This is a genomic window from Bradyrhizobium canariense (genome assembly GCF_900105125.1).
GTDB classification, from domain to species: Bacteria; Pseudomonadota; Alphaproteobacteria; order Rhizobiales; family Xanthobacteraceae; genus Bradyrhizobium; species Bradyrhizobium canariense_A.
The window spans coordinates 2,663,626-2,721,296 of sequence record NZ_LT629750.1 but is presented as its reverse complement, the minus strand read 5'-3'; the positions used below and the strand labels follow the sequence as shown (position 1 = coordinate 2,721,296).

The window sequence follows — 57,671 nt, the reverse complement described above, 5'->3', positions numbered from 1 at the left end:
GCCATCCGTCCGCTGGAAGAAGCCAAGGCTGCGTTTCTCGCGGTCGCGGGTTCGTCACGGGATCGCGTCATCCTGCGGCCGTCGTGATAGAGTTGTTTCAAAAGCCCAGGGACGAACCATGCCATCCGCTGCCAACGTCGTTATCCTAGCCGGTCTGGTGATCGGCCTTATTTATGGCGCGGTCGGCTTGCTCAGCGGGTTCTGCATGATGAGCGGCCTGCGCGGCTGGTGGGCGCAAGGGGATAGCCGGCTGGTGCGAACCTATGCCTTGGCAATGGGTATTGCGATCGCCGCGACCCAGCTTCTTGCTGTCCGCCAGGTCGTCGATCTCGGCAAATCGATCTATCTGCAACCGACATTTTCAGCGCCGCTGATGTTTTTCGGTGGGTTGCTGTTCGGCTACGGCATGGTGCTGTCGAACGGCTGCGGCTCGCGCGCGCTGGTGCTGCTCGGGCGCGGCAATTTGCGTTCGCTTGTGGTGGTGATCGTGCTCGGTGTCGCCGCGCAGATGACGCTGAAAGGCCTGATCGCGCCCGGGCGTATCGCGATATTGCAGTGGACACAGATGACGGCGACGGTGACATCGCTGCCGGCGCTCATTTCCAAGCTGGGTGTGAGCGAGACTTTTGCACGAACGCTTGTGGCCCCGGTCGTGAGCGCCGGCTTGATCATTTTCGCCTTTGCACATGCGCCGTTCCAGCGCGCCTGGGGTCAGATCGCGGCGGGCGTCATTATCGGCCTGCTGATTGCCGCGGGATGGTTCGCCACCGGCTATCTCGGCGCCGACGACTTCAACCCGGCGCCGGTGACCTCGCTCACCTTTGTCGCGCCGATCGCCGATACGCTGCAATACATGATGCTGTCGACGGGGCTGACGCTGAACTTCGCCATCGTGACGGTCATCGGCGTATTTACTGGAAGCCTGGTGACGGCGCTGGCAACGCAGCGCTTCCATTGGGAGGGCTATACCTCGCCGAGCCACATGCTGCGCTCGATCAGCGGCGCGGTGCTGATGGGAGCGGGTGGCGCGATGGCGTTGGGTTGCTCGGTCGGGCAGGGCCTGACCGGCCTCTCGACCTTGGCGCTGGCGTCATTCGTTGCAGTGGCCGGAATTATGCTGGGTACGGCCGCTGGCCTGCGCGGCGCACTTCGTATCAGGCCGTTGGCGTCGGCCTGAAATTGCGCGATCAGGTTTGCTGGCTCGACGTCGCCAGCCGCATCACGTCGAGATATCCGGGGCGCACTTCCATCCGCTGGATCAAGCCTTTCTCGACCAGCAGCCGATGCGCTTCGGGAAGCCGGTAGCATGGCAGATACATGAAAAGATGATGCTCGGCGTGATAGTTCACCCAATAGGGCGCGATCAACAGCCGCTCGATCGGGTTGGCGAGCGTCGTGCGGGCGTGACTGAACGGGTCTTCGCCGGTGGAGGTGCAGGCGTGTTCGGCGATGTTTCTGATACGCGTGACCAGCGATAGCCACGTCGCCATCGCAACAAGCCACACCGCCCAATACCAGATACCCGTGCCCGCCAGCCAGAACAGCGCGAACAGCAGGGCGTTGAGCCCGAGAAAACGAACCATCTTGTCGCGGCCGGTTGACACGAAGCTCTCATGGGAGACCGGCGCATCCCTGTCGTCGCGCCTGAACAGCGAGAGGAACAATGGCAGCCGCTGTTTCACGAATGTCTGCCCGGTCAGATCGCGGATCGCCTTGCGCGTGTAGCTGTCTTTGGTGATCGGGAACGGCGCCGACAATGACAGATCGGGATCCTCCGGCTGCTGCGTAAATTTGTGGTGCTGCAGATGATAGGAGCGATAGCTGCCGAGATCGGCGCCCACGGGCACCGCGCACAGCCATTGGCCAACCCATTCGTTGATGGCCTTGTTGCTGTGAAGCCCGCCATGGGCTGCTTCATGCATCAGGATCGCGAGCCCGAGCTGCCGCGTGCCGACAATCATCACGGCGATCAGCCATGTCAGCGGATTCGGCCACAGCGCGACGAGCGCGATGGCCGCGGCAATGGTGCCCCAGGCATGCGCCACGAGCCACATGCCCCGCAGCGAGCTGCGGGACGTCAACCGGCTCCATTCCTGCGCTGAAAAAACGGTTTTCGGATCGACGCGCGCCACTGCAGGCATGGGCATCTCCTCACAAAACCGATGATACGCCGGCTCGACTGTTCGTCAATCCGCCGCTTTGGTCACGATATGAATCTCCGATGTCAGGGTGCGGTGCACCGGACATTTGTCGGCGATTTCCATCAGTTTCTTTCGCTGTTCGGCGTCGAGCGGACCTTCCATGGTGATGACCCGCTCGATCTGGTCGAGCATGCCGGCCTTGGTTTCGCACTCTGCGCAATCTTCTGCATAAATCTTGCTGTGCATCAGCGTCACTGTTGTGCGCTCGAGCGGCAGCGACTTGCGGTCGGCATACAGGCGCATGGTCATCGATGTGCAGGCACCGAGGCCGGCCAGCACGAAGTCATAAGGCCCGGCGCCGCTGTCCTCGCCGCCGGCCGCAACGGGCTCGTCGGCCAGCATCTGATGCGGTCCCACGGTGACCGTCTGCTGGAACTTGCCGTTGCGGGTCTCGCGTACGACGACATTGCGCGGCGCTTCGCCGAGGTCGGCTGCCGCTTCCGTCGTAACGGGATCGATATAACGCTCCGCCCAGGCGGCAATGACATCGGCGACATAGGCCGCGTCTCGTTTGCCGGTCAGCAAATGATCGGAGTCGGCCAGCGAGACAAAGCTCTTGGGATGTTTGGCCGTGACGAAAATTTTGGTCGCGTTGTCGATACTGACGGTGTCGTCGGCTGGCGCATGCATGATCAGCAGCGCCTTGTGCAGCTTTGCGACATGCGCCATCAGGCCATGCTCGGCGATGTCGTCAAGAAATTCGCGCTTGATCCTGAACGGCCGCCCGGCGAGTGAGACTTCCACCGTTCCAAGCTTGCGGATGTCCTCGACGCTATCCTTGAACAAGCTGGTGACGTGCGCGGGATCGGAAGGAGCGGCGATGGTGACGACCGCCTTGGCATCTGGAATGTGCTCTGCGGCTGCCAGGATCGCGGCGCCGCCAAGGCTGTGACCGATCAGGATCGCCGGCGCCTTGCGGGTCTGCCGCAGATGATCGGCCGCGCGGACGAGATCGGCGACGTTCGATGAAAATGTCGAATTGGCGAAATCGCCCTCGCTGGAACCAAGGCCGGTGAAGTCGAACCGCAGCACCGCGATGCCTTTTGCAGCCAGGGCGACGGCGATGCGCTTGGCAGCGAGCACGTCCTTGCCACAGGTGAAGCAGTGGGCGAACAGCGCGTAAGCATGAATGGCGCCGTCCGGCGTATCCAGAGCCGCGGCCAGTTGCTGGCCTTCCGAGCCCGTGAATTGAAAGCGTTCATGCGGCACGGCTGTTCTCCATTAGGGTCCCGTTTTCGAGCGAAGTGGATACCAGTTCGCGTGAAGAAAACGTGTCAAACCAAAGATCTAGCGCGGCACTTTCAGTCGCCGGAATAACGTTGTTCCTGCCACGGATCGCCGCGGTGATGATAGCCGCGAACTTCCCAATAGCCTGGCGCATCTTCACCGAGGAATTCGATGCTCTGCAGCCATTTGGCGCTTTTCCAGAAATAAAGATGCGGCACTACCAGCCGCACCGGGCCGCCGTGCTCTTCTTCGAGCGGTTGGCCGGACCAGCTATGGGCGAGCAGGGCGTCTTCGGCGGCAAAATCTTCCAGGGCAAGATTGGTGGTATAGCCGTCATGAGAGTGCAGCACGACGAACCGTGCTTCGTCGCGCGGCTGGCAGGCCATCAGCAGATCGCGGGTTGCCAATCCTTCCCATCGATTATCGTAGCGCGACCATGTGGTGACGCAATGAATGTCGGACAGGAATTGCGCCTGCGGCTGCGCGGTGAACTCAGCCCAATTCCAGAAGATGGAATTGGCAACCGCGCCATACACGTCGAGGCGCCAGCGCTCGCGCGAAATGCGCGGCATCAGGCCGAGGTCAAGGACGGGCCAGTCCCGGGTCAGATGCTGTCCCGGCGGCAAGCGTTGCTCTTCCGGCCGGGCGGTCTTGCCGGTGAGGAAGCGGCCCTCGCGCGCCCAGCGTTCCTTGCTGCGCGTGAGCTTGCTGGTCGGAGGCTGGTCGTTGTCGTCGGTCATATCTCGCTCAGATCGTGAACCCGGCTAGCTAGATATAACCCTCCTTCGCCGGTGCCGCATCAGGGGAGTTCAGCCGGCGTTTCCAAACAAGATCGGCAGTCGCCGCGGTCCGCGCACGGTGCCTTCCGACCAGGCAACCTGACCGGCCGGATCCAGCCGGAAATCCGGAATGCGCTTCAGCCATTCCTCGATCGCAACCGTCATTTCCATGCGGGCGAGGTTGGAGCCGACGCAGCGGTGAATCCCCAGGCCGAACGCGGCATGGCGGTTTTCCTTACGATCGATCACGACCTTGTCAGCATCCTGAAACATCGCGGGATCGCGATTGGCGGCCGGAAACGACAGCAGCACCATGTTGCCCGGCTTGACCGGGCAGCCGCTGATGACCGTTTCCTTCATCACCTCGCGGGCCATCGTCACCGGCGCGTAAGCGCGCAGCAATTCCTCGATGGCGGTCGGCATCAATGCCGGCTCCGCGATCAGGCGTGCGCGATCCGCCGGCGTCTTTGCCAGATGCCACAGCGAGGAGCCGATGGCGCTCCAGGTGGTGTCGATGCCGGCGATCAAAAGCAGCCGCAGCGAACCCAGCACGTGCATGTCGGATAGCGGCTGGCCATCCTTGTCCCGGGCATTCATCAGCGTCGAGATCAGGTCGTCGGTCGGGTTTTGCTTGCGATGTTCGATATGACCGGCGAAGTAGGCGGTCATCTCGTGGACCGCCCGCATCAAGACATCGTCGTCCTTGATGCCAAGCTCCAGGATCTCGTGAATCCATTTGATGAAGAGGTCGCCGTCCTGCTCTGGAATCCCGAGCATATGGGCGATCGCGCGAACCGGAATGTGCCGGGTATAGCGCGCCGCGGCGTCGCATTTCCCGTCCGCGATAAATTCGTCGATCAACTCGTTGCAGATGGCACGTACCCGCGGCTCCAGCTTTTTCATGGCGTCGGGCGTGAACGGCGGCAGCAGCAATTGCTTGGCGGGCTTGTGCTCGGGCGGGTCGGAAGTGATCGGCGGCGCCGTATTGGTGATTTTGGGCCGGATGTCGCGCACGATCACGCGGCGCGAGGAGAAATGCTCGGTGTCGTAGGCGATCTCCTTGACCGCCTCATAGGTGGTCGGCAGGTAGCAGCCCAGGAAACGGTTGGTGTGGACGACAGGCGATTCTGACCGCAGTTGCTCCCAGATCGGAAACGGATTCTCGGTCCAGCGTGGATCGGTGTGATCGAAATCGTGAACCCAATCGCTGACCGGGGGATGTTCGGGCGTTGCGCTCGTGGAATCGGACATCAGGGCAAATTCCTCTGGTTTCATTCGCTCAACTGAAACGCGGCCTGATCTTTCAGGCGCGGTCTATTCCTCAGTCACTTCGATCGCGATCTCCGGACAATTGGTCTGGGCGAGCCACGCCTTGTCTTCCAGTCCTGCTGGCACCGTGCCATCGCCCACTTCGTGCGCGTTGCCGAATTCATCGAGTTCGAACAGCTCGGGCGCCAGCGACTTGCAACGCGCATGTCCCTGACACTTGTCCTGGTCGACGTGTATTTTGAGCTTTCCTGGCATCACAAGCATTCCCTTGGTTCCGCGCGCTTTAGCCCGCGGGTATGGCGTCCCTCATTTTTACCTTGATGGCACGGGGCTATTGGCTGCGCCCCTAAGTTATAGCATATTACATTCGTGCCGAGCTTGTGCGTCAAGTGAAAAATAATGGATTTACCGCATTAGATGTCGCCTCAACCCGCCCGCAAATCGCTCAATGCCTACCACCACGGAGATCTCCGGGATGCTCTGGTTCGGGCCGCGCTCCAGGAAGCGGAGCGAGGGGGACCGGAAGCCATCAGCATCAAGGCCTTAGCGAAGAATCTTGGTGTTTCACAACCGGCACCGTACCGGCATTTCGCCGACCGCGAGGCCTTGCTTGCGGCGGTTACTGCTGAGGCGTTCCGCCAGTTCAACGCAGTCCTTCGCGAGTCCGTCAGCAGGCCATCGAAGCGCTCAAAGTTGTCACGTATCGCGCGCGCCACCTTGGAGTTCGGTCTTCGCCGCAACGGAATCTACCGCTTGATGTTTGCTTCCCGAACCATGGCCTGTGCGTCAAAAGACAGCGAACTTCATACTGCGGCATCGGAAACTTTCGAGCTCCTCCTCGAGGCTATGGAAGCTCCGGCGGTCGGGTTGTTACGCGAACGGCACGCCCTGATCATCTGGGCCGCGTTACACGGGGTAGTGATGTTGGCGGAGCAGGGGCTGCTCACCGGACAGGCTGCCAACGTCAGCCGAGAGGAACTGGTCGAGGATATCGTAGAACAGACCAAATTGGCGCTGTCGGCTGCAATCAAAGCGGCCGGGGCCGCGCGTCCATGACAGTCTAGCGTTCAGATCGCGGCCAGTCGGGCGTTACTTTGGCGCCCTCGGATCAATCGGCGTCGTGCCACGCACGCCCAGAATGTCTTCCAGCACCTTTGCGCCGGCGAGAAGCTGTGCGTCGCCACGCGGCGGCGCCACCACCTGGAGTCCGACCGGCAGGCCTGAAGCGGTGAAGCCGCACGGCAATGACAATGCCGGGCAGCACACCAGCGTGATCGCGTAGACGATGCCGAGCCATTCGACATAATTGTCGAACTTCTTGCCGGCGCATTCGGCGACGTAGCGGTTTTCGACGGGGAATGGAGGGACGATGGTCGCGGGTGCGAGCAAGAGATCATAGGTGTTGAAGAATTCGAGCGTGCGTGCGCTCATCGCGACCCGCTGCGCTTCCGCGCGCTCGATCTGCTCGACCGTCAGCTTGAGGCCTTCCTCGATATTCCAGATCACCTCGGGCTTGAGCTGGTCACGTTTGCTGCGCAGCAGGGCCGCCTTGCTGATCGCGAAATCAAAGGCGCGCAGCACATGGAAACATTCGTGGGCCTCGCGCAGGTCGGGATGCGCTTCTTCCACGATCGCGCCGGCCTCGGCGAAACGCTCCGCGGCCTTGCGGGTGATGGCGGCGACTTCAGGGTCAACCGGCGTGATGCCGAGATCGGGCGAATAGGCGATGCGTTTTGGCTTCTTTCCGGATCGCGCGGCCGACAGGAAGGACGTCGGCAACAATGGCAGCGACAACGGGTCGGCCGGATGTTCGCCGCTCATCGCATCGAGCAATAGCGCAAGATCCTCGACATTGCGGGCCATTGGGCCGTGCACCGTCAGATTGCGATCGATCTTGAAGGCGGGGCTATGCGCGACCCGGCCGATGCTCGGCCGCATGCCGACGACGCCGCAGAAACTCGCGGGGTTGCGCAGCGAACCGCCCATGTCGGAGCCGTGGGCGAGCCACGCCGTGCCGGTTGCGAGCGCCACGGCTGCGCCGCCCGAAGAGCCGGCCGCGGATCGTGACGTGTCCCAGGGGTTGCGCGTTGCGCCAAAGACTTCGTTGAAGGTGTTGGCGCCGGCGCCGAACTCCGGCGTATTCGATTTGGCGTAAATAATGCCGCCATTGTTTTCGAGATGTTCGACCAGAATGTCCGAGCGTGCCGGAACGTTATTCCGGTAGATCGGAGAACCCTGTGTTGTCAGCACGCCCTCGACATTGGTCAGATCCTTGATCGGGATCGGCAGGCCCGCGAGCAGGCCGCGATCGCCGGCAGGTTTTTTCATCAAGGTTTTGGCGTGCGCACGGGCGCGGTCGAAGCACAATGTCGGCAGCGCGTTGACCCTGTCGTCGACTTCCGCGATCCGCTTTTCCAGCACGTCGAGCAGATCGAGCGGCGTGACTTCGCCCGAATTCAGTTTGTCGACGACGGCACACGCCGTTTCCCGAACCAATCCCTGATCTGCCACGTAGCTCTCCCGTTCGTGCAGCCTATTGGGTGGTGCTGTAGAACATTTTCCGGCAGGGTGGCAACGTTGGTCACTATCGGAGCTTTTGCATATGACGACGCCGTTCGACGCGCCCGACTGGCGCAAAATGAGCCAGGAAGATCGCGACCTTGGCCTCAACAACAGCATGGCGGTGGCCGGAAGCACCGAACTGGTCACCGGCTGGGAGCAGCGTTCTGGCGATGTGCGCAAGCGGCACGCTGGCCATCTCGACCTCAGATATGGCCCGCGCGAGCGTAACCGGATTGATTTCCTGAAAGCCGCGGAGAACGCGCCGACGCTGTTGTTCATCCATGGCGGTTATTGGCAGCACCGATCGAAGGAGGTCTTCACGATCTTCGCCGAAGGTTCGATGGCGCATGGCATCAATGTCGCGCTGATCGGCTATACGTTGGCGCCGGACGCAACGCTCGACCAGATCGTTGCCGAGATCCACGCGGGCATCGATTATCTCACCGGACAATTGCCCGCGCTCGGCGCTGCGGCGAGCGGGATCGTGGTGTCCGGATGGTCGGCTGGCGGACATCTGACATCGATGGCGCTGTCGCATCCGAAGGTGAGGGCGGGAATGGCGATATCAGGCATCTACGATCTCGAGCCGATCCGCCACAGCTATCTCAACGTCAAGCTCGGGCTGGATGAGGCGATGTCGTGCCGCAATTCGCCGATCATGCAAGCCGATGGTCCAATGAAACCGCTGTCACTGGTCGTCGGCAGCGCGGAGTTGCCACTGTTGCGCAAACAGACCGCCGATTTCGCCGGTCATCGCGCCAGATACGGTTTGCCCGTGACCTATGAGGAGATCCCCGGTGCCGATCATTTCACCATCATGCATGAAATGATGGCGGCGAAGGGGAGGATTACGACGCTGATCCGGCAGTTGGTGGAGCGGATTTAAAGTTTCACCGTCATTCCGGGGCGATGCGTAGCATCGAACTACGATGTGCAATTGCACATCGGAGAATCTCGAGATTCCGGGTCTGGTGCTACGCACCATCCCGGAATGACGGGGCCTTGGCCGCGTTGAGTTTGCGCTCGTAATGACGGCGGTCAGATGAGCTAACCCCAGCCTGCGCTGATGCCACCATCGACGGTGTAGATCACGCCCGAGGTATAGCCGGAGCGGTCGGAGGCAAGGAATGCCATGAGGTCGCCGATCTCACGCGCATGGGCGGGGCGGCCGAGCGGCAGACCTTTTTGAAACTCCTTGTAGCGGTTTTCGTCGCCGAACTGGTTTTTCGCCCGGGTCTTCAGCAGCGTGACATGGCGGTCGGTACCGACCGGGCCGGGATTGATGCCGACGACCCGGATATTGTCGGCGAGGCTCTTGCCGCCGAGCGCGCGGGTGAACGCCATCAGCGCAGCATTGCCGGCGCTGCCGCAGATATAATTGGCATCGAATTTTTCGCCGGCGGCGCCGATATCATTGACGATGACGCCATGTCCGCGCGCCTTCATCTGCGCGTAGATGGCGCGCGTGAGATTGATGTAGCCGAACACCTTCAGCTCCCAGGCGTGACGCCAGGTCGCTTCATCGATCTTGTCGATCGAACCGCCGGGAATGTCGCCGGCATTGTTGACGAGGATATCGATCTCGGAGGCGGCTTGCGCGAGCCGGGCGATGTCTTCGGGTTTGCGCAGGTCGACGACATGCGCTGACGCGTCGATCTGGTGCGCCGACCGCAGCCGTTCGGTAAGCGCTTTCAGTTGATCGCCGCTGCGCGCAGCCAGCAGGAGATCGCAGCCTTCCTCGGCAAAGGCCTCGGCCGCGGCCGCGCCAATGCCCTTCGACGCGCCGGTGATCAGGACGCGCTTGCCGCGCAAATGAAGATCCATGGAATTGCTCTCTTGGTTTGGGGGCCTGATGGGTGTCGTCGGTGGATTTTGAACTGTTAGGCTGTCGCCATTAAACAGGTCAACATTGCACTGCAGCGTTGCACCGCGGCGGACTTTGGTCCATTGCAATCCCGTCAAAAAAGCGATGTCGCCGGCGCGGCAATACGGAAGGGATCTGTCGATGAGCAATGCAAAAAAGCAATACCGGATTGCGGTCATTCCCGGCGATGGCATCGGCAAGGAAGTGGTCCCGGAAGGGCTGCGGGTGCTGGAAGCGGCCGCAAAAAAGCATGGTGTTGCCGTGCATTTCGACCATTTCGACTTCGCCTCATACGACTACTACGAAAAGCACGGCGAGATGATGCCGGAGGACTGGAAGGAAAAAATCGGCAAGCACGATGCGATCTATTTCGGCGCGGTCGGCTGGCCCGCCAAAATTCCCGATCACATTTCCTTGTGGGGATCGCTGATCAAGTTCCGCCGGGAATTCGATCAGTACGTCAATCTTCGGCCGGTGCGGCTGATGCCGGGCGTGCCATCGCCGCTCGCCAATCGCAAACCCGGCGATATCGATTTTTGGGTGGTGCGCGAAAACACCGAGGGCGAGTATTCGTCGGTCGGAGGCCGGATGTTCCCGGATACCGACCGTGAATTCGTCACCCAGCAGACCGTGATGACGCGCATCGGCGTCGATCGCATCCTGAAGTTCGCGTTCGAACTGGCGCAGTCGCGGCCGAAGAAGCATCTGACCTCGGCGACGAAGTCCAACGGCATTTCCATCACCATGCCTTATTGGGACGAGCGCGTGGAGGCGATGGCGAAGAGCTATCCCAAGGTGAAGTGGGACAAATATCACATCGATATTCTGACCGCGAATTTCGTGCTGCACCCGGATTGGTTCGACGTCGTCGTCGGCTCGAACCTGTTCGGTGACATTCTCTCGGATCTCGGTCCCGCCTGCACCGGCACCATCGGCATCGCGCCGTCAGGCAATATCAATCCCGAAGGCAACTTCCCGTCGGTGTTCGAACCGGTGCACGGCTCGGCGCCCGATATCGCGGGGCAGGGCATCGCCAACCCGATCGGCATGATCTGGTCTGGCGCGATGATGCTGGAGCATCTCGGCGAGAAGACTGCCGCGGCCTCGATCGTGGCCGCGATCGAGCGCACGCTCGGCGAGCGCACGCTGCGCACGCGCGATCTCGGCGGCAACGCCGACACCACGGCCTGCGGCAAGGCGGTCGCCGAGATGGTGGAGTGATTTCTTATCCTCTCCCCTTGTGGGAGAGGGTGGCGAAATCGAGCGGAGCGAGATTGAGCCGGGTGAGGGGTCTCTATCCGCGGACGCAGTCGTAGGGTGGGCAAAGCGAAGCGTGCCCACCGTTCGTGACAACGAGCGAATGATAGATGGTGGGCACGGCGCGAAGGGCGTCTTTGCCCACCCTACGCTATCCCGGCCATTTTCAGCCCCTCGCAATCCTTCGGCAATGCGCCCATGCCGCGCTGATCAGATTTTCGTTCGCTTCGGGCGTGCGGAACGCTGAACGCCCGCTGTGTGTCGGCGGCGCAACAGTCGCGAGGATTCGGACGAAGAGAACCGGCGATTTGATCGAGCGCAATTTCTCCGATCGGCAGGTCAGCCTTTGTGAAAGTCAGCCGGTGCGAAATCGTTCGTACTGGCAGCTGTTGGGGACTTTCATGAAGATAAAAACAAGAACTGCGGTCTCGTCGCTCGCTTTGGCTGCCGGCCTGTTGGGATTTGCGGCAGCCGGCTCAGCGGCCGACCTGCCCGCTGCGGCACCCTACGTCAAGGCGCCGGCGGTCGAAGCCTGGAATCCCTGGATGATTCGTCTGCGCGCGCTTGGCGTCATCACGCGGGATTCGGGCTCGGTGGACCAGGTACCGGGATCGGGCGTGAAGACATCGGATGCGGTCATTCCGGAATTGGATATTTCCTACTTTTTCACGCGCAATATCGCAGCCGAACTTATTCTCGGTGCCACCCGTCATGACGTGACAGGTACCGGCGTTCCGGCAACGGCTGGCCTTGATGTCGGCAAAGCCTGGCTGCTTCCGCCGACGCTGACGCTGCAATATCACTTTACCGAGTTCGGCGCGTTCAAGCCCTATATCGGCGCGGGCGTGAACTATACGGTTTTCTTTAGCCAGTCGGCCGGCAACGCTTTCAATAATGCCGGCACGATCGTCACCTCCAGCGACCTGCACAATACGGCTGCTCCAGTTGCGCAGATCGGTTTCGACTACATGATCGACCAGCATGTCGGTCTGAACGTCGACATCAAAAAGATCTGGTTGCGCCCGGACTGGAGCGGCACGCTCGCAGGAACCTTGCCGGTCACCGGCAAGGTCAATCTCGACCCGTGGCTGATCGGAACCGGCATCACCTACAAGTTCTGATATTCGGGAGTTCCGCTTTTCCCGTCATTGCGAGGAACGAAGCAATCCATAAGGCCGCAAAGGAAGAATGGATTGCTTCGCGGAGCCTGTCATCGGGCGGCGCTTCGCGGCGATCCGTTGGCTCGGTAAGGCGGTCGCGGAGATGGTCGAGTAATTTCTTACCCTCTCCCCTTGTGGGAGAGGGTGGCGAAATCGAGCGGAGCGAGATTGAGCCGGGTGAGGGGTCTCTATCCGCGGACGCAGACCCCTTATCCGGCGCGGATGGTATCCGCGCCACCTTCTCCCACAAGGGGAGAAGGTATTGGAGCGTGCGGCGCTAGCCCTTCGCGATCCGCCGGCAATGCGCCCATGCCGCGCTGATCAGATTTTCATTTGCCTCGGGCGTGCGGAAGGCCGAATGCGCCGACAGTGTCACGTTCGGTAGTTTCGTCAGCGGATGGTCCGACGGCAGCGGCTCGATATTGAAAACGTCGAGCCCGGCGTGTCGGATGTGGCCTGATTTCAGCGCGTCGATCATGGCGGCCTCGTCGACCAGCGCACCGCGCGCGGTGTTGACGAACAACACACCCGGCTTCATCCGCGCGATCCGTTCGCGGGTGAGAAAACCGCGCGTCTCGTCGTTCAACAAAAGATGCAGCGAGACGACGTGGCTCTGCGCCAGAAGCGTATCGAGATCGGTGAACTCGGCGCCGGGATGATTTTTGGGCGTCCTGTTCCACGCGATCACGCGCATGCCGCTGCCGATCGCGATGCGCGCGACCTCGGCCGCAATGCCGCCAAACCCGATCAGGCCCAGCGTCTTGCCGGTGAGCTGCATGCCGTCCTCGCGTAGCCAATTGCCGGCGCGCATCTCGCGGTCCATCTTGGCAATGCCGCGGGAGGCTTCCCACATCAGCGCGATGGCGCATTCGGCAACCGCGGTGTCGCCATAACCCTTGATCAAGTGAACGGTGATGCCGAGCTCGGCGAGCTCTTCGGGATTCATGTAACTCCGCGCGCCGGTGCCGAGAAAGACCACATGCTTCAGGCCAGCGCAGCGCCGTGCAACGTCGGTCGGAAACGGGGTGTGATCGATGATGACGATCTCCGGGCCATCGAGCAGGGCAGGCATCTGCTCGGATGTGATGTCGGCGTTGCGGTTGACCGCGACCTCCGGATCGCCTTCTGCGTTCTGCCGCTCGAAAATATCCGCCAGCGATCCGTTGGCATCGACAAAAACTCCGCGCACCGAAATCTCCGTTTGCTTTTTGAAAGGGACCGCCCGGCTACGACGCAACGCCTGCAAGCGCCAGCACGGTATGCATCAGGACGTTGGCGCCCGCGGTGCAATCCGCTTGCGTTGCGTCCTCAAGCTCATTGTGGCTGATGCCGTCCTTGCAGGGCACGAACACCATCGCGGCAGGCATCACCGTATTGAGGTTGCAGGCGTCATGGCCGGCGCCTGACGTGATGCGCCGGTGCGAATAGCCGAGCGCCTGAGCCGCATTCTCCACCGCGTCGACCAGTCTGGGATCGAAATGGGTCGGCGGCTTGCGCCAGACCAGATTGAGCTTGACCTCGACCTTGCGCTGGGCCGCGATTTCGGCAACCGCAGCGCGCAGGTCCTTGTCGAGCGCGTCCATGATCGCGGCATCGGCGCTGCGGCAATCGATGGTGAAGGCGATCTCGCCGGGAATGACATTGCGCGAGGGATTGGCGATGACGGCCTCGCCGATGGTCCCGACCGCCTTTGGACCGTGCTTTTTCGCGATGCTCTCCATCGCCAGCACGATCTCCGACAAGGTTGCCAGCGCATCGCGGCGCAGCGGCATCGGCGTCGAGCCGGCATGGCTTTCAAAGCCGATGATCTGGCCATCGTACCACAATACGCCCTGGCCGGAATCGACCACGCCGATGGTCTTGTTCTCCGCTTCGAGGATTGGACCTTGCTCGATATGCAGTTCGACGAAGCTGGTAAATTTTTGCGTACCGACCGGGCTGTCGCCGCGATAGCCGATGCTGTCGAGCGCCTCCGCCACGGTGACGCCTTCGGCATCCCTGCGCGACAGAATATCGTCTGTCGTAAAATCACCGACATAGGCGGCCGACGCCATCATCGCCGGCGCAAAGCGCGAACCTTCCTCGTTGGTCCAGTTGACGATGCAGATCGGGGCTTCGGTCTCGATCCCGGCATCGTTGAGGGTGCGAACGACTTCGAGCGCCGCCAGCGTGCCGAGCACGCCGTCGAACTTGCCGCCGGTCGGTTGGGTATCGAGATGCGAGCCCAGGCCGACCGGTGGCTTCGACATGTCGCGGCCCTTGCGCAGGCCAAACATCGAACCGAGCCCATCGACATGCACTTCGAGGCCGGCGGCCTCGCAGGCTTTGCGGAACCAGTCGCGCACCTGCTTGTCTTCCGGCCCGAGCGTCAGCCGCCGAACCCCGCCCTTGGGCGTCGCGCCGAATTTCGCCGTTTCATGAATCGTATCCCAAAGCCGGGCGGAATCGATCTGCAGATTGGATGCGACTGGGGTCATGGAGCCATTCCGGAAATCAGGCGACAGGCAGGTTCATTTCAATGACGCGCCGGCTGCGGCGCGTCAACAATGACGCTGCCTTGCGCAAGCTTCGCGGCAAGTTCAGCCACGCGCTCGATGGCGACCGTATCGGGGGAGGCGAGCCAGCTCGCCGAGAATGTCAGCGATGGTATTTGCAGGTTGGTCGACAGCAATTGCAGCCGCTCGTCGGCCAACTCATTCTCGACGATCGCGGTCGGGATCACGGCGATGCCAAGGCCCTCGATCGCCATGTGAATGACGGTCGCCAGTGACGCGCTGGCGTGCAGGCGCATCGGCGGCAAGTCGGGGCGATTGAACAGCGAGCTCACGATTTCGTAGGGTTGGGTCTTGCGTGGAAACGTGATGATGGGAAACTTCGCGAGATCGTGCACCGTCAGTCTTCGCTTGCCCAGGCCCAGCGAAGGACTGGCAAGGAAGTCCACGGGATAGTCGCACAGCACCCGGTTGCTGATGGTCGGCGCCGTCAGCGGTCCGAGCAGGAATGCCAGCTCGATTTCCTGCGCCAGCAGCCGGCTTTGCAGGTTCGAGGTAATGTCGACCTCGATTTCGAGTGAAAGGTTGGGATAGACGTGATTGACGCGCTTGATCAGTTGCGAAAGCCAGGTGTGCACGATGGTCTCGGCGACGCCGAGCCGCAGCACGCCGCGCATCGCCGAGCGATCGCCGATCACCTCCAGCATTTCCGAGCGCAGCCCGATCAGCTTCTCGGCATACACCATCATCTGCCGCCCGCTCGGCGTCGGAAGCACCATGCGGCGGTCGCGCTGCAAAAGCCGGACACCTACCTCGCGTTCGAGCTGCGCGATCCGCTGCGAGATCGCGGGCTGGGTGGTGTTGAGCTTTTGGGCCGCCCCGCGGAAGCTGCCGAGCGTGACCACCCACATGAAGGTCTCTATTGCCTTGAAATCAGCCATGCTTCCGATACCTGCAGATCGATAAATTAGATTTATCGATCTTGATTAAAAACGACGATTAGACATTATAGTACCCGTATGCGTCACTTGCTGTCGAGTGAAATGGAGCGGCATTCATGACCAGCCTGGCGAGAACGGAGCGGCCTTCCGACCGCGCGACGTCTGATTTATCCGCTGATGCAAACCTGTTGCCGAGCGTGGCGGCCCGGCACGCCTGCCGCGCCGGGATGGCCACGACCACCGCCGGCGTCGCCAACGGCTTCGTCCAGGGTAACCTTGCGATCCTGCCGGAGAAGCTCGCGGCTTCGTTCCACCGGTTTTGCCAGCTCAATCCAAAGCCGTGCCCCATCATCGGCATGTCCGATGTCGGCGATCCCCGCATTCCCTCGCTCGGGATCGACCTCGATATTCGTACCGACGTGCCGCGTTACCGCGTCTGGCGCGACGGCGAGATGGTGGAGGAGCCGACCGATATCATGGCGCATTGGCGCGACGATCTGGTTGCGTTCGTGCTGGGCTGCTCTTTCTCATTTGAGGAAGCGCTGATGGCGGATGATCTGCCGCTCCGTCATATCGAGCACAATGTACGCGTGCCGATGTACCGCACCAACATCGCATGCAGCCCGTCGGGACCGTTCGCGGGTCCCATGGTGGTCTCGATGCGCCCGTTCAAACCTGCGGATGCGATCCGCGCGGTGCAGATCACCTCGCGATTTCCCGCCGTGCATGGCGCGCCGGTTCATCTCGGACATCCGCATTCGATCGGAATCGCGGATATCGCAAAACCCGACTATGGCGACCCGGTGCCGGTGGCATCAGATGAGATCCCCGTGTTCTGGGCGTGCGGCGTGACGCCGCAAGCCGTCATCGCGGCGGCGAAGCTGCCGTTTGCCATTACCCACGCGCCCGGACTAATGCTGGTGACAGACCTGAAGAACAAACAGTTGGCTGTGCTTTAATGGGCAGCCCTTGCTGTTCTTTGAGGCTTTACCATCGAGTTCAATCGCTTCATCGATAGCGGCAGATAACAGGGGATCTCTCGTATGACTATCACGCGTCGGAATGTATTGCTTGGAGCCACTGCTACTGCTGCGCTGATGCCGGTCGTGGCCCGCGCGCAAACCACCGACGTGCCGATCGGCATCATCTATCCGTTCTCCGGCGCCAGCGCGCAGATCGGCGTCGATGCGAAGAGCGCGTTCGAGACCGCTGCCGAGATCATCAACAACAAATACGATTTCGACCTGCCGCTGGCGCGCGACACTGGGCTGCCGGGGTTGGGCGGAGCCAAGATCCGCCTCGTCTACGCCGATCACCAGGCCGATCCGCAGAAGGGCCGCGCCGAAGCCGAGCGCCTCATCACGCAGGAAAAGGTCTGCGCTATCATCGGCACCTATCAGAGCGCGGTCGCCGTCACGGCCAGCCAGATCTGCGAGCGCTACCAGATCCCGTTCCTCTCGGCGGACAATTCCTCGCCGAGCCTGCATCGCCGCGGTCTCAAATTTTATTTCCGCGCCGCCCCCCATGACGAGATGTTTTCGGCCGCGATGTTCGACTTCTTCGATGCCATGAAGAAGAAAGGTACCAAGATCGACACGCTGTCGCTGTTCCACGAAGATACCATCTTCGGTACCGATTCCGGCAACGCACAGCTCAAGCTCGCCGGCGAACGCGGCTACAAGGTGCTGGCGGATATCAAATACCGCGCCAATTCGCCGTCGCTGTCGGCGGAAGTGCAGCAGCTCAAGGCCGCCAATGCCGACGTGCTGATGCCGTCGAGCTACACCACGGATGGCATCCTGCTGGTGAAGACCATGGCCGAACTCGGCTACAAGCCCAACGCCATCGTCGCGCAGGACGCCGGCTTCTCCGAAAAGGCATTATATGATGCGGTCGGCGACAAGCTCGAAGGCGTGATCTCGCGCGGCAGTTTCTCGCTCGATCTGGCCGCCAAGCGGCCGATGGTCGGCACGGTCAATGACATGTTCAAAGCGAAATCGGGCAAGGACCTCAACGACTTTTCCTCGCGCCAGTTCATGGGCCTGATCGTGATGGCGGATGCGATCAACCGCGCCAAATCCACCGACGGCGAAAAGATTCGCGAAGCGCTGGTCGCCACCGACATGCCGGGCGAACAGACCATCATGCCGTGGAAGCGCGTCAAGTTCGACGAGATGGGCCAGAACAACGATGCCGATCCGGTATTGCTGCAATATGTCGGCGGCAAGTTCGTCACGATCTTTCCGCCGCAAGCCGCGGTAGCCGAAGCCATCTGGCCGATGAAATAAACGGTTGGCACGAGGACCAAGGCCGTGACGGCTGAGACCATCATCCAAAGTCTTGCCAGCGGCCTTTTGATGGGGCTGCTGTACGGCTTGATCGCCGCGGGGCTGGCGCTGATTTTCGGCCTCATGGACGTGGTGAACTTCGCCCACGGCGAGTTCCTCATGATCGCCATGTACATCACGTTCTTTCTGTTCGCGTTTTTTGCCGTCGATCCCCTGCTGGCGGCGCCGCTGGTCGCGGCGGCGCTGTTCGTGTTCGGGGCGCTGGTCTATCTGTTGATCGTGCGCTTCGCCGTGCGGGCAAAAGCCAATGCCGGCATGGTGCAGATCTTTTCGACCTTCGGTCTCGCCATCACGATGCGTGGTCTGGCGCAGTTCTTCTTCACGCCGGACTATCGCAGCGTCACGCATTCCTGGCTGGGCGGAAAAACCTTCTCGATTGCCGGCATCTTCCTGCCGGTGCCGCAACTGGCCGGCGCGCTGGTGACGATCGCGGCGTTCAGCGCCCTCTATTTCTTCATCAACCGTACCGATTTCGGCCGGGCGCTTGAAGCAACGCGCGAGGACGCCGGTGCGGTGGCGCTGGTCGGTATCGACAAGAACAGGGTATTCGCACTGGGCTGGGGTCTTGGCGCGGCGCTGGTAGGGCTCGCCGGCGCGATCATGGCGATGTTCTTTTACGTCTATCCCGATGTCGGCGCGTCGTTCGCGCTGATCGCCTATGTCACGGTGGCCCTCGGCGGCTTCGGCAGCGTGTTCGGCGCCTTTGCCGGCGGCATCATCGTCGGTCTTGTCGAAGCCACCACGGCGTTGATCCTGCCGCCGTCGCTGAAGTCGGTCGGCATCTACGCGGTCTATCTGCTGGTGGTCTTCATCCGGCCGCGCGGCCTGTTCGGATCGCTGTGATGGATACCGCCTTCGCCCAGCGCCGCCGCCGCGATTTGATCATCGCGGGCTGTTTTGCGGTCCTGGCTGCGCTGGTGCCGATGTTCGTCAAGGACGTCTACGTCCAGAACATCATGGTGCTGACGCTGATGTATGCGGCGTTATCGCAGAGCTGGAATATTCTCTCCGGCTATTGCGGGCAGATCTCGCTCGGCCATGCCCTGTATTTTGGGCTCGGCGCCTACACGACCGCGCTGCTGTTCACCAAGTTCGGCGTGTTGCCGTGGTTCGGCATGGTCGGCGGCGGCCTGATATCCGCTGTCATCGCGATGGCGCTGGGTTATCCCTGTTTCCGCCTGCGCGGGCATTATTTCGTCATCGCCACCATCGTCATCGCCGAGATCGCGCTGTTGTTGTTCCAGAACTGGGATTGGGCCGGCGCCGCGCTCGGCATCGATATTCCGGTGCGTCACGACAGTTGGCTGACGTTCCAGTTCACCCGCAGCAAGCTGCCCTATTTTTATTTCGCGCTCGCGCTCACCTGCATCGCCTGGCTCGTGACCTGGTGGCTCGAGGATTCCAAATGGGGTTTTTGGTGGCGCGCCGTGAAAGACAATCCGGACGCCGCCGAGAGCCTCGGCGTGGTCGTGTTCGATTCCAAGATGGGCGCCGCTGCGGTCTCGGCGTTCCTCACCGCGGTTGGCGGCGGCTTCTATGCGCAGTTCGTGTCGTATATCGATCCCGAAAGCGTCATGGGGTTTCAATTCTCGCTGTTGATGGCATTGCCCGCCGTGCTCGGCGGCATCGGCACGTTGTGGGGGCCGGTGCTCGGCGCGGTCATCCTGATCCCGCTTACCGAACTGACACGCTCTTATATCGGCGGCTCCGGCCGTGGCGTCGACCTGATCGTCTATGGCACTTTAATCGTGCTGATCTCGCTGGCGCGGCCGGAGGGTCTGATCGGATTGTTCTCGCGTGGGCATAAGGAGCCGGCCCGATGACGGCGCTGCTCGAAACCCGCGGCGTCTGGCAACGGTTCGGTGGTCTGGTCGCCAACAGCGATGTTTCGATTTCGGTCGGACGCGGCGAGATCGTCGGACTGATCGGTCCGAATGGCGCCGGCAAGTCGACGCTGTTCAACCTGATCGCCGGCGTGCTGCCGCCGACCCAGGGTTCGATATTTTTCGATGGTGAAGACGTCACCACGCTGCCGGCGGCGGAGCGCTGCCAGCGCGGCATCGGGCGCACTTTCCAGGTCGTGAAAAGCTTCGAGACCATGACCGTGATCGACAACGTCATCGTCGGCGCGCTGATCCGCACCACCGTGATGCGCGAGGCGCGCCGCAAGGCCCATGAGGTGCTGGAATTTGCCGGCCTTGCCGCCCGTGCCAATGTGCTCGCCAGCGATCTGGTCCCGTCTGAAAAGCGGCGGCTCGAAGTCGCCCGCGCGCTTGCGACCGAGCCCAAACTGCTGCTGCTGGATGAAGTCCTCACCGGCCTGACCCCGACCGAGGCGCAAACCGGCGTCGAACTGGTGCGTCGGGTTCGCGCGACCGGCGTTACCGTGCTCATGGTCGAGCATGTCATGGAGATCGTGATGCCGCTGGTCGACCGCGCCATCGTGCTCGATCTCGGCAAGGTGCTGGTCGAGGGCAAGCCGGCCGACATCGTCCGCGATCCGAAAGTCATCAGCGCCTACCTTGGGGATCGTCATGCTGTCGGTGCATGAAATCACCACGGCCTATCAGGGCTTGGTAGCGATCTCGGCCGTCAGCATCGAGGTCGAGAAGGGCGAGATCGTCTGCGTTGCCGGGGCCAATGGCGCCGGCAAATCGACGCTTTTGAAATCCATCGCCGGCGCCGAGCGTCCGCGCTCCGGCACGATTACCTTTGATGGCGCGCGTCTCGACGGCCTGGCACAACATGTCATCACCGCGCGCGGCATTGCCTATGTGCCGGAAAATCGCAGGCTGTTTCCGCGGCTGTCGGTGCACGACAATCTGCGTCTCGGCAGTTACATGTATCGCAGCCAGGCCGATCGCGACGCGCCGCTGGAACTGGTGTTCCAACTGTTTCCGCGGTTGTCCGAACGCCTCGAGCAGCGCGCCGAAACGCTGAGCGGCGGCGAGCAGCAGATGCTGGCGATTGGGCGGGCGTTGATGACGCGCCCGCGGCTGTTGATGCTGGACGAGCCGTCGCAGGGTATCATGCCGAAGCTGGTTGATGAAATCTTCGCTGCGGTAAAGCGCATCCGCGACGCCGGCATGACCGTGCTGATCGTCGAGCAGCGAATGGCGGAGTGCCTCGACATCGCCGACCGCGCCTATATTTTACAGACCGGCCGCGTGCTGATGCAGGGCGCCGCGGCTGAGATCAAAGGCAATCCCGATGTGCGCAAGGCGTATCTGGGGCTGTGACTTCCATCGCAGTCATTGCGGGGAGCCAACGGGACCCGCCTCCGGCGGGCCGACGACAGGCTCCGCGACGAAGCAATCCATCTCGCAACTCGTCATTCCGGGGCGATGCGAAGCATCGAACCCGGAATCTCGAGATTCCGGGTCTGGTGCTGACGCACCATCCCGGAATGACGGAGGTTGGATTGCTTTGCGGAGCCTGTCATCGGGCGGCGCTTTGCACCGACCCGTTGGCTCGCGATGACGTGGAGGGGGCATTCGCGACGCGCACAAGGCGTATTTGGGGCAGGTCCGTAGGATGGGTGGAGCGAAGCGATACCCATCAGTTTCGGTTTGCGTGGTTGATGGGTTTTGCTAAGGGCTCAACCCATCCTACAGACTATGCATGATCGTGCCCATGCGCCGGCAACGCCAGCCCAAAGGTCCTGGACAAATCCGCGACCTGTGCCGGCGTCAGGTAGCGCGGGTTGAGCCCGCGCAGCAGCAAATAGAGCTTTGCGGTTTCTTCCAGCTCTTCCATCGCAAACACCGCCGCTTCCAGCGTATCGCCCGACACCACCGGGCCGTGATTGGCGAGCAGCACGGATGTGTATTTTCCGGCAAGCCCCTTGATCGCATCGGCGACCGCGGGATCGCCGGGACGATAATACGGGACCAGTGCGGTCAGCCCGCATTTCATCAGATAATACGGCGTCATGGGCGGCAGCGCGGCGCGCGGATCGATCTCCGGCAGCATCGAAAGCGCCACCGAATGGGTCGAATGCAGGTGAACAACCGCGCGCGCAGCGCCGCGCGTCTGGTAGAGCGCGGTATGCAGCGGCACTTCCTTGGTCGGTGCATCGCCGGAGATGAGCCGTCCGTCGGCGCCGAGCCGCGACAGCCGCGCCGGGTCCAGCCAACCGAGCGAGGCATTGGTCGGCGTCACCAGCCAGCCGCCATCATCGAGCTTCACACTGATGTTGCCCGACGAGCCCGGCGTCAGTCCGCGCTCGAACAGCGAGCGGCCGAGGCGGCAGATTTCCTCGCGGACCATCGTTTCGGTCATGGCAGCATCCCTGTTTCCCGCGTTGTCTCATGCTTTGGCAGCGCGGCCAAGCCGTGATACCCAGAGGCAAAGCCGCGCTTAAGTGCTGGCCAGAGGAAACCTGCCGGGGAATTGCCGCATGCCTGAATCCGTAAAACCACGCGTCGCCGTCATCGGGCTGGGCTCGATGGGTTTTGGCATGGCGACCTCGTTGCGGCGTGCGGGTTTTGACGTTGCCGGCTGCGACGTTTCGGCAGACGCCGTGGCGCGATTCGTGGCCGACGGCGGGCGGGGCGGAAAGACCCCGGCGGACGCCGCCAAACAGGCTGACATTGTGGTCAGCGTGGTCGTCAACGCCGCGCAGACCGAAACCATCCTGTTCGGCAAAGATGGCGTGGCCGAAACGCTGGCCAAGGATGCGGTTTTTATCTCCTCTGCCACCATGGATCCCGATGTGGCGCGGCGGCTCGCGAAACAACTGGAGGCGACCGGCCGGCACTATCTCGACGCACCGATCAGCGGCGGAGCGCAGCGCGCGGCGCAGGGTGAACTCACCATCCTGGCGTCGGGCAGTCCCACGGCTTTCGCCAAGGCGCGGCCCGCGCTCGATGCGATGGCGGCGAAGCTTTACGAACTCGGTGATGCCGCTGGCCAAGGCGCCGCGTTCAAGATGATCAACCAGTTGCTCGCCGGCGTGCATATCGCGGCCGCCTCCGAAGCGATCACGTTCGCCGCCAAGCAGGGGCTCGATATCCGGAAAGTCTATGAGGTGATCACGGCGTCTGCCGGCAATTCCTGGATGTTCGAGAACCGCATGCCGCACGTGCTCGACGGCGATTATACCCCGCGCAGCGCGGTGGAGATTTTCGTCAAGGACCTCGGCATCATCCAGGACATGGCGCGCACGGCAAAATTTCCGGTACCGGTGGCGGCTGCGGCGCTACAGATGTTCTTGATGACGGCGGCTTCCGGCATGGGCCGCGATGACGATGCTTCGGTCGCGCGGATGTATGCGCGCGTCACCGGCACGGCTTTGCCGGGCGAACCGAAATAAAACTGACACACAAGAGGACCGTCGATGCCCCGTTTCGCCGCCAATCTTTCCATGATGTTCAACGAAGTCCCGTTCCTCGACCGGTTCGATGCGGCGGCGAAAGCGGGTTTCACCGCCGTTGAATTCCTGTTTCCCTATGAACATCCGGCCGAACAGGTCGGCGAGCGGCTGCATCGCAACGGCCTGACGCAGGCGCTGTTCAATCTGCCGCCGGGCAATTGGGCAGCCGGCGAAAAAGGCTTTGCGGCGCTGCCGGACCGTTTTGCCGACCTGCAGCAAAGCCTGCACACCGCGTTGCCCTATGCCAAGGCGACCGGCGTCAAGCGCCTGCATCTGATGGCGGGGATTGCCAGCCGCGACGATCGAAAGGCGGTAGAGGCGTTCTACAAATCCGTGGCTTGGGCCGCCGAGTTCTTTGGCCCCCATGGCATCGACGTGGTGCTCGAGCCGATCAACCCGCGTAACGTGCCCGGCTACTTCCTCAACGATTTTGCGTTTGCACGCGACCTGATCGACGAGCTGAAGATCCCCAATCTGAAGCTGCAGTTCGACATCTATCATTGCCAGATCATCCATGGCGACGTGACCATGCGGCTGCGTGAGATGATGCCGATAACGGGCCATATCCAGATTGCGAGCATTCCCTCGCGCAACGAGCCCGATGGGGAGGAATTGAATTATCCGTTCCTGTTCGGCGAACTCGATCGGCTCGGCTACAAGGGTTTTGTCGGCTGCGAATATAACCCGCGCGGCAAGACGTCAGACGGTCTCGGCTGGTTCAAACCCTACGCCGGAGTGAAGCCGTGACCTCTGCGTTGTCCCTGGGCTGCATCGCCGACGATTACACCGGTGCCTCCGACCTCGCCAACACGCTGACCCGTGCCGGATTGCGCACGGTGCAGACCATCGGGGTGCCCCCGGACGATCTGGCGCTGCCCGAAGTCGATGCCGTGGTGGTCTCGCTCAAGAGCCGCTCGATCGAGGCCGGCCTTGCGGTGGAGCGCTCGCGCGCCTCGGAAAAATGGCTGCGCGGGCGAGGCGCTCGTCATGTGCTGTTCAAGATCTGTTCGACCTTCGATTCCACCGATGCCGGCAATATCGGCCCGGTCATGGATGCGTTGCGCCGCGACTCCGGCGATACGATCGTGCTGGTGACGCCGGCCTTTCCGGAAACCGGCCGCACGGTCTATCAGGGTAACCTGTTCGTGGGCGCGGTGCCGCTGAACGAAAGTCCGCTCAAGGACCATCCGCTCAATCCGATGCACGATTCCAACCTGGCGCGGGTGCTGGCGCGCCAGAGCAAAACCAAAATCGGTCTCGTCAATCTCGCGGCAGTGTCGCGCGGACCGGATGCCGTCCGAGCACGGCTTGCCGATCTCGCCGGACAAGGTTTCGGCGCCGCGATTGTCGATGCGGTGTTCGATCGCGATCTGGAGACCATCGGCGCGGTGGCGCTGGATCATCGCCTGTCCGTTGGGGCGTCCGGCATCGGGCTTGGGCTTGCCCATGCGCTGGTGACGTCGCGAAAGACCAAGCAAAACGCGTCGAACACGCTGTCCGATACGCCGGTCGGCGGCCCTGCGGTATGTCTTGCCGGCAGTTGCTCACAGGCGACGCTGCAGCAGGTTGCCAACGCCGAGCAGGCCATGCCGGTGCTTCATCTCGATCCCGAGCAGATCATCTCGGGCAAGGACGAATCGCGTCGCGCGCTCGCCTGGGCCAAGGATCGAATCAAAGATGGTCCGATCCTGATCGCCAGCAGCTCGACGCCGGAGGAGGTCGCAGCCCTGCAGTCACGACATGGCCGCAATGCAACAGGGCATGCGATCGAACAGGCAATGGCCGATATCGCAGACGGGTTGGTGCTGGCGGGCGTGCGGCGGCTGGTTGTCGCCGGCGGCGAAACCTCCGGCGCGGTGGTGGATCGTCTGGGAATTCCGGCTTTTCTGGTCGGAGCGGAAATCGCCGCCGGTGTACCGGTGCTGCGCGCGGTCGGCGCGAAGGCAGGCGAGATGTTGCTTGCACTGAAATCAGGCAATTTCGGCGGACCGGAGTTTTTCTCCGACGCCCTCAAGCTGATGCGCTGATCGCTACATCTGCGTCGGTCTTTTGCGCGGCCCGTAGTCCTACGGGGACGTCAAGTTAACGTGACCTCAAGACGTCTAGGTTTTGATGCCGGAAGGGATTCGTCCACCCCGCCGCGTCTTGCTCCGTCACGTCAGGCGCTCTCCAGCGTTCAAAACCAAGAGATTGCAAATCATGTTCGCCAAGTTCTCGATCCGCGCCAAGATCACGGCCGTCGTAGCCTTCCTGCTCCTCGCGCTGGCCGGTATGGGCCTGCTCGCCGTCAGGAATATGCGGGCGATAAACGCCAATACCGTCGATATCACGACGAACTGGCTGCCGAGCGTCCGTGTGCTGGGCGATCTGCGTGCAGGTGTCATCACCTATCGCAACGTGATCCGGGAGCACCTGCTCGCAGAGACGTTGGAGGAAAAGGAAGCAGCCGAAAAGACTCTGGCTGGTGTTGTCGAGGGTAACAACAAGATTCGCCAGACCTATGAGCCAATGATTACGACTCCGGAGGAACGCGCGCTCTACAACCAATGGTCGCAAACCTGGGACGACTACAAGAAGGGCACCGAGGAAGTCATGGCGCTTTCCCGCAAAGAGGCCGGGAAGGTCCCCCATGAATCTCACGAGTTGAATTCGAAAACCGTGAACAAGCTTTCGCTCGCGGCCGACGAAATCCTGAAGAAGGATATCGATCTCAATAATTCGGGCGCCGACAAGGTAGCCAACGACGCGGCCGACACCTATGCCTCGGCCTTTGCAATGCTGGCGGTCATACTCGGCTTCGCGGTCATCGTCGGTGGCGCCGTCGGCGTTTATCTGATCCGCGACGTCTCCAGCGGTATCGCCTCCATCGTGAAGCCGATGCAGGCGCTGGGTAAAGGCGATTTGACCGCGCAAGTGCCGCATCAGGGCGAGAAAACCGAAATCGGCGCCATGGCGGATACCCTGCAGGTGTTCAAGGAAGCGTTGGTCGCGAAGAAAGCCGCCGATGAAGCGGCCGCGCAAGACGCGGAAGCCAAGATCGAGCGTGGCCGTCGGGTCGACAACATCACCCGCGAGTTCGAATCGATGATTGGCGAGATCGTCAATACCGTATCCTCGGCCTCCTCCCAGCTTGAGTCCTCGGCCGGCACCCTGTCATCGACCGCGGAGCGTTCGCAGCGGTTGGCGACGACGGTCGCGGCAGCCTCCGAAGAAGCGTCCACCAATGTTCAGTCGGTGGCGTCAGCCACGGAAGAATTGTCGTCCTCCGTCAACGAGATCAGCCGTCAGGTCCAGGAATCGGCGCGGATGGCCACCGAGGCCGTTGGACAGGCACGCAGGACCAACGACCGCGTCAGTGAATTGTCGAAGGCCGCAGCTCGCATCGGCGATGTGGTCGAACTGATCAACACCATCGCGGGACAGACCAATCTGCTAGCGCTGAACGCCACCATCGAGGCGGCACGCGCCGGCGAGGCCGGTCGCGGCTTCGCCGTCGTGGCGTCCGAGGTGAAGGCACTGGCGGAACAGACCGCGAAAGCCACCGGCGAGATCGGCCAGCAGATTACCGGCATCCAGGCCGCGACCCAGGAATCGGTCGGCGCGATCAAGGAAATCAGCGGCACCATCGAAAAACTGTCAGAAATATCCTCGACCATTGCCGCGGCGGTGGAAGAGCAGGGCGCAGCGACCCAGGAAATCTCCCGCAACGTGCAGCAGGCGGCGCAGGGCACGCAGCAGGTGTCATCCAACATCACCGACGTGGAGCGTGGCGCCAGCGAGACCGGTTCAGCCTCCTCGCAGGTCCTGTCGGCGGCAAAAATGCTCTCCGGCGACAGCAGCCGCCTCAAGACCGAGGTCAGCAAGTTCCTCACCTCGGTCCGGGCGGCCTGAGAAAGTTATTGCGGCCCCTTCGGCGGCGCTCGTCCAAAGACGGGTGCCGCGGAAGTGAAGGTCAGTTATGCCCCCACGCGTTGGCTTTTTGGCTCCGGTTCGGGTAAATCGGCGCAAACGAATTGGCCCGTTGGAACGCCAGTCCCCCGCGGCTTCGCGGGGTCGGGGAATACTTAACTTATGATTGCACTGGTCCGCATCGCGCTGAGCCGGCCGTATACCTTTGTCGTGCTCGCGCTGCTTCTTTTGATCATCGGACCGCTGGCGGCGCTGCGCACGCCGACCGACATCTTTCCGGACATCCGCATCCCCGTCATCGGAGTGGTCTGGCAGTATACCGGCCTGCCGCCGGATCAGATGTCTGGCCGTATCACTTCGCCGTTCGAGCGGGCGCTGACGACGACGGTCAACGATATCGAGCACATCGTTGCCAATTCCTACAATGGCGTCGGCATCATCAAGATCTTCTTCCAGCCGAACGTGGATATCCGGACCGCCAATGCCCAGGTCACCGCGATTTCACAAACGCTGCTCAAGCAGATGCCGCCGGGCGCGACGCCGCCGCTGATCCTCAACTACAGTGCGTCGACGGTTCCGATCATCCAGGTCGCGCTGTCGGGTGAGGGCCTGACCGAACAGAACCTCGCCGATATCGGCATCAACCAGCTGCGGACGCCGCTGGTCACCGTGCCCGGAGCCGCGATTCCTTACCCATTCGGCGGCAAGCAGCGCCAGGTGCAGATCGACCTCAATCTGCCGGCGCTGCAGTCCCTTGGATTGTCCGGGCAGGACGTATCCAACGCCCTCGCAGCGCAGAACCTGATCACGCCGGTCGGTACGCAGAAGATCGGCGGATTTGAATACAACGTCCTGCTCAACAACTCGCCGCTCAAGATGGAAGACCTCGGCAATTTGCCGATCAAGGCCGTGAACGGTGCGATGGTTTACGTTCATGACGTCGCGACCGTGCGCGACGGCAACCCGCCGCAGACCAACATCGTTCACGTCGACGGTAACCGCTCGGTTCTGATGATGGTGCTGAAGGCCGGTTCGACCTCGACCCTGGACATCATCGCCGGCATCAAACGGAAGGTCATCGAGGTCAAGGATTCGCTTCCCGACGCGCTCAAGATCGGGTTCATCGGCGACCAGTCGCTGTTTGTGCGTGGCGCGATCACCGGCGTTGCCTATGAAGGCATCATCGCCGCCTTGCTGACCAGCGTCATGATCCTGCTGTTTCTCGGCAGCTGGCGCTCGACGATTATTATCGCCACCTCGATACCGCTGGCGGTGCTCGGCGCGATCGTAATGCTGTCGGCGATCGGTGAAACCCTCAACATCATGACACTGGGCGGGCTGGCGCTCGCGGTCGGCATCCTTGTCGACGACGCGACGGTGACGATCGAAAACATCAATTACCATCTGGAGCAGGGCAAGCCGGTCGAGCGCTCGATCATGGACGGCGCCAATCAGATCGTGACGCCGGCCTTTGTTTCGCTGCTCTGCATCTGCATCGTGTTCGTGCCGATGTTCTTCCTGCAGGGGGTTGCGCGCTTCCTGTTTGTGCCGATGGCCGAAGCCGTGATGTTCGCGATGATCTGGTCGTTCATCCTGTCGCGGACGCTGGTGCCGACCATGGCGAAATATCTGTTGCAACCGCACACGCATCTCGGCGAAGGCGAGGAGCGGCCACGGTCACGCAACCCGCTGGTCCGGTTTCAGCGCGCTTTCGAAACGCACTTCGAGCGCGTGCGCGGCGGCTATCGCGATTTGCTGTCGATGGCGATGCAACGGCGGCCGATTTTCGTGATCGGATTTCTCGGCTTCGTCGCCGTTTCATTCCTGCTGGTGCCGTTTCTCGGCAGGAATTTCTTTCCGTCGGTTGATGCAGGCTCGATCCTGATGCACGCGCGCGCCCAGATCGGCACCCGGGTCGAGGAAACCGCCAATCAATTTGCCGATGTTCAGAAGGCGATCCGCAAGATCATTCCGCCAGGGGAAATCGAAACGCTGGCCGACAACATCGGCATGCCGATCAGCGGCATCAACATGACCTATAACAATACCGGCGTGATCGGTCCGCAGGACGGCGATATCCAGATCAAGTTGAAAGAGGGCCACCGGCCGACCGAAGAATACGTTCAGGCCCTGCGCGAGCAGCTGCCGAACGCCTTTCCAGGCATGACGTTCGCGTTTCTGCCGGCCGACATCGTCAGCCAGATTCTCAATTTCGGCGCGCCGGCGCCGATCGACCTTCAGGTCCGTGGCGCCGATGTCAACGCGAGTTTCGCCTACGCCAACAAACTGCTCAGCCGGATTCGCCGGATACCTGGCGTTGCCGATGCGCGCATCCAGCAATCGCCCAACAATCCGACCCTCAACATCGATGTCGATCGGACTCGTGCGCAATATGTCGGCCTGACCGAGCGCGACGTCACCAACAGCCTGGTGGTCAACCTGGCGGGAAGCGCGCAGATCGCGCCGACCTACTACCTCAATCCGGACAACGGCGTGTCATATTCGATCGTCATGCAGACCCCGCAATACCAGATCGATTCATTGGGGGCGCTTCAGACATTGCCGATTACCGCTGGCAGCACGAACGCGCCGATCCTTGGCGGCATCGCCAACATCACGCGATCGACATCGAGCGCGGTTGTCTCTCAATACGACATCCAGCCGATGGTGCAGATCTACGCGACGCCGCAAGGGCGCGATCTCGGCGCGGTAGCCGCGGACATCAAGACCGCGATCGCCGATACCGCGCAGGACGTGCCCAAAGGCAGTTCGGTGGTTCTGCTCGGCCAGGTTCAGACCATGAACAGCGCGTTTTCCGGGCTGTTGTTCGGTCTATTGGCGGCCATCGTTCTGATCTATTTCCTGATCGTCGTGAACTTCCAGTCGTGGTCCGACCCGTTCGTGATCATCACGGCGCTGCCGGCGGCGCTGGCCGGCATTGTCTGGATGCTGTTCTCGACCCGGACCACGCTGTCGGTTCCGGCGCTGACTGGCGCGATTATGTGCATGGGCGTCGCGACCGCGAACAGCGTGCTGGTGATCAGCTTTGCCCGTGAACGCTACGAAGAAATCGGCGATCCCATTGCCGCGGCGATCGAGGCCGGGTTCGTGCGCTTTCGCCCGGTGCTGATGACGGCGCTCGCCATGATCATCGGTATGACGCCGATGGCGCTTGGCCTCGGCGAGGGCGGCGAACAGAACGCGCCGCTCGGGCGTGCGGTGATCGGGGGGCTGATCTTCGCCACCATCGCCACGCTGATGTTTGTTCCCGTGGTGTTTAGTATGGTACACAAAATGCAAGGCGCCAAAGCCGCCGCCTCACCGGAGAAACCACATGCCCACTGAACAACGCTCGCCGGTCTCCCGCCGGAAATTGGGCATTTTTGGGCTTTTGGCGGGCGTCGTGCTCGTCCTGGTCGTGGTGACCGGCATCCGGGCGCGCGAGGATTCGGATACGAAACTGCGCGAATGGACTGACACCCAGGCCGTTCCTTCGGTCGCAGTGGTGGTGCCGGACGCCAAGGTCCTCAACGCCACGCTCGATCTGCCCGGCAGGTTGGAGGCCTATTATCGCGCGCCGATCTTTGCCCGCGTCAGCGGCTACCTCAAGAGCTGGACCGCCGATATCGGGGCGAAGGTCAAGGCCGGGCAGGTGATTGCCGAAATCGAGGCACCGGACCTCGACCAGCAATTGCTGCAGGCACGCGCGGATCTGGCCAGCCAGCAGGCTAGCGCAAAACTGTCCGAAGCCACGTTGAACCGCCGGAAAACGCTGATCGCGTCGAATTTCGTGTCGATGCAGGAAATCGACGAGCGCACCGCCGACCTGTCCAACAAGAATGCTTCGGTCAATTCCAGCCAGGCCAATGTCGAGCGGCTCGAGGCGTTGGCTGGTTACAAGAAAATCACCGTACCGTTCGATGGCGTGGTGACCTCCCGCGACACCGACGTCGGCGCTCTGATCAATGCCGGCGGCGGCAGCGGCCCGGCGATGTTCGTGATTTCCGACATCAAGAAGCTGCGTGTCTACGTCAACGTGCCCCAGACTTACGTGCCGGCCATCAAGATTGGCGCCAAGGCCGTCATCTCAATGCCGGAGTACCCCAACCGCACATTCGCAGCGACCGTTGAAGCGTCCTCGCAATCCGTCGATGTCGGCTCCGGCACGACGCGGATGCAGCTTGGGCTGGACAATTCCGCTGGCGAGTTGATGCCCGGCGGCTATGCCAATGTGCGCTTAACCCTGGCGGGCGACACAGTGCCGCTGCACATTCCGGCAAGCGCGCTGATCTTCAACCAGAATGGCTTGCGGGTCGCGACGGTCGGATCGGACGACAAGGTACTGTTCAAGACCGTCACCATCGCCCGCGATCTCGGCCGCGATATCGAACTGGCATCGGGCATCTCTCCGGACGACCGCGTCATTGTCGCGCCGCCCGACGGCATCGCCGATGGAGATCAGGTCCGTGTTGTCGGCGTCGGCACCAAGGGCAAGCCCGAGAAGGTTTCGGAAAGGCCGGACGTGAAGGGGTAGAGAAACCCTCTCTCCCCATGTGCCCGGGCTGGTCCCGGGCGTTTACGTCTTCTCCCGGCCTTTAAGCCGTGGCTGGCCGGGACAAGCCCGGGATTAGGCTACCCGCCACTCCAGAACGCCATCGTCGGCGGTGACGATCATGCCGGTTGATCCCACCGGCGTTCGCTCCATGTTCAGAAGATGCGTCAGTGTCTGGTGATCCTTGGCGGGAACGCGGGCGAGTGCCCGGGCATTGTCCGACGTCCGCAACATCACGACGCCGCGCTCGACATCGCCGCTACGGCCGTAGATCACCGTGAAACTCTCGATCGAGCCCTGGCCTTTAGCTTCCGTCACGAATTCGGGCACCGCGCCGCGATTGCGGTCGGCCTCCGCCTGCACGCTGGTGTCCTGCGCCAGCGCGTCCTCGGGTGGCTGACGCGACAGCACCAGCGCGTGATGCTTGGTGACGAACCCGCCCTGGCCGTACAGCAGGCCAAGCTTCGCGCCGCCGCGCAATTTCCGCACCATCGCGCAGGCGGCGTGGGTCATGTAGGTGTTGAGCGGCGCGCCGAAAAACGTCAGCCCGCCGTTTACCGTCGGCTGCACATCGGCGCCGAGCCCCAGCGTTCGCCGCGCCATTTTCGGCACGCAGGGAAAGCAGCTATAGAGCTCGATCGCGTCGAACGCCTTGCCGCTGCCGCCGGCAAGATCCATCACCGCCTTGAGCACGGCATTCTGGGCGTGGCTCTCGAAGAACTGGTCGCGGATGAGATAGTCGCGCGGCTCTTCCGCCGATGCACCACCCCAGATGTGAATGAGGCGATCCTCGGCAATGCCGGCAGCCCGCGCTTTGGCGAGGCTGGTGATCAGGATCGCTGCGCCCATATTGACCATGGGATTGGCCACCATCAGTTTGGTATAGGGCCATGCGATCAGCCGGTTGTCAGGCGTCGGCGTCGTGATCTCCTCCGGCGTGAAGCGCCGCTTCAGCCACGAGTTCGGATTCTGCGACGCGACGTCTGAATAGGTCGACCATAAATTGCCGGATTCGGCCATCGCCTCGCGCGGGGTTTGTCCCCAATGCGCTGCCGACGCCGCTTCATAGAATGGATAGACCGTGATCGGCATGAACACGCCGAGCTTCACCGCCATTGGCTTCTGGAACGCGGCGCCGCGCTTTGGCTCCTCTGCGTCTTTGGCAAACGGTGTCCATGGCAGCGTGACACCGGCACGCTCGGCCTTGGTCGCCGTCGACTGCGCCTCGGCGCCGCACACCGCCGCGACACTGCATTCGCCGCGTGCGATGCGCTGCGCAGCCTCATGCAAATAGCGGATCGGACTTTCACCGCCGACCGGACCGTAATAGGCGTGCTTCGGCTTGATGCCGAGACGGTCGGAAAGCTGCTTTGCGGGATCGCGATAACGCCAGCTCAGGAAATTGACGATGTCGAGCGAGCCGATGTCGCCAAGCAATTTGCCGCCGCTGTCCTGTTCAGCGCGTCTGACCGCCTCTTCAAGTAGTGTGAGGGGTTCGAGGCCCGCGGCAATTTCCTTCGGACGATCGACGATTTCGCCGATACCGACGATGACGGGGATGCGGTCTTCTGATTGCGGGGCACTTGTCATTGCTTGCTTTCGTTCATTCCTCTTGGCCGTCATTCCGGGGCGATGCAGAGCATCGAACCCGGAATCTCGAGATTCCGGGTCTGGTGCTAACGCACCATCCCGGAATGACGGCGAATCATTCGCTTACAAGATTTTCGAGATGCTCGACCGCCTCGACAAAATCTTCCTTGAATTCCTGTACCACGGCGCTTGCGGATTTGACGCTGTCGATCAGGCCGACGCCCTGTCCGACGAAATAGCTGACGAGGTCGCGCGCCATGGCATTGCCTGATGCCACGGAGCGGTCGATGGAATTGAACGCGTCGCGGCTGATGATCGACTGCAATGGCATCGGCAGCGCGCCGGGGCTGTCAGGCCCACGGTCCCATGCGTCGGTCCAGACCGAGCGCAATTGCCGCGCCGGCTTGCCGGTGCGGCCCTTGGAGCGAATGGCGTCGCGCGACGAGGCGGCGATCATTTTCTCGCGAAAGGTTTCGGTGGTCTCGGATTCGACCGTGGCGAGCCAGACCGACCCGGTCCAGGCGCCGGCAGCGCCCATCGCCATGCACGCCGCCATCTGGCGTCCGGTCATGATGCCGCCTGCGGCCAGCACCGGCACGTCGCGGATCGGCTTGATCGCCTTGATCACTTCCGGCACCAGCACCATGGTCGAGACCTCGCCGCAATGGCCACCGGCTTCGGTGCCCTGCACCACGAGGATATCGACGCCGGCGGCGACCTGGCGCAGCGCATGCTCCTTGGCGCCGACCAGAGCTGCGACGGGCACGCCGTGTTTTTTGCCCATCTCGATCATCGCCTTCGGCGGCACGCCAAGCGCATTGGCAATCAGGCGGATCGGATGTCGGAACGATACGTCGAGAACTTCCAGTGCGCGCTGCGCGTCGAACGGCTGCGGCTGATTGTCAGCGACATTGGTCGTCGTCAGTTCGACGCCGTATTTTTTCAGCAGGTTGCGGGTGAAGTCGCGATGCTCCGTTGAGATGCGCGCTTCCAGGCTTTTCCAGGTGACGTCCTTTTCGCCTGCGGTCGAAATGTTCTCGGGGATCAGCACGTCGAGCCCATAGGGCTTGCCGTCGACATGATCGTCGATCCATTTCAGTTCCTGTTCGATGGTTTCAGGGGAGTGCGTGGTCGCGCCCAACACGCCGAAACCTCCGGCACGGCTGACGGCCGCAACCACGTCGCGGCAATGGCTAAAGGCCAGCAGCGGGAATTCAATTCCCAGCATTTCGCAGATCGGCGATTTCATGGTGGTGTCCACTCCCTGCGGCAGCTTTTGGTGCTGCTCGTTTTGGTTTTGGTAAGCCGCGTTTTTCCGACGCTAGCGCATGATGGGCGCTCGTGCCAAGCGGGCCGTTCCCTAGCGCGTTCCACGCCGCAGAATATGCGGCTCTCGAAGGGCACGTTTTGTCTCTTGCGCTTTCGCATCCACCGGAGAATGCTGTTCGTAACAAATACAGAATCTTAAGGGGAGTGCGATCGGATGTCCGCCTTGCAATCTGTTTCCGGCAAAAACCAGGACGCGGGCCTCAAGACCTACGATGTCGTTGTGGTCGGTGCGGGTTTTGGCGGAATGTATATGCTGCACAAGCTCCGCGGGCTCGGATTGTCGGTCCGGGTCTACGAGCAGGGCGATGGCGTCGGCGGCACCTGGTACTGGAATCGTTATCCGGGCGCCCGCTGCGATGTCGAGAGCATGCAATATTCCTATTCGTTCTCGGACGAGTTGCAGCAGGAATGGGACTGGAGCGAGCGCTACGCGCCGCAGCCGGAGATTTTGAAATACGCCAACCACGTTGCCGACCGCTTCAACCTGCGGCCGGATATCCAGTTCAATACCCGGGTCGATCAGGCCGTGTTCGACGAGGATGCCAACACGTGGTCGGTGGTCACATCCGATGGCAAGACCATGGCCGCGACCCATGTCGTGCTCGCCACCGGCTGCCTGTCGAACGCGCGGATGCCGGATATCAAGGGGCTTTCGAGCTTCAAGGGCCAAGTCTATCACACCGGTCATTGGCCGCATGAGCCGGTGGATTTTACCGGCCAGCGCGTCGGCGTGATCGGTACGGGATCCTCGGCGATCCAGTCGGTGCCGGTCATCGCCGCGCAGGCGAGCCATCTGACCGTGTTCCAGCGCACCGCTAATTTCAGCATCCCCGCACGCAATGCGCCGTTGACGCCGGAAGAGCGCAACGCGTTCCGCTCCAACTATCCGGAAATCCGGCGCAAGGCCCGCGAAGAGATGCGAAATGGTATCTTTCAGGAACTGCCCGACCGCGGTGCGCTCGACGACGGCGAGAACGAGCGCCGCGCCAGATATGAAACGCGCTGGGAGCGCGGCGGGCTCACCTTCACGGCAACCTACAACAACATCGCGCTCGACAAGGCGGCCAATGACACCGCCGCCGATTTCGTCCGCGACAAGATCGCCGAGATCGTCAGGGATCCGCAAACCGCAAAGCTCTTGCAACCCAACGATCATCCGATCGGATCAAAACGCATCTGCGTCGATACCGATTATTACGCAACCTTCAATCGTCCGAACGTGACGCTGGTCGATATCAAATCCGGTGGCATCGAGGAGATACGGCCCAGCGCCGTGCGCGCCGCCGGCAAGGATTACGAGATCGATGCCCTGGTGCTTGCGACCGGCTTCGATGCGATGACGGGCTCCGTCGCCAAGATCGATATTGTTGGCCGCAACGGACGGACGCTCAACCAGAAATGGGCTGAGGGACCGCGGACCTATCTCGGCCTGATGACCGAGGGTTTTCCCAATCTGTTTATCATCACCGGTCCGGGCAGTCCGTCGGTGCTGAGCAACATGATCGTTTCGATCGAGCAGCACGTCGACTGGATCACTGATTGCGTTGCCTACATGCGCGACCGCGGCTTTGACGCGATCGAAGCGAAGAAGGAGGCCGAGGACAAGTGGGTGGCGCACGTCAACGAGGTGGCCTACACCACGCTCTATCCGCAGGCCAACTCCTGGTACATGGGCGCCAACATCCCGGGCAAGCCGAGGATTTTCATGCCCTACATCGGCGGCGTCGGAGCTTATCGTCAGATCTGTAACGACGTGGCCGCGAAGGGTTATGAGGGGTTTGCGATGGTGAGCGCGGAACAGCCGCAGAAAATGGCCGCGTCCTCCTGAGAGTCGTGCGGCGTTTGTTCCTGGTTCGTCATGCCCGCGCTAGTCGCGGGCATCCACGTCTTGGTTTCGTATAATCAAAGAAGACGTGGATAGCCGGGACAAGCCCGGCCATGACGAAATGCGGCGAGGGTCCGTGAAAAAGCCGGCTGCCAGGCTGCCGCTGTTAGCGCTTTAGCCGACGAATTAACCCCGCAACCGCTCGGTCAACACCGCGACAAAGCGGTCGGCGTCCGCCTCGTCGTTAAAAACGTGAGGTGAGATGCGCATGCGGCCGAGACGCGCCGCGACGTAGACGCCTTCGGTGGCGAGTCCCTCGACGAGGCCTGTCGGCATCCCATCCTTGAAATCGAGGCTCAGTATATGCGGCGCGCGGACGCGGTCCTCCGGCACGCGGACACTGAGCCCGCGCACGCCTTCCGCGATCCGTTCTGTCAGCATCAGGAGACGTTGCGCGACGGCCGCCGCGCCCCATTCAGCCATCATTTCTATTCCGATCGAGGCCATCTCCATCGAAATGAAATGGTCGCGCTCGCCCATGTCGAAGCGCCGTGCATCGGCAACGTAACGCAGATCCGTGAAATAGACCTCATTCTCGGCGCGCACGTTGCGGCGGCCGAACGAGGTCTGCTCAAGCGGGATACCGCCCTGATGGCGCTTGGCGACATAGAGAAAGGCTCTGCCGTAGGGCCCGAGCAGCCACTTGTAGGTCGGGAAAATCACAAAATCCGGATCGAGCCGCCGCACGTCCATCGCCAGCACGCCGGCGCTGTGCGTCGCGTCGATCAGGAAGGTGGCCCCTCGTTGCCGGAGTGCTGCGCCCACTTTTTCGATGTCGATCAGCCCACCATCGGACCAGTGCACCGATGAAATCGAGGCGAGGCTAACCGGCGGTGCACCTGATCGTTCGATCGCCGCGAGCACGGCGGACGTCCAGTCGCCGTCATCCGGCCGGCGGATCGTCTCGATGCCGAAGCCCTGCGCATGGGCTCGCGTTTGCCATTCCAGCACGGGCGAGGAATGATCGTCTTCCAGAATGATGACGCGGGTGCCGCGGTCGATCGTCAGAACCTTTGCTGCCGTCGCAATGCCATAGCTGATCGAGGGGATGAGCGCGATGTCGGCGGGATCGGCATTGATCAAGCGGGCAGCAGCGGCCCGCGCGCGTTCGTGCTGGTCGTTTGCGAACGCGGCGTCGAGCGTCCAGGGTGTTCCTTTGCGCTTGACCGCAACGCGGGCGGCTTCCTGAGTTCGGAGCGGCAGCGGGCCGTAGGAGGCCGAATTCAAGTAGCAGATATGGCGCGGTATCTCGAACAGGGCGCGCTGCGACGCAAGCATTTGGAGGTTCTCTTTGTTGGGGTATCTCTAGCGTGGGCCATCTCGGTCGCGCCAGCCAGATGGCCGCCGGCCGCGCGGGATATCAGAGCGTAACCCGCCATTCACCAGCGATAAAGAGGCGGCCATGCCGGAGCTTGTCGACGAGCAGCGCTTTGCGCTGGCCTGTTGACTTGCGACGATGGGACCCAATCAAAACGCCGTGTAGCCACCATCAATCACAAAGCAATCGGCGGTGTGGTAGGACGACGCCTTGCTCATGAGGTAAACGGCGATGCCGCCGAAATCGGAGGGCTCGCCGAACCGCCGCGCCGGAATCCGCGGCATCACATTGGCCACGAATTTTTCGTTGGCCATGATACCAGCGGTCATCTCGCTCTTGATCCAGCCGGGCAGGATGGCATTCGCGGTGACACCTTGACGCGCCAGCTCGACGCCGAGCGCGCGCACCAGCGCGTTGATGGCGGCTTTGGTGCCGGCATAGTGCTCGTTGCGCGCGGTACCGAACAGCGAGGCCAGGCTTGAGGTTGCGACCAGCCGGCCAAAGGCATCGCCGGCTTCGGCTCGCTCGGTCATGTGGCGCGCCGCGACCTGGAACACATGGAACACGCCGTCGAGGTTGGTTGCGAACATCTTGCGCCATTCCTCTTCGGTCCGGTCGATGAACGCGCGTCGTCCGCCGCCGCCGATGCCGGCGTTCGCAAAGCAACCGTCGACCCGGCCGAACCTGTCCAGTGTCGCTTTCATGGCTTCCTTGACCGAGGCGGGATCGCTGACATCGCAGATTCGGGTGTCGACCTCGCCGGGGCTGGATGCCATGGTCGCGGCGGCGCTCTTGTTCTTTTCGGCGTTGCGGCCCCAGATCGAAACATTACATCCGGCAGCGGCGAGCGCCTGCGTAATGCCAAGGCCGATGCCGCCATTGCCGCCGGTGATGATGGCCACGCGGCCGGATAGATCGAAGATGCTCATCAGCATTTCCTTTGGCTGTTTCCACTTTGTTTGGCCTGCGCCTGATGGCAGGGCAGATGTTCGACGCCAACCATGGACAAGCCCGCCCAGAAAATCAAATATGGCTTCGAGAGTTCAAAAATTGACCCACCGCGTCGCCCACGACGCGGGTCATAACGGATGAGGAAACCATGCAGTTCAAGCACGTGACGCTGGAGTTCGATGGCTCGGTTGCCGTTCTCAAGCTCGACCATCAGGAAGTCATGAACGCAGTCTCGATCGATATGCTGGGCGGCCTTGCCGAGGCGCTCGATGCGATCGACGACAAGAGGGCGGAAGTGCGCTGTCTGGTGATATCAGGCGCCGGCCGCGCGTTCTGCACCGGCGCCAACCTTCAGGGCCGCAACAACCAGAAGCCGGGCCGGAGCAACGCCGGTGCTGCGCTGGAAACCGCATTCCATCCGTTCCTGCGGCGTCTGCGCAACCTGCATTGCCCGATCGTTACCGCAGTCAATGGACCTGCCGCCGGCGCCGGCATGAGCTTTGCGCTGATGGGCGACATGATCCTGTGCGCGCGTTCGTCTTACTTCCTGCAGGCGTTTCGCCGCATCGGTCTGGTGCCTGATTGCGGATCGACCTGGCTGCTGCCACGGCTGATCGGCAAGGCGCGATCAGTCGAGTTGTCGCTGATGGGCGAGCGGCTTCCGGCAGAGAAGGCGCTGGAGTGGGGATTGGTCAATCGGGTTTACGACGATGCGGTGCTGATGGACGAGGCCATGAAGCTTGCGCACGAACTCGCAAACGGTCCGACCGTGGCGCTGTCGCTGATCCGCAAGCTGTATTGGGATAGCCCGGACAATTCGTTTGAGGATCAATTGAATCTGGAATTCGAGTCGCAGCGGAACGCGGGCGCGACGGAAGACTTCAAGGAGGGCGTCACCGCGTTCCTCGAGAAGCGGCCGGCGAAGTTCAGGGGCAAATGATGGAGGCGGAGCTCGGACGCTGCGTCGCCGCCTGGTGTGCAGGTGCGACCGGCGTGACTGGCGCTGCAAAACTCTCCGGCGGCGCCAGCCAGGAAACCTGGTCGTTCGATATCGTCCATCCCGGGGGCAATATCGGCGCGATCCTGCGTCGCTCACCAAAGGGTTATGGCGCCGCGCCGACAAGGGCCGCCGGGCTTGATGTCGAGGCAACGCTGATGCAGCTCGCGCATGATGCGGGGTTGCCGTCACCACGGGTCTTGTACGTGCTCCAGCCGCAGGACGAACTCGGCACCGGCTTCATCATGCAGCGGATCGAGGGCGAGACCATCGCGCGCAAGGTTCTGCGTGACGAACAGTTTGCGAACGCGCGCCCGATGCTGGCGCGCCAGCTCGGCAAGGTCGCGGCTGGCATTCACGGTTTGGCGTTGACGCGACTTCCCGAGTTGCGCGAGATGACGGCGACCAAAGAGATCGCCGATCTCGAGCGGGAGTACCGAAGTTTCGGCTGGCCCCGTCCGGTATTCGAACTGGCGTTGCGCTGGCTGCGCGACCACGATCCCGGTCCGTCCGACGAAATGACGCTGGTGCATGGCGATTTCCGCCACGGCAATTTCGTCATCGGTCCGGACGGCGTGCGCGCGGTGCTGGACTGGGAGCTCGCCCATCTCGGCGATCCCATGGAAGATCTGGGATGGATCTGCGTCAATTCATGGCGCTTTGGCGAGATCGACAAGCCGGTTGGCGGTTTCGGGTCGCGCGAGGAGCTGTTCGCCGGATATGAGCAGGCCGGCCGTCGTGTCGATCCCAACCGCGTCATGTTCTGGGAAGTGATGGGCACGCTGCGCTGGGGAGTGATGTGCTGCGGCATGATGCAGCGTTTTCGCAGCGGCCCCGACCACTCGATGGAGCGCGCCATGATCGGCCGCCGCTCGTCGGAGACCGAGATCGATCTGTTGCGGCTTCTGGCACCACGGTCATGATCCCAACCCGAAGGGCCGCGTTAGCGCAAAGCGGGAACTGGTTTTCGGGTTGGATCATGCCGAAAATAATGAGCAAGTAAGATGCAGGACGAACCGACATCCACCGAATTAACCGAAGCAGTCGCGGATTTCCTGCGCAACGAGATCGCGCCTGTTATCAAGGGACACAACGCGTTCAAGCTTCGTGTCGCGATCAATGCGCTCGATCTGGTCACGCGTCAGCTAACGCTGGAGCAGGGGAGCGATGCCGCGGAAACCGCCCGGCTGATGCAATTGCTGGGTACGCAGGGTTCGCTTAGCGAACTCAATCATGCGCTCGCCGACCGGATCGCGAGCGGCGAGGTCGACCTGCAGACGCCCGGACTGGCCGAGCATCTCTGGCAGACCACGATGGACAAGCTTGCGGTCGATCAGCCGAACTATGGGTCGTACAAGAGAGAATTGGGGAGCCAAGGAGGCTAATTCGTCATTGCGAGGAGCGCAGCGACGAAGCAATCCAGTTCCGGATGTCACCACTGGATTGCTTCGCTCCGCTCGCAATGACGATCCCAACTACTTCCCCAGCCACTTCGGCGCGCGCTTTTCCGAAAACGCTCTCGGCCCCTCGATATAGTCCTGCGACGCCGCCATCGCCTTCACGGCCGGATATTCGCGCTGCTCGGTGATGGCTTGTTCGAGCGATACCGCAAGGCCCTTTTGAATGGCCTGCTTGGAAGCGCGGATCGACATCGGGCTGTTCTTGCAGATCGTCTCCGCCCAGCGTTCTGCCCCCGCCAGTGCCTCGCCCTGCGGCACCACCTCGTTGACGAAACCGAGTTCGTGACCTTCACGGGCAGAGACGTGACGCGCGGTCAGGATCATGCCCATGGCCCGCTTGAGTCCGATCTGCCGCGGCAGCCGCTGCAACCCGCCGGCCAGTGCGGCGAGGCCGACGCGCGGCTCCGGCAGCGCGAAGGTCGCATTCTCGGAGGCGATGATGAGGTCGCACGCCAGCGCAATTTCAAAGCCGCCGCCCATGGCAACACCGTTGACGGCGGCGATGATCGGCTTGTCGCAGTCGAACCGCGAGGTCAGCCCGGCAAATCCGCCCTTGTCCCAGCCGCGTTTTCCCCCGGCCGCCTGCCATTTCAGGTCGTTGCCGGCGCAGAACGCCTTGTCGCCGGCGCCGGTGACGATCGCGACCCATTGCTCCGGGTCGGCGGAGAAATCGTCGAACACCTTGTTGAGTTCGAAATGCGCATCGATGTGCAGTGCGTTGTACACTTCCGGGCGCGACAGCGTCACGATCGTGATCGGGCCCTTGCGCGTGACCTTGGAAAATTTCAGATCCATGTTTTCTCCCGTCGTTTTTTCTATGGCGTGGAATTTTCATCCCGATATTAGCGTGCCCTTGGCCTGCCGCGCCATCCAATTACGCGGGTAGGCTGCGCACCACAAGCCGCATCGCGTTGCTTGACTTAAGTCGTATCTTCTCACCTTAATCGAGCAGGCTGAGCCCATAGGCGTGGTTCGCCGATAACGACAAAAAACGACGTTTGCGGGAGGGATTGCCTTGGATTTTGCATTGCCGGTCGACCTTGTCGCCTATCTCGACGAACTCGATCGCTTCATTGCGCGCGAGATCAAGCCGCTCGAACAAGCCGACGACAATATCCGTTTCTTCGATCATCGCCGCGAATGGGCGCGCACGGATTTTGACAAGGGCGGATTGCCTCGGCATGAATGGGAAGCGCTGCTGCGGAAGGCAAAAAATATTGCCGATGCCGCGGGGCACCTGCGCTTTGCGATCCCGAAACGCTACGGCGGCAAGGATGGTTCCAATCTCTGGATGGCCGTGATCCGCGAGCATTTCGCATCCAAGGGGCTTGGCCTGCACAACGACCTTCAGAACGAGCACTCGATCGTCGGCAATCTGCCCATCGTGACGATGCTCGACCGCTACGGCACCGACGAACAGAAGGCGATGGTTGAGGGGTCGATCACAGGAAAATACCGCATCACGTTTGGCCTGACCGAGCCCGAGCACGGCTCCGACGCGACCCATATGGAGACCAAGGCGATCCCGGCGACGCGCGACAACGTCAAGGGCTGGGTCATCAACGGCGAAAAGATGTGGACCACCGGCATGCACGTCGCCACCCATTGTGCGCTGTTTGCCCGGACCTCCGGCAATGACGGCGATGCGCGCGGCATCACCTGTTTTCTCGTACCGGCCAAGAGCGAGGGCGTGAAGGTCGAAGAGTATATGTGGACCTTCAATATGCCGACCGATCATCCGCGGGTCAGCTTCACGGATGTATTCGTGCCGGAAGATGCCCTGTTCGGTGAGGTCGGCCGTGGCTTGTCGTTGGCGCAATGTTTCGTGCACGAGAACCGGATCCGGCAGGCCGCGAGTTCGCTTGGCGCCGCCGTATACTGCATCGACGAAAGCGTGAAATACGCGCGCGAGCGCAAGCCGTTCGGCAAGGCGTTGGCCGAGAACCAGGCAATCCAGTGGCCGCTCGTTGAGCTCGCGACACAAGCGGAGATGCTGCGGCTGTTGATCCGCAAGACCGCGTGGGAAATGGATCAGCTCACCCAGGCGCAGGTCGAGCACACGCTCTCCGACAAGGTCTCGATGTGCAATTACTGGGCGAACCGGCTGTGTTGTGAAGCCGCCGACCGCGCCATGCAGGTCCATGGCGGCATGGGCTACTCACGCCACAAGCCGTTCGAGCACATCTACCGCCATCACCGCCGCTACCGCATCACCGAGGGCAGCGAGGAAATCCAGAAGCGCAAGGTTGCGGGATTTTTGTTCGGCTATATGGGGGCAGGGAAGCATTGAGGGGGACGGCTCCAAACCGTCATGGCCGGGCTTGACCCGGCCATCCGCGTCTCTTGTCCCTAAAAAAGAAAGTAAGACGTGGATCACCGGGACAAGCCCGGTGATGACGTATGGTGTGTTGCGCCCTAGATTAATTCACCTGACGATCCTTGCCTGCCCAATACGGATCGCGCAAATGCCGGCGCAGGATCTTGCCTGACGCGTTGCGCGGCAACGCCTCGATGAAGTCCACCGACTTTGGCGTCTTGAAGCCTGCGATGCGTTCGCGGGTAAAGTTGATGATGTCCGACGACGTCGCTCTTTTGCTCGGCTTCATCACCACGATCGCCTTGACCACTTCGCCCCATTTGTCGTCAGGCACGCCGATCACAGCGACTTCGGCTATGTCAGGATGGTCGCATATCGCGCTTTCGACCTCGGCGGGGTAAATGTTTTCGCCGCCGGAGATGATCATGTCCTTGATGCGATCGTGGATATAGAGATAGCCGTCCTTGTCCATATAGCCGGCGTCGCCGGTACGCAGCCAGCCGTCGCTATCGAGGGTCTTCGCGGTCGCCTCCGGTAAATTCCAGTAGCCCGCCATGTTCGAGCCGGAACGCGTCGCGATCTCGCCGACTTCGCCCGGCGGCAATCGGTTGCCATTGGCATCGAGGATCGCAAGCTCAACGCCCGGCAACGCCTTGCCGGCCGAACGCATCCGGTCCAGGCCCTCGACATGATCTTCAGGCGGAAGGGCCACGATCGTGCCGGTGGTCTCGGTCATGCCGTACATCTGCACGAAGCCGCATTTGAATATCTCGATGCATTCCTTCAGCAGTGCTGCCGGAATCGGCGAGGCGCCATACAGCATGTAGCGGAGCTTCGAGAAATCGACCTGACGTGCGCGCGGCTGACGCACCACGAACTGCATCGCGGCCGGCACCATGAACAGTTTTGTGATTCCCGACTGCTCGAAAAAGTCCAGCACCTTGGTCGGATCGAATTCGCGCGCAATCACGCCTTTGGCGCCGTGATAGAGGCCGAGCATGCCCCAGCCGGAACCACCGATGTGGAAGATCGGCATCGCGACCAGCGAGACATCGTCCTCGGTCCAGATATTCCAGTCCGGCCGTTCGCCGCCGCCGGCTCGCACCAGCGACAGGAAATTCGAATGCGACAGCATCGCGCCTTTCGGCTTTCCGGTGGTGCCGGAGGTGTAAAGCTGGATCGCGATGTCTTGCGGAGTGATCTCGCCCTTCGGATCGTTGGCGCTCTGCGCGTCGCGCCAGGCTGTGAAATCCTGCCATTCCGGAGCACCGCCTTCCGTGGTGATGACGGTGCGAACGCTGGGTATTTGCGCCTTGATGGTGCGGATCTGCGCGACGAATTCAGGCCCGACGAACAGCACCGGCGCCTTGCAGTCCTCGACGATGAAGGCAATCTCCGGTCCGGCCAGCCGCCAGTTGACCGGCGCCATCACCACCTTGGCCTTCATCGCACCAAGCAGCAGCTCGAAATAGATGTCGCTGTTCTTGCCGAGATAGGCGATCCGTTCGCCGGCTTTGACGCCGAGCGCTCGCAATCCATTGACGACGCGGTTGGTCCTGATGTCCAGCTCGCCAAAGCTGGTCTCGCGACCCTCGAATTCGAAGGCGATGGCGTTACTACGGGACATGGCTTGCGCGCGCACCATGTCGGCAAGGTTCGCCGGCTCCTCTGCGACGGACATGTTTCCCCCGGGTATGTTTTTATTTCGCGGAGTTTGGCGTCATCCGGCGGCAAAAACAATACGTGGGGTCTCGATGCATCGACGGTACCGTCCCCGCAGGCGCGGTGAAGGGGACAACCGCAAGGGGAGCTATCCTCTCGCCGCGCGGTCCTTTTCGTTCTGGGCCTTGATCGAGTCGCGCGCCTGCGTCCAGTCGGCATCCGACCAGTCGCGCAGTTGATAGAAGTTGCCGCCCATCGCCAGCGCCTGGCCGCCATCCATCGCGATGGTCTCGCCGTTGATCCAGTCGCAGCCGCCTGAAATCAGGAACACGGCAAGGTTCTGCAACTCCTCCATTTTGCCGACGCGACCCATCGGGTTCATCGCTTTGGTGCGTGCGCCGGCCTCGTCGCCGGGCTTGATGCGCTTGCTCATGCCCTCGGTCGGAATTTCGCCGGGTGCGATGGTGTTGAGACGAATGCCGTATCTTCCCCATTCCGTCGCCAGCGACATGGTCATGGCATGGATCGCGGATTTGCTCATCGCCGATGGCACCACATAGGGCGAGCCGTTGCGGACCCAGGTCACGGTGATCGAGACCACATTGCCGCGCTGTTTTGCCGCAATCCAGCGGCGTCCCACGGCATGCGTCACATAGAACGTGCCGTGCATGACGATGTTGGCGACCGCGTCGAAACCGCGCGGGCTCAGTTCTTCCGTGCGCGAGATGAAATTGCCCGCGGCGTTGTTGATGAGATCCGTGAGCGGGCCTTGGGTGAAGATATTCTCGATCATCTCATCGACAGCGAGCGGATTTCGAATGTCGACGCCGTGGCTCGTCACCCGGCCACCATGCAGGTCCATCAGCTCGGTTGCGGTTTCGTCGCAGACGCTCTTGCGGCGGCCGCAGATATGGACCTCGGCGCCAAGCTCAAGGAAGCGCGCGGCCATGGATTTGCCGAGGCCCGTGCCGCCTCCCGTTACGAGAATGCGCCGCCCGGCGAGAAGCTGATCGTTGAACATCGTTTCCACCCAAAGGGAATGTCTGTTAATTGGTCGATTGACTAAATCCGGACAACGCCGTTCTGTAAAGCGGCACAAAAGAATAAGAGCGGAGGAAATTTGTCATGGAAGAACGCGTCTCGATATCGATTTTGGACGGTATCGCCGACGTCCGTCTGGTGCGGGCGGACAAGATGAACGCGCTCGATGCCGCGATGTTCGACGCACTGGTCGCCGCCACCGAGCGGCTGAGCCGCGAAAAAGGCGTGCGAGCGGTAGTATTGTCCGGTGAAGGCCGCGCATTTTGCGCCGGCCTCGACATGGGCCGTTTCGCCGCGATGAAGGAAAACGGCGGTAACGGGATCGCAGGCGGCGAAAAACGCGATTTGACCGAGCGTACCCATGGTCTTGCCAATTACCCGCAGCAGGCGGTGTGGGGCTGGCGGCAGCTCCCGGTGCCGGTGATTGCCGCGATCCAGGGTGTGGCCTTTGGCGGCGGCTTTCAGCTCGCGCTCGGTGCCGACATGCGTTTTCTGACGCCCGACGCGCGGATGTCGATCATGGAGATCAAATGGGGTCTGGTGCCGGACATGGCGGGGACGCCGATCCTGGCGAGCCTGGTGCGTGACGATATCCTGCGCGAGCTGACCTATACGGGACGGATTTTCTCGGCGCAGGAGGCTCTGAACTATGGTCTCGCGACACGGGTCTGCGACGATCCGCGGGCTGCTGCATTCGAGGTCGCGCGCGAGATCGCAGGCAAGAGCCCGGAGGCGATCCGCGCCGCCAAGCGCCTGCTCAATAATCTTTCCGTCGATCCCGGTCCGGCGCTATCAGCCGAATCCGTCGAGCAACAAAAGCTGTTGGGCAGTCCCGGCCAGCTCGAGGCCGTGCGCGCCAACATGGAAAAACGCGCGCCGCGTTTCGCCGACGTCGAATAATTCCTAGTCATTCCGGGGCGCGTCGAAGACGCGAACCCGGAATCTCAAGATTCAAGCCGACGAGAGATCGGAAAGAGACAATGTCAATGTCATCACTCTTCCTCGGCATCATCAGCGGCGAGCGCAAGCGCGATCACACCGAGGTCGTGGGTCGTGCCAACCGCATCGCCGGCGGACTGCACAGGCTGGGCGTCAAGCAAGGCGATAGCGTCTGCATCCTGATGCGAAACGACATCGCCTTCATCGAGGCGGCCTATGCCGCGATGCGGCTTGGCGCCTATGGCGTGCCGGTGAACTGGCACTTCAAGCCGGAGGAAATCAATTACATCCTGAGGGATTCCGGCACGTCCGTCCTGGTCGGCCACGCCGACATGCTGCATCAACTGCGTGAGGCGATCCCGGCTGCGGTGACGGTGCTCAGCGTTCCGACGCCGCCGGAGATCCTGGCTCATTACAAGATCAATCCCGATCATCTTTCGTCGCCGGATTTCGCACTCGACCTTGAATCCTGGATCGAGCAGCAGCAGCCTTACGATGGTCCGGCCGTCCCGCAGCCGCAGAATATGATCTACACCTCGGGCACCACAGGCCATCCCAAGGGCGTACGGCGCGCGGCGCCGACGCCGGAACAGACGCGGGCGTCGGAGCGGATGCGGGCGCTGATCTATGGCCTGCGGCCCGGCGTGCGGGCGCTGTTGCCGGGACCACTGTATCATTCCGCGCCGAATTCGTTCGGACTGCGCTCCGGCCGCCTCGGCGGCGCGCTGGTGCTGATGCCGCGGTTTGAGCCCGAGGAGTTTCTGCGGCTGATCGAGGATCAGAAAATCGACACGCTGTTCATGGTGCCGACCATGTTCATCCGGCTGTTGAAGCTGCCGGAGGCGGTGCGCAAGAAATATGACGTCTCGTCGCTGCGTCATGTCGTTCATGCCGCGGCACCATGCCCAGCCGAGGCCAAGCGCGCCATGATCGAGTGGTGGGGGCCGGTGATCCATGAATATTATGGCAGCACCGAAGCCGGCGCGCTCACGTTTGCGAGCTCCGACGATGCGCTGAAAAAGCCGGGCACCGTCGGCAAGATCCTGGAGGGCGTCGAGCTGCGCTTTCTCGGCGAGAAAGGCGATGCGTTACCGCAGGGCCAGATCGGCGAGATCTATTCGCGCGCCGCCGATCAACCGGATTTCAGCTATCACAACAAGCCGGACAAGCGCGCCGAGGTCGAACGCGACGGTTTTATTACATCGGGCGATGTCGGCTACATCGACGAGGACGGCTATGTGTTCATCTGCGATCGCAAGCGCGACATGGTGATCTCAGGTGGCGTCAACATCTATCCCGCCGAAATCGAGGCGGCGCTGCATGCGGTTCCCGGCGTCCATGACTGTGCGGTGTTTGGCATCCCCGACGAGGAATTCGGCGAGGCGCTGATGGCGGTGGTGGAACCACAGGCCGGGGTCGCGCTCGACGTGGCTGACGTCCGCGCACAACTCAAGATCTCGCTGGCCGATTACAAGGTGCCAAAACACGTCGAAATCCACCGCGACCTGCCGCGGGAGGATTCCGGCAAGATCTTCAAGCGCCGGCTGCGCGATCCCTATTGGGAGCGGGCAGGGCGGCGGATTTAAGACTTCCTTCACCTCTCCCGTCGGGAGAGGTCGGCTCGTTAGCGCCGGGTGAGGGAGTACGGTGCTAACAAGGGACCGTAACCGCTCACCCCAACCCTCTTCCTAAGGGAGAGGGGGAAGCGAAGTGCATAGCTATTGCCGCAACCACAGCTATGGCAATCGTCCGCCTTTATCTTCATCTTGCGCCGAACCGAAAAAATTGCAGACTGCGGAGTTGCCGGGCAATTTTCTGGAGCAGCCAGCCATGTCTACCCAGACGATGCCTTCCAACGCCGAATTGCGGGCCAATCGCGCCGAGGAGGCGCTCGCACTTGAGGAGGACGCCCGGCTGCGGAACGACATCCGGCTGCTGGGACGCATTCTCGGCGATACCGTGCGCGATCAGGAAGGCGCCGACGCGTTCGACCTGGTCGAACGCATCCGGCAGACCTCGATCCGGTTTCACCGCGACGAAGATCGGCTGGCGCGGCGCGAGCTCGAAACCATCCTCGACAGCATGTCGATCAGCGAGACCGTGCGCATCGTGCGGGCGTTCAGCTATTTTTCGCACCTCGCCAATATCGCCGAGGACCAGAACAACATTCGCCAGATGCGGACGCGCAGTAACGGTAGCGAGGCGCCTTCGGGCGCGCTTGCGGGCACCTTGTCGCATGCGCGCGAGGCCGGCTTCAGCCCGGCCGATCTGCGCCGCTTTTTCAAGGAGGCGCTGGTCAGCCCGGTTCTGACCGCGCATCCGACCGAAGTGCGCCGCAAGAGCACCATCGACCGCGAGATGGAGATCGCGGCACTTCTGGATCGCCGCGAACGGGTTCAACTCACGCCCGAAGAAATCGAGGCCAGCGACGAGCAGTTGCGCCGGGATGTGCTGACGCTGTGGCAGACCAACCTGCTGCGCCGTACCAAGCTCACCGTGCTCGATGAAGTCGCCAACGGCCTTTCGTTCTATGATTACACCTTCCTGCACGAAGTGCCGCGGCTGCATTGCGCGCTGGAGGACCGGTTGAACAAGGATGACGGCGGCGATCCCGGCGAACTGGCATCTTTCCTCAAGATGGGGAGCTGGATCGGCGGCGATCGCGACGGCAATCCGTTCGTGACCGCCGAGGTCATGCGCGGCACGTTGCGGCTGCAGTCGAGCCGCGTGCTCAGTTTTTATCTCGAAGAGCTGCATGTGCTCGGCTCCGAACTGTCGCTGGCCGCGCACCTCGCTGACGTTTCCGATGAACTGCGCTTGTTGGCCGAGCGCTCACCCGATACCTCGCCGCATCGCAGCGGCGAGCCGTATCGGCTGGCGGTGTCGGGCATCTACGCGCGGCTCACCGCGACCGCCGCGAAGCTGGACGTGGAAATCACCCGGCGTCCGGTCGGCGAGGCGGCGCCTTACGCCAGCGTGGACGAATTCAAGGCCGATCTCGACGTGCTCGACCGTTCGCTGATCGCAAATAATTCGCGCGTGATCGCGCGCGGGCGGCTGCGGCTGTTGCGCCGTGCCGTCGATTGTTTCGGCTTCCACCTCGCCCGTCTCGACATGCGGCAGAATTCAGCCGTGCACGAGCGTACGGTTGCGGAGCTGCTCGACGCGGCGACGCCCGGCATGTCCTATCTGGCCTTGAGCGAGGACGCCCGCGTTGCGCTGCTGTCGAGCGAACTGCGCAATGCGCGGCCGCTGACGTCATCTTTCGTGAAATACAGCGAAGAGACGTTGGGCGAACTCGCGGTATTCCACGCCGCCGCTGAAGCACACGCCAAATTCGGCGCTGATGTCATTCCCCAATGCATCATCTCGATGTGCCAGGGCATGTCCGACATGCTGGAAGTGGCGCTGCTGCTGAAGGAGGCAGGTCTTGTCGATCCCTCCGGCCGCAGCGCGGTCAATATCGTGCCGCTCTTTGAGACCATCGAGGATCTTCAGGCCTCATCCGCGATCATGGACCGGATGCTGGCGCTGCACGATTACCGCAAGCTGGTGGATAGCCGCGGCTGTGTGCAGGAGGTGATGCTCGGCTATTCCGACAGCAACAAGGATGGCGGTTTCGTTACCTCGGGCTGGGAGCTTTACAAGGCCGAGATCGGCCTGGTCGACGTGTTCGAACGCCACAGCGTTCGCTTGAGGCTGTTCCACGGTCGTGGCGGGTCGGTCGGCCGCGGCGGCGGCCCGAGCTATGACGCCATCATCGCGCAGCCCGGCGGCGCGGTGAACGGCCAGATCCGGATCACCGAGCAGGGCGAAATCATCTCCAGCAAATATTCCAACGCCGAGGTTGGCCGCAGCAATCTGGAAATTCTGGCCGCCGCAACGCTGGAAGCTAGCCTGCTGCAGCCGAAGCAAAGCGCGCCGCGCCGCGAATATCTGGAAGCCATGGAGGAATTGTCGGCGCTGGCCTTCAAGGCCTATCGCGGCCTCGTCTATGAGACCGAAGGCTTTGCGGAGTATTTCTGGGCATCCACCGTCATCACCGAAATCTCGACGCTGAACATCGGCAGCCGGCCGGCATCGCGCAAGAAAACCCGCGCCATCGAGGACCTTCGCGCCATCCCCTGGGTCTTCAGCTGGGCGCAATGCCGCCTGATGCTGCCCGGCTGGTACGGTTTTGGCAGCGCGGTCGAGACCTGGATATCGCAACATCCGGACAAGGGCATGCCGTTCCTTAAAGAAATCTATCGCGAATGGCCATTCTTCCGAACCCTGCTGTCGAACATGGACATGGTGCTGGCGAAGAGCTCGATCGCGATCGCATCGCGCTATGCCGAATTGGTCCCGGATGCGGCGTTGCGCGAGAATATCTTTGGGCGCATCCGCCGCGAATGGCACAATTCGATTGAAACGCTATTGGACATCATGGGACAGGAGCGCCTGCTGGAGAGCAACCCGCTGCTGGAGCGGTCGATCCGCAATCGTTTTCCGTATCTGGACCCGCTCAACCATGTGCAGGTCGAACTGCTGAAAGAGCACCGCGCGCAAAATCCGGATGAGCAGGTTCTGCGCGGGATCCAGCTCACCATCAACGGCATTTCGGCGGGGCTCAGGAATAGCGGGTAGGCGACGAGTCGCTGGTCTCGCCCTCAGCCGTCATGTCCGCGCTTGTCGCGGGTATCCACGTCTTTGTACAAGCAAGCAGGAAGCAAGACGTGGATGGCCGGGACGAGCCCGGCCATGACGTGGATCGTTAACGCCGTGCGTCGGTAAACAACTCAGCAATTATGCGCGCCCTGGGTCTCGACATAGACGGCATACAGCGACTGGCTCGCGGCCATGAACAGCCGGTTTCGCTTTTTCCCGCCGAAGCAGACATTTGCGCAGGTCTCGGGCAGGCGGATCTGGCCAATGCGTTCGCCATCCGGCGCGAAGATCTGGACGCCGTCATAGCCGTCGCCGACCCAGCCTGCGCCGACCCAGACATTGCCCTCGGTGTCGACCCGCATGCCGTCAGGGAAGCCTGATTTGCCGTCAAGCGTCATGTCGATCAACGTCCGCGGGTTCGAGAGCTTGTCGCCGGTCAGGTCGTACTGCCAGACGATGTTCTTGGCATTGGGGTAATGCGTGATGCCGGTATCGCAGACATAGACCTTCTTGTAGTCGTGGCTGAAAGCGATGCCGTTCGGTTTGAACGGCTCGTCGGCAACCTTGGTCACCTGGCCGGTCAGCGCGTCGAGCCGATATACCGCCTCTTTCTGGTAAGGCTGCACGGAGCCCGTGTTGGCCTTCTGCCCTTCGTAGATGCTCACCGCGCCATAGCCGGGATCGGTGAACCAGATCGATTTGTCGTTGGGGTGTACGACGACGTCGTTCGGGCCATTGAGCTGCTTGCCGCCTGCTTGCTCGGCCAGCACCGTGAGTGCGCCGTCATGTTCGAAGCGGACAAGCCGGGTCCGCTCGCAGGTGATCTGCCGCCCTTCGAAGTCGAACGTGTTGCCGTTACCTTCGTTGGAAGGTTTGTGAAACTGCTCCGAAATGTGGCCGTCATCGTCGAGATAGCGGAGCTGACGGTTGTTGGGAATGTCGCTCCACACAAGGTATTGGCCTTGGGCGTTCCAGGCGGGCCCTTCTGCCCACAGACAGCCCGTAAACAGTCGCTTGATGGAGGTGTTGCCGACCTTGGCCTTGAAGCGCTTTTCGTTGATCACGACGATATCGGGATCGGGATAGCGTTGAGGTTCAGCGCCGCGACCGAAATCGCGGGCTGAGGCTTCCGACGTCATCGCAACGGTGGTGGCAAGCGCCGCCGCCCCCTTCAGCAGGGTGCGGCGGTTGAAACCGTCAGATTCGCCTTCGTCTCGTTTGTCGGGAAAGGTCAGTAGGCTTGTCATGATTTCCTCCCATATTTTTTTGTTGGGAGGTAATCATGTGCCCGCAATCCGGCATAAAGCGGGCGAGACTCTCGAAACAACCAGAGATAGCGACGCCCATCTGTCTCGGCGAATGCCGGGACCGATACGCCGCGGCAATTGTAGTTAGACGAGCGGGTAGACACCTTCTTTAGATAATAGCGCCCGGTGGTTATAGGTCCCGGCGTTCGCCGGGACGACGCGTTGGGAAATGTTCTCAGATCTTAGATCGCGTCCCAGCTGAAAATGTCGGCGGAGCGGTCGAGCTTGTAGAACGATGGCTTCAACGCCGGCATGCCGTGCTCGGCGATGGTCTGTGGCGTCCAGCCTTCGCCGCGGTGCACCGAGCGCAGCGGGCGGGATTGGCTCATCAGGAAAATCTCGTTCATACGCACCGCAAAGATCTGTCCGGTGACGTCCTTGGCGACGTCGCTCAGGAGATAGGCTGCGACCGGGGCAATCTTTTCCGGTCCCATCTGCTGGATTTTTGCAACGCGCGCCTTCTCGGCCTCGGTTTCCGTCGGAATGGTTCCGATCAGGCGGCTCCAGGCGAACGGCGAGATGCAGTTCGAGCGCACATTGAAGCGGTTCATGTCGAGCGCGATCGATTTCGACAATCCAACGATGCCGAGTTTCGCTGCCGCGTAATTGGCCTGACCGAAATTGCCGACAAGGCCCGACGTCGAGGTGAAGTGAACGAACGAGCCGCTTTCCTGCTCGCGGAACAGCCGCGCGGCGGCATGGGAGACGTAGAACGATCCCATCAAATGCACCTTGATGACGGATTCGAACGCTTCCACGCTCATGCGATGAAAGATCATGTCACGGAGAATGCCGGCATTGTTGACGACGCCATCGAGCTTGCCGAAATGGTCGGTCGCCGCCTTGACGATCCGGCTCGCCGGGATCGCTTCGGCAACGGTCTCGAAATTCGCAACCGCGGTGCCGCCGCGCTTCTTGATTTCCTCGACCACTTCTTCGGCCGGCGCGGCGCTGGTTCCCGAACCGTCGGCCGCTACGCCGGGGTCGTTGACCACGACCTTGGCGCCTTCGGCCGCACACAGCAGCGCGATCTCGCGGCCGATGCCGCGTCCCGCGCCGGTGACGATGATGACTTTATCCTGGAGTGATTTGGTGCCGGCCATGATTGTCTCCTTTGTTCCTGTTATATTCGACATTGCCGCAGCGGAAGTGCGCTCCCTCTCCCTGTGGGAGAGGGGTGGGGCGAGGGGTTACGGTCTATCGATGGACCGTAACCCCTCACCCGGCGCGATGCGCCGACCTCTCCCGATGGGAGAGGTGAAGACAGTTCGTAGCGGTTCGGCTCCGTCTGTCACCGCTCGTTCGTAAAGATGATCGTGCCGCTCGCCGCGAACATGCCACCGACACCGTGACAGACCGAGATTTTCGCGCCCGGCACCTGCGCCGGCGCGATGCCGCGCATCTGGCGCACGCTCTCCTGCAGCGCGTACATGCCGTACATTCCGGAATGCATATAGCTCAAGCCGCCACCATTGGTGTTGAGCGGCAGCTTGCCGCCCGGACGCGTATGGCCGTCGGCGATGAACTTGCCGGTCTCTTCATGCGGCATGAAGCCGAGATCGCCGAGCCCGTAGAGCGGCAGATGCGCGAACGCATCATAGATCATCAGATGATCGACGTCCTTGTGCGCGATGCCGGCTTCCTTGAAGGCGAGGGGGCCGGCAACCCTGAAGGCGCGCGAGGAATCGAAAGTCTGCATCTGGCTGACCATCGGCGTTTCCACGCTCTCGCCGGTACCGAGGATATAGACCGGCTTCTTCGGAAAATCCTTGGCGCGGTCGGCCGATGTCAGGATCAGCGCGCCGCCGCCGTCGGTGACGAGGCAGCATTGCAGGATGCGGAAGGGATAGGCGATCATCCGCGAGTTCAGCACGTCCTCGACCGTGATCGGCGCTTTCATGGTGGCGCGCGGATTCTTCGCCGCCCATTCACGCTGCACCACCGCGACCATCGCGATCTGTTCGTGGGTGATGCCGTGGGTCTTCATGTAGCGCAGCACCGGAATCGGAAACATGCTGGCTGGCGTGGTTACGCCATAAGGCAGCTCGAACTGCCCGTTGAGGCTGTCGGGACCGATCATACGCGGCGTGCGGCCGATATTGGATTTGCCGCTTTCGGCATGGGTGATCAGCACCGTCTTGCACAGCCCGGCCTCGATCGCCGCGGCGGCGTGGCGGACGTGCAGCATGAACGAACAGCCGCCGACCGACGTGCCGTCGACCCAGGTCGGGGTGATGCCGAGATAATGCGCGATCTGCTGCGGCGTTTCGACCGCAGTAGCGAAGCCATCGATGTCGGATAATTTCAATCCGGCATCGGCGATGGCATTCAGCGCCGCATCCGCATGCAGCTGGATTTGCGATACGTTGGGGATAACGCCGAGTTCGGTGGTCTCGGCAGCTCCGACGACGGCAACCTGATTTCTGCGCATGATTTAACCCTTCGCCGGACGGAACAGGGGAAGGGTGATCTTGTCGTCGAGCTTTTCGAATGCGACTTCCAGCTTCATGTCGAGTTCGAGCGCCTCCGGCGTTTGCGGACAATCGACGATATTGGTCATCATCCGCGGACCTTCATCGAGTTCGACGACCGCAATGGCGTAGGGCGGCGTGAAGCCAGGCGCGGGGCGGTGATGGATGATGTAGCTATAGAGCTTGCCCTGGCCGCTGGCCTTGAACACGCTGACCTTGCGCGACGCGCAGGAGGGGCAGAACGGGCGCGGCGGGAAATAGACATTGGCGCAGGCGTCGCAGCGCTGCAGGCGAAGTTCGCCGGCTTGCGTGCCGTCCCAGAAATGCTGGGTTTCCGGCGTCGGTTTCGGTCGCGCGCGCGCTGGCTCGGCCATTCGTAAATCCCTCCCTGGGGGTCCGTTTCGGACCGCTGGTTCCGATCTTGATGCGACATTGGACTGCCTGCCGTCAACGGTCCAGCCAGCCTGTCGCATGGGCGTATTCCGATACGCGCACAATGGATTAGCCGTGGGTGCTTGTATCCCTCCAATCCCCCGGGCTATGGTCCGCCCGAATTAGAAACCGGGAGGATTTTATGTTGAAGGTGACGGGCGCGGTATTGGCAGCAGGTCTGGGCATTGCCACGCAGGCAATGGCTGCTGATGCGCCGGCGGAAATCAAGATCGGCACGCTTTACGCGTCATCGGGGCGCTACGCCTCGATTTCGATGCCGGTTTTCAATGGTCTCAAGCTCTGGGCCGAGCAGAAGAATGCCGATGGCGGCGTCTACGTGAAGGCGTTCGACAAGAAAATTCCCGTCAAGCTTGTCGCCTATGACGACCAGAGCAACACCGCGACCGCGTCCACGCTGTATAACCAGCTCGTCACGCAGGATAAGGTCGATCTGCTGGCCTCCGATTCCGGTTCGGTGCTGACGGCGCCTGCGGCAACGATCGCACGCGACCGCAAGATGTTCCTGTTCGACCAGACCGGCACGGGCGCGAGCTTCTTCTCCAAGGACAATCCCTACATTGCGCTGATGGCCGATCCGGTCTCGACCGTCTGGCCGAAGCCGGTTGCCGACTTCATTTCGAACGACGGCCCCGGCCTCGGAATCAAGAAGGTCGCGATCCTCTATTCGACCAACGAATTCACCGGCACCCAGGCCAACGCATTCCGCAAATTCGTCAAGGATTCCGGCGCGCCGATCGAGATCGTCTACGATCAGGGCATTCCGACCGAAACCACCAACTACACCGTGATCATCAACAACATCGCCAACACGAATCCGGATGCGGTGATTCATTTCGGCTATGCCCCGAACGATATCGCGTTCCTGCGCAACGTGCAGGATGTCGGCACCAAGTTCAAAATGCTGTTCTGCATCTACGCGGGTCTGGAGACCGAGCTGCTGGAAAAGAACGTCGGCGCCAAGGGGCTTGAGCACGTGTTCACCTACGTGCCGCCATCGGAACTCGACTATCCCGTGAATTTCGGCATGACCATGAAGGAATACAAGGCGGCCTGGGAGAAGGCCTATCCCGACGGCAAGATCGAGTTTGGTTTCAACGCGGTCGCCGGTTACACCACCGGCCTGGTCATGGAGAAGACGCTGTCGGTCGCGACCAGCCTCGATCAGCTCGAACTGCGCCGCGCCAATTTCAGCCTGTCAGGCCAGCTCAAGACGCTGGACGGCACTTATGCGCTGGACGAGATCGGCGGCCAGATCGGCGAGTTGACGCCGCTTGGGCAGCTGGAGCTTAACGAGCACGAGCACATCAAGTTCGTCTCGATCTACCCGCACGAAACCGCAACCGGCAAGCCGGTCTATCCGCGTCCATGA

Annotated in this window: 49 protein-coding genes (1 of these 49 running past the window's edge); 27 read left to right on the top strand and 22 right to left on the bottom strand. The window is 61.9% G+C overall.

What is annotated here, in order from left to right; all coding sequences use genetic code 11:
* Positions 1-87: the end of a quinone oxidoreductase family protein gene (locus BLV09_RS12990; RefSeq protein WP_146687586.1), read on the top strand. 939 nt of this gene lie to the left of the window's left edge; only the last 87 of its 1,026 coding nucleotides appear in the window; its start codon lies off the left edge, out of view; its stop codon occupies positions 85-87.
* 31 nt (positions 88-118) lie between these two features.
* The gene (locus BLV09_RS12985; RefSeq protein ID WP_100380675.1) at positions 119-1,177 is read left to right on the top strand and encodes a YeeE/YedE family protein; all 1,059 of its coding nucleotides are present in this window, start codon (positions 119-121) and stop codon (positions 1,175-1,177) included.
* 10 nt (positions 1,178-1,187) lie between these two features.
* On the opposite strand, the gene BLV09_RS12980 is transcribed toward BLV09_RS12985, so the two are convergent.
* The 5 genes from BLV09_RS12980 to BLV09_RS12960 all read right to left on the bottom strand — a co-directional run bounded on the left by BLV09_RS12980 (position 1,188) and on the right by BLV09_RS12960 (position 5,731).
* Positions 1,188-2,141 (bottom strand): fatty acid desaturase family protein, encoded by a 954-nt coding sequence (locus tag BLV09_RS12980; protein ID WP_146687585.1) that lies wholly within the window; start codon positions 2,139-2,141, stop codon positions 1,188-1,190.
* Between the two features lie 45 nt (positions 2,142-2,186).
* Complete coding sequence (locus BLV09_RS12975; RefSeq protein ID WP_146687584.1) at positions 2,187-3,410, bottom strand: bifunctional alpha/beta hydrolase/OsmC family protein; 1,224 nt, start codon at positions 3,408-3,410, stop codon at positions 2,187-2,189.
* A gap of 92 nt (positions 3,411-3,502) precedes the next feature.
* Positions 3,503-4,168 (bottom strand): sulfite oxidase-like oxidoreductase, encoded by a 666-nt coding sequence (locus BLV09_RS12970; RefSeq protein WP_146687583.1) that lies wholly within the window; start codon positions 4,166-4,168, stop codon positions 3,503-3,505.
* 69 nt (positions 4,169-4,237) lie between these two features.
* The gene (locus BLV09_RS12965; protein ID WP_146687582.1) at positions 4,238-5,458 is read right to left on the bottom strand and encodes a cytochrome P450; all 1,221 of its coding nucleotides are present in this window, start codon (positions 5,456-5,458) and stop codon (positions 4,238-4,240) included.
* Between the two features lie 63 nt (positions 5,459-5,521).
* Positions 5,522-5,731, bottom strand: a complete 210-nt coding sequence (locus BLV09_RS12960) for a ferredoxin (protein WP_146687581.1) — start codon at positions 5,729-5,731, stop codon at positions 5,522-5,524.
* A 162-nt stretch (positions 5,732-5,893) separates the two neighbouring features.
* Between BLV09_RS12960 and BLV09_RS12955 the strand changes: the two genes are divergently transcribed.
* Positions 5,894-6,532, top strand: a complete 639-nt coding sequence (locus BLV09_RS12955) for a TetR/AcrR family transcriptional regulator (RefSeq protein ID WP_146687580.1) — start codon at positions 5,894-5,896, stop codon at positions 6,530-6,532.
* 33 nt (positions 6,533-6,565) lie between these two features.
* Here the strand turns inward: BLV09_RS12955 and BLV09_RS12950 are convergent, their stop codons facing one another.
* Positions 6,566-7,987 carry an amidase gene (locus tag BLV09_RS12950; RefSeq protein ID WP_146687579.1) on the bottom strand — a complete coding sequence of 474 codons (1,422 nt, stop codon included), beginning with the start codon at positions 7,985-7,987 and terminating at the stop codon, positions 6,566-6,568.
* Between the two features lie 91 nt (positions 7,988-8,078).
* On the opposite strand from BLV09_RS12950, the gene BLV09_RS12945 reads away from it, so the two are divergent.
* Positions 8,079-8,924 (top strand): alpha/beta hydrolase, encoded by an 846-nt coding sequence (locus tag BLV09_RS12945; RefSeq protein ID WP_146687578.1) that lies wholly within the window; start codon positions 8,079-8,081, stop codon positions 8,922-8,924.
* Positions 8,925-9,085: 161 nt separating this feature from the next.
* Here BLV09_RS12945 and BLV09_RS12940 read toward each other — a convergent pair whose 3' ends face one another.
* Positions 9,086-9,862: an SDR family oxidoreductase gene (locus tag BLV09_RS12940; RefSeq protein ID WP_146687577.1), complete on the bottom strand. Its 777-nt coding sequence runs from the start codon at positions 9,860-9,862 to the stop codon at positions 9,086-9,088.
* A 181-nt stretch (positions 9,863-10,043) separates the two neighbouring features.
* Between BLV09_RS12940 and BLV09_RS12935 the strand changes: the two genes are divergently transcribed.
* Together BLV09_RS12935 and BLV09_RS12930 are read left to right on the top strand one after the other, a co-directional pair.
* On the top strand, positions 10,044-11,123 hold the full coding sequence (locus BLV09_RS12935) for a tartrate dehydrogenase (protein ID WP_146687576.1): 1,080 nt from the start codon (positions 10,044-10,046) through the stop codon (positions 11,121-11,123).
* Positions 11,124-11,560: 437 nt separating this feature from the next.
* Positions 11,561-12,280: an OmpW/AlkL family protein gene (locus BLV09_RS12930; RefSeq protein WP_146687575.1), complete on the top strand. Its 720-nt coding sequence runs from the start codon at positions 11,561-11,563 to the stop codon at positions 12,278-12,280.
* 316 nt (positions 12,281-12,596) lie between these two features.
* Here the strand turns inward: BLV09_RS12930 and BLV09_RS12925 are convergent, their stop codons facing one another.
* Genes BLV09_RS12925 through BLV09_RS12915 form a run of 3 tightly spaced genes read right to left on the bottom strand, consistent with a single transcriptional unit; the run spans position 12,597 to position 15,752 of the window.
* Positions 12,597-13,508, bottom strand: coding sequence for an NAD(P)-dependent oxidoreductase (locus BLV09_RS12925; protein WP_146687574.1), 912 nt, complete (start codon positions 13,506-13,508; stop codon positions 12,597-12,599).
* A gap of 37 nt (positions 13,509-13,545) precedes the next feature.
* Complete coding sequence (locus tag BLV09_RS12920) at positions 13,546-14,796, bottom strand: Zn-dependent hydrolase (protein ID WP_146687573.1); 1,251 nt, start codon at positions 14,794-14,796, stop codon at positions 13,546-13,548.
* A 38-nt stretch (positions 14,797-14,834) separates the two neighbouring features.
* A complete protein-coding gene (locus BLV09_RS12915; RefSeq protein WP_146687572.1) occupies positions 14,835-15,752 on the bottom strand; it encodes a LysR family transcriptional regulator in 918 nt (305 codons plus the stop codon).
* Between the two features lie 116 nt (positions 15,753-15,868).
* On the opposite strand from BLV09_RS12915, the gene BLV09_RS12910 reads away from it, so the two are divergent.
* From BLV09_RS12910 to BLV09_RS12885, 6 genes are all read left to right on the top strand, one after another.
* The gene (locus BLV09_RS12910) at positions 15,869-16,711 is read left to right on the top strand and encodes a putative hydro-lyase (RefSeq protein ID WP_146687571.1); all 843 of its coding nucleotides are present in this window, start codon (positions 15,869-15,871) and stop codon (positions 16,709-16,711) included.
* Between the two features lie 84 nt (positions 16,712-16,795).
* Positions 16,796-18,040 (top strand): ABC transporter substrate-binding protein, encoded by a 1,245-nt coding sequence (locus BLV09_RS12905; protein WP_146687570.1) that lies wholly within the window; start codon positions 16,796-16,798, stop codon positions 18,038-18,040.
* Positions 18,041-18,064: 24 nt separating this feature from the next.
* Positions 18,065-18,943: a branched-chain amino acid ABC transporter permease gene (locus BLV09_RS12900; RefSeq protein WP_100380689.1), complete on the top strand. Its 879-nt coding sequence runs from the start codon at positions 18,065-18,067 to the stop codon at positions 18,941-18,943.
* Positions 18,943-19,923, top strand: coding sequence for a branched-chain amino acid ABC transporter permease (locus BLV09_RS12895; RefSeq protein ID WP_146687569.1), 981 nt, complete (start codon positions 18,943-18,945; stop codon positions 19,921-19,923). The genes BLV09_RS12900 and BLV09_RS12895 overlap by 1 nt, the downstream gene beginning before the upstream one ends.
* Complete coding sequence (locus BLV09_RS12890) at positions 19,920-20,651, top strand: ABC transporter ATP-binding protein (RefSeq protein ID WP_100380691.1); 732 nt, start codon at positions 19,920-19,922, stop codon at positions 20,649-20,651. The genes BLV09_RS12895 and BLV09_RS12890 overlap by 4 nt, the downstream gene beginning before the upstream one ends.
* Positions 20,635-21,339, top strand: a complete 705-nt coding sequence (locus tag BLV09_RS12885; RefSeq protein WP_100380692.1) for an ABC transporter ATP-binding protein — start codon at positions 20,635-20,637, stop codon at positions 21,337-21,339. Before BLV09_RS12890 ends, BLV09_RS12885 begins: the two co-directional genes overlap by 17 nt.
* Positions 21,340-21,715: 376 nt before the next feature.
* On the opposite strand, the gene BLV09_RS12880 is transcribed toward BLV09_RS12885, so the two are convergent.
* A complete protein-coding gene (locus tag BLV09_RS12880) occupies positions 21,716-22,381 on the bottom strand; it encodes an aldolase (RefSeq protein WP_146687568.1) in 666 nt (221 codons plus the stop codon).
* Between the two features lie 118 nt (positions 22,382-22,499).
* Between BLV09_RS12880 and ltnD the strand changes: the two genes are divergently transcribed.
* The 6 genes from ltnD (at position 22,500) to BLV09_RS12850 (ending at position 31,917) form a co-directional block, all read left to right on the top strand.
* On the top strand, positions 22,500-23,414 hold the full coding sequence (gene ltnD / locus BLV09_RS12875) for an L-threonate dehydrogenase (protein ID WP_146687567.1): 915 nt from the start codon (positions 22,500-22,502) through the stop codon (positions 23,412-23,414).
* Positions 23,415-23,438: 24 nt separating this feature from the next.
* Positions 23,439-24,221 carry a 2-oxo-tetronate isomerase gene (gene otnI / locus BLV09_RS12870; RefSeq protein ID WP_146687566.1) on the top strand — a complete coding sequence of 261 codons (783 nt, stop codon included), beginning with the start codon at positions 23,439-23,441 and terminating at the stop codon, positions 24,219-24,221.
* Positions 24,218-25,501, top strand: coding sequence for a 3-oxo-tetronate kinase (gene otnK / locus BLV09_RS12865; RefSeq protein WP_167558714.1), 1,284 nt, complete (start codon positions 24,218-24,220; stop codon positions 25,499-25,501). The genes otnI and otnK overlap by 4 nt, the downstream gene beginning before the upstream one ends.
* A 172-nt stretch (positions 25,502-25,673) precedes the next feature.
* Positions 25,674-27,365, top strand: a complete 1,692-nt coding sequence (locus tag BLV09_RS12860) for a methyl-accepting chemotaxis protein (protein WP_146687565.1) — start codon at positions 25,674-25,676, stop codon at positions 27,363-27,365.
* A 180-nt stretch (positions 27,366-27,545) separates the two neighbouring features.
* The gene (locus BLV09_RS12855) at positions 27,546-30,728 is read left to right on the top strand and encodes an efflux RND transporter permease subunit (protein ID WP_146687564.1); all 3,183 of its coding nucleotides are present in this window, start codon (positions 27,546-27,548) and stop codon (positions 30,726-30,728) included.
* Complete coding sequence (locus BLV09_RS12850) at positions 30,718-31,917, top strand: efflux RND transporter periplasmic adaptor subunit (RefSeq protein WP_146687563.1); 1,200 nt, start codon at positions 30,718-30,720, stop codon at positions 31,915-31,917. Before BLV09_RS12855 ends, BLV09_RS12850 begins: the two co-directional genes overlap by 11 nt.
* A 93-nt stretch (positions 31,918-32,010) precedes the next feature.
* Here BLV09_RS12850 and BLV09_RS12845 read toward each other — a convergent pair whose 3' ends face one another.
* Entirely contained in the window at positions 32,011-33,525 is a 1,515-nt protein-coding gene (locus BLV09_RS12845) for an acetyl-CoA acetyltransferase (protein WP_146687562.1), read from the bottom strand.
* A gap of 115 nt (positions 33,526-33,640) precedes the next feature.
* Positions 33,641-34,774 carry a nitronate monooxygenase gene (locus tag BLV09_RS12840; RefSeq protein WP_146687561.1) on the bottom strand — a complete coding sequence of 378 codons (1,134 nt, stop codon included), beginning with the start codon at positions 34,772-34,774 and terminating at the stop codon, positions 33,641-33,643.
* Between the two features lie 234 nt (positions 34,775-35,008).
* Between BLV09_RS12840 and BLV09_RS12835 the strand changes: the two genes are divergently transcribed.
* The gene (locus BLV09_RS12835; protein ID WP_146687560.1) at positions 35,009-36,682 is read left to right on the top strand and encodes a flavin-containing monooxygenase; all 1,674 of its coding nucleotides are present in this window, start codon (positions 35,009-35,011) and stop codon (positions 36,680-36,682) included.
* A 183-nt stretch (positions 36,683-36,865) separates the two neighbouring features.
* Here the strand turns inward: BLV09_RS12835 and BLV09_RS12830 are convergent, their stop codons facing one another.
* Together BLV09_RS12830 and BLV09_RS12825 are read right to left on the bottom strand one after the other, a co-directional pair.
* Complete coding sequence (locus BLV09_RS12830) at positions 36,866-38,017, bottom strand: aminotransferase class V-fold PLP-dependent enzyme (RefSeq protein ID WP_146687559.1); 1,152 nt, start codon at positions 38,015-38,017, stop codon at positions 36,866-36,868.
* A 189-nt stretch (positions 38,018-38,206) separates the two neighbouring features.
* The gene (locus BLV09_RS12825; protein WP_100386726.1) at positions 38,207-38,986 is read right to left on the bottom strand and encodes an SDR family NAD(P)-dependent oxidoreductase; all 780 of its coding nucleotides are present in this window, start codon (positions 38,984-38,986) and stop codon (positions 38,207-38,209) included.
* 170 nt (positions 38,987-39,156) lie between these two features.
* Between BLV09_RS12825 and BLV09_RS12820 the strand changes: the two genes are divergently transcribed.
* From BLV09_RS12820 to BLV09_RS12810, 3 genes are all read left to right on the top strand, one after another.
* The gene (locus BLV09_RS12820) at positions 39,157-39,948 is read left to right on the top strand and encodes an enoyl-CoA hydratase/isomerase (protein ID WP_146687558.1); all 792 of its coding nucleotides are present in this window, start codon (positions 39,157-39,159) and stop codon (positions 39,946-39,948) included.
* The gene (locus tag BLV09_RS12815; RefSeq protein WP_146687557.1) at positions 39,945-40,928 is read left to right on the top strand and encodes a phosphotransferase family protein; all 984 of its coding nucleotides are present in this window, start codon (positions 39,945-39,947) and stop codon (positions 40,926-40,928) included. The genes BLV09_RS12820 and BLV09_RS12815 overlap by 4 nt, the downstream gene beginning before the upstream one ends.
* A gap of 81 nt (positions 40,929-41,009) precedes the next feature.
* Entirely contained in the window at positions 41,010-41,390 is a 381-nt protein-coding gene (locus tag BLV09_RS12810; RefSeq protein ID WP_146687556.1) for a DUF6285 domain-containing protein, read from the top strand.
* Between the two features lie 90 nt (positions 41,391-41,480).
* Here BLV09_RS12810 and BLV09_RS12805 read toward each other — a convergent pair whose 3' ends face one another.
* Positions 41,481-42,260, bottom strand: coding sequence for an enoyl-CoA hydratase-related protein (locus tag BLV09_RS12805; protein WP_146687555.1), 780 nt, complete (start codon positions 42,258-42,260; stop codon positions 41,481-41,483).
* 220 nt (positions 42,261-42,480) lie between these two features.
* On the opposite strand from BLV09_RS12805, the gene BLV09_RS12800 reads away from it, so the two are divergent.
* Complete coding sequence (locus BLV09_RS12800; RefSeq protein ID WP_146687552.1) at positions 42,481-43,755, top strand: acyl-CoA dehydrogenase family protein; 1,275 nt, start codon at positions 42,481-42,483, stop codon at positions 43,753-43,755.
* Positions 43,756-43,885: 130 nt separating this feature from the next.
* Here the strand turns inward: BLV09_RS12800 and BLV09_RS12795 are convergent, their stop codons facing one another.
* Positions 43,886-45,463, bottom strand: a complete 1,578-nt coding sequence (locus tag BLV09_RS12795) for a fatty acid--CoA ligase (RefSeq protein ID WP_146687551.1) — start codon at positions 45,461-45,463, stop codon at positions 43,886-43,888.
* A 129-nt stretch (positions 45,464-45,592) separates the two neighbouring features.
* On the bottom strand, positions 45,593-46,465 hold the full coding sequence (locus BLV09_RS12790; protein WP_100380708.1) for an SDR family oxidoreductase: 873 nt from the start codon (positions 46,463-46,465) through the stop codon (positions 45,593-45,595).
* Positions 46,466-46,569: 104 nt separating this feature from the next.
* Here BLV09_RS12790 and BLV09_RS12785 point away from each other — a divergent pair, with 104 nt between their 5' ends.
* The 3 genes from BLV09_RS12785 to ppc all read left to right on the top strand — a co-directional run bounded on the left by BLV09_RS12785 (position 46,570) and on the right by ppc (position 52,050).
* Entirely contained in the window at positions 46,570-47,385 is an 816-nt protein-coding gene (locus BLV09_RS12785) for a crotonase/enoyl-CoA hydratase family protein (protein WP_146687550.1), read from the top strand.
* Positions 47,386-47,465: 80 nt separating this feature from the next.
* Positions 47,466-49,010 (top strand): acyl-CoA synthetase, encoded by a 1,545-nt coding sequence (locus BLV09_RS12780; RefSeq protein WP_146687548.1) that lies wholly within the window; start codon positions 47,466-47,468, stop codon positions 49,008-49,010.
* A 244-nt stretch (positions 49,011-49,254) separates the two neighbouring features.
* Positions 49,255-52,050 carry a phosphoenolpyruvate carboxylase gene (gene ppc, locus BLV09_RS12775; protein WP_146687547.1) on the top strand — a complete coding sequence of 932 codons (2,796 nt, stop codon included), beginning with the start codon at positions 49,255-49,257 and terminating at the stop codon, positions 52,048-52,050.
* A gap of 152 nt (positions 52,051-52,202) precedes the next feature.
* Here the strand turns inward: ppc and BLV09_RS12770 are convergent, their stop codons facing one another.
* The 4 genes from BLV09_RS12770 to BLV09_RS12755 form a co-directional block, all read right to left on the bottom strand.
* Entirely contained in the window at positions 52,203-53,318 is a 1,116-nt protein-coding gene (locus BLV09_RS12770; RefSeq protein WP_146687545.1) for an SMP-30/gluconolactonase/LRE family protein, read from the bottom strand.
* Positions 53,319-53,560: 242 nt separating this feature from the next.
* Positions 53,561-54,481, bottom strand: coding sequence for an SDR family NAD(P)-dependent oxidoreductase (locus BLV09_RS12765; protein ID WP_100380712.1), 921 nt, complete (start codon positions 54,479-54,481; stop codon positions 53,561-53,563).
* A gap of 188 nt (positions 54,482-54,669) precedes the next feature.
* Entirely contained in the window at positions 54,670-55,809 is a 1,140-nt protein-coding gene (locus BLV09_RS12760; protein WP_146687544.1) for a thiolase C-terminal domain-containing protein, read from the bottom strand.
* Between the two features lie 3 nt (positions 55,810-55,812).
* Entirely contained in the window at positions 55,813-56,223 is a 411-nt protein-coding gene (locus BLV09_RS12755; protein ID WP_100380714.1) for a Zn-ribbon domain-containing OB-fold protein, read from the bottom strand.
* A 200-nt stretch (positions 56,224-56,423) separates the two neighbouring features.
* Here BLV09_RS12755 and BLV09_RS12750 point away from each other — a divergent pair, with 200 nt between their 5' ends.
* The gene (locus BLV09_RS12750; RefSeq protein WP_146687542.1) at positions 56,424-57,671 is read left to right on the top strand and encodes an amino acid ABC transporter substrate-binding protein; all 1,248 of its coding nucleotides are present in this window, start codon (positions 56,424-56,426) and stop codon (positions 57,669-57,671) included.

Bases quoted from the DNA above. Each gene is read 5' to 3' on its own strand.
- BLV09_RS12985 (WP_100380675.1), top strand. From the start codon at position 119: ATGCCATCCGCTGCCAACGTCGTTATCCTAGCCGGTCTGGTGATCGGC.
- BLV09_RS12980 (WP_146687585.1), bottom strand. From the start codon at position 2,141: ATGCCTGCAGTGGCGCGCGTCGATCCGAAAACCGTTTTTTCAGCGCAG.
- BLV09_RS12970 (WP_146687583.1), bottom strand. From the start codon at position 4,168: ATGACCGACGACAACGACCAGCCTCCGACCAGCAAGCTCACGCGCAGC.
- BLV09_RS12965 (WP_146687582.1), bottom strand. From the start codon at position 5,458: ATGTCCGATTCCACGAGCGCAACGCCCGAACATCCCCCGGTCAGCGAT.
- BLV09_RS12960 (WP_146687581.1), bottom strand. From the start codon at position 5,731: ATGCCAGGAAAGCTCAAAATACACGTCGACCAGGACAAGTGTCAGGGA.
- BLV09_RS12955 (WP_146687580.1), top strand. From the start codon at position 5,894: ATGTCGCCTCAACCCGCCCGCAAATCGCTCAATGCCTACCACCACGGA.
- BLV09_RS12945 (WP_146687578.1), top strand. From the start codon at position 8,079: ATGACGACGCCGTTCGACGCGCCCGACTGGCGCAAAATGAGCCAGGAA.
- BLV09_RS12940 (WP_146687577.1), bottom strand. From the start codon at position 9,862: ATGGATCTTCATTTGCGCGGCAAGCGCGTCCTGATCACCGGCGCGTCG.
- BLV09_RS12935 (WP_146687576.1), top strand. From the start codon at position 10,044: ATGAGCAATGCAAAAAAGCAATACCGGATTGCGGTCATTCCCGGCGAT.
- BLV09_RS12930 (WP_146687575.1), top strand. From the start codon at position 11,561: ATGAAGATAAAAACAAGAACTGCGGTCTCGTCGCTCGCTTTGGCTGCC.
- BLV09_RS12920 (WP_146687573.1), bottom strand. From the start codon at position 14,796: ATGACCCCAGTCGCATCCAATCTGCAGATCGATTCCGCCCGGCTTTGG.
- BLV09_RS12915 (WP_146687572.1), bottom strand. From the start codon at position 15,752: ATGGCTGATTTCAAGGCAATAGAGACCTTCATGTGGGTGGTCACGCTC.
- BLV09_RS12910 (WP_146687571.1), top strand. From the start codon at position 15,869: ATGACCAGCCTGGCGAGAACGGAGCGGCCTTCCGACCGCGCGACGTCT.
- BLV09_RS12905 (WP_146687570.1), top strand. From the start codon at position 16,796: ATGACTATCACGCGTCGGAATGTATTGCTTGGAGCCACTGCTACTGCT.
- BLV09_RS12895 (WP_146687569.1), top strand. From the start codon at position 18,943: ATGGATACCGCCTTCGCCCAGCGCCGCCGCCGCGATTTGATCATCGCG.
- BLV09_RS12890 (WP_100380691.1), top strand. From the start codon at position 19,920: ATGACGGCGCTGCTCGAAACCCGCGGCGTCTGGCAACGGTTCGGTGGT.
- BLV09_RS12885 (WP_100380692.1), top strand. From the start codon at position 20,635: ATGCTGTCGGTGCATGAAATCACCACGGCCTATCAGGGCTTGGTAGCG.
- BLV09_RS12880 (WP_146687568.1), bottom strand. From the start codon at position 22,381: ATGACCGAAACGATGGTCCGCGAGGAAATCTGCCGCCTCGGCCGCTCG.
- ltnD (WP_146687567.1), top strand. From the start codon at position 22,500: ATGCCTGAATCCGTAAAACCACGCGTCGCCGTCATCGGGCTGGGCTCG.
- otnI (WP_146687566.1), top strand. From the start codon at position 23,439: ATGCCCCGTTTCGCCGCCAATCTTTCCATGATGTTCAACGAAGTCCCG.
- BLV09_RS12860 (WP_146687565.1), top strand. From the start codon at position 25,674: ATGTTCGCCAAGTTCTCGATCCGCGCCAAGATCACGGCCGTCGTAGCC.
- BLV09_RS12855 (WP_146687564.1), top strand. From the start codon at position 27,546: ATGATTGCACTGGTCCGCATCGCGCTGAGCCGGCCGTATACCTTTGTC.
- BLV09_RS12850 (WP_146687563.1), top strand. From the start codon at position 30,718: ATGCCCACTGAACAACGCTCGCCGGTCTCCCGCCGGAAATTGGGCATT.
- BLV09_RS12845 (WP_146687562.1), bottom strand. From the start codon at position 33,525: ATGACAAGTGCCCCGCAATCAGAAGACCGCATCCCCGTCATCGTCGGT.
- BLV09_RS12840 (WP_146687561.1), bottom strand. From the start codon at position 34,774: ATGAAATCGCCGATCTGCGAAATGCTGGGAATTGAATTCCCGCTGCTG.
- BLV09_RS12835 (WP_146687560.1), top strand. From the start codon at position 35,009: ATGTCCGCCTTGCAATCTGTTTCCGGCAAAAACCAGGACGCGGGCCTC.
- BLV09_RS12830 (WP_146687559.1), bottom strand. From the start codon at position 38,017: ATGCTTGCGTCGCAGCGCGCCCTGTTCGAGATACCGCGCCATATCTGC.
- BLV09_RS12825 (WP_100386726.1), bottom strand. From the start codon at position 38,986: ATGAGCATCTTCGATCTATCCGGCCGCGTGGCCATCATCACCGGCGGC.
- BLV09_RS12820 (WP_146687558.1), top strand. From the start codon at position 39,157: ATGCAGTTCAAGCACGTGACGCTGGAGTTCGATGGCTCGGTTGCCGTT.
- BLV09_RS12815 (WP_146687557.1), top strand. From the start codon at position 39,945: ATGATGGAGGCGGAGCTCGGACGCTGCGTCGCCGCCTGGTGTGCAGGT.
- BLV09_RS12810 (WP_146687556.1), top strand. From the start codon at position 41,010: ATGCAGGACGAACCGACATCCACCGAATTAACCGAAGCAGTCGCGGAT.
- BLV09_RS12805 (WP_146687555.1), bottom strand. From the start codon at position 42,260: ATGGATCTGAAATTTTCCAAGGTCACGCGCAAGGGCCCGATCACGATC.
- BLV09_RS12795 (WP_146687551.1), bottom strand. From the start codon at position 45,463: ATGTCCGTCGCAGAGGAGCCGGCGAACCTTGCCGACATGGTGCGCGCG.
- BLV09_RS12790 (WP_100380708.1), bottom strand. From the start codon at position 46,465: ATGTTCAACGATCAGCTTCTCGCCGGGCGGCGCATTCTCGTAACGGGA.
- BLV09_RS12785 (WP_146687550.1), top strand. From the start codon at position 46,570: ATGGAAGAACGCGTCTCGATATCGATTTTGGACGGTATCGCCGACGTC.
- BLV09_RS12780 (WP_146687548.1), top strand. From the start codon at position 47,466: ATGTCAATGTCATCACTCTTCCTCGGCATCATCAGCGGCGAGCGCAAG.
- ppc (WP_146687547.1), top strand. From the start codon at position 49,255: ATGTCTACCCAGACGATGCCTTCCAACGCCGAATTGCGGGCCAATCGC.
- BLV09_RS12770 (WP_146687545.1), bottom strand. From the start codon at position 53,318: ATGACAAGCCTACTGACCTTTCCCGACAAACGAGACGAAGGCGAATCT.
- BLV09_RS12765 (WP_100380712.1), bottom strand. From the start codon at position 54,481: ATGGCCGGCACCAAATCACTCCAGGATAAAGTCATCATCGTCACCGGC.
- BLV09_RS12760 (WP_146687544.1), bottom strand. From the start codon at position 55,809: ATGCGCAGAAATCAGGTTGCCGTCGTCGGAGCTGCCGAGACCACCGAA.
- BLV09_RS12755 (WP_100380714.1), bottom strand. From the start codon at position 56,223: ATGGCCGAGCCAGCGCGCGCGCGACCGAAACCGACGCCGGAAACCCAG.
- BLV09_RS12750 (WP_146687542.1), top strand. From the start codon at position 56,424: ATGTTGAAGGTGACGGGCGCGGTATTGGCAGCAGGTCTGGGCATTGCC.